Here is a 57,197-nt window from a genome sequence, read left to right on the forward strand (position 1 = left end):
GGCCGCGCGCCGGTCCACTCCCTATGCAGTGGACCGGCGCTTCCGGGTGCTCCAACTCCTCTCCTCATCCCTGTTCAGCCTGGGCCATGGCGGCAACGATGCGCAGAAGACCATGGGCATCATCGCCATCCTCCTCTTCTCCCAGGGGATGACAGGCGAGACCTTTCACGTGCCCTTCTGGGTGGTCATCGCCTGCCATGCCGCGATGGGCCTGGGCACGCTGATGGGCGGCTGGCGCATCGTTCGCACCATGGGGTCGCGCATCACTGAGCTCCGTCCCGTCCAGGGATTCTGTGCAGAGACCGGCGGCGCCCTGTCCCTTTTCGGCGCGACTTGGCTCGGCATTCCCGTATCCACCACCCACACCGTCACGGGTGCGATCGTGGGTGTCGGCGCTGCCCGTCGCGCCTCTGCCGTTCGTTGGGGCGTCGCGCGCCGCATCGTCTGGGCGTGGATCGTCACCTTGCCTGCCTCCGCAGCCGTGGGTGCCCTTGGGTACTGGCTCAGTGCCATGTTGCTGGGCTGAGATGCTTTCCGGGCTCCCGCTCCGGACTGCTCAGCAGGGCAGGGCCGATATTCTGCCTCCGACCCGCTGACCTTCAAGGCTGCCACGGACCATGCCAGTTGCTGTCCAGCACTACGGGCTTCAGCTATCTGAAGGAGACCTTGCCGGTTCTGGCCGTGTCGGGCCGGGTGAAGGATCGGCACGCCGTGGCCGCGCGCCATCGAAAGGCTGCAGCATCTTTCCTCGGCGTCCTGTGCCGCGCCGCCACCGTTGCGGGCGCCAAGAGAACCTCATCTGCCGTAGTATCGGCCGCACGAACGACCTTGGCCCATTGGTCGCGCTCGCTGACAAGGATCGCGCCGCAGATCTCACGGGCACCATCATCGCCGGCACTGTCCACAGTCGCGAGAGCCCATGCGCTCGCGGAGCCCAGACGCATTGTCCGCTCGCTTGCCCATTCCCGGCTGCTGACTGGGCCGGCTCCTATCCGGGGACCGGCCCCGCCGGCATTTGCGCCGTCCCGCCCAGGGCGGCGGTGGCCCGTGCTGCGCAGGAGAGCAGCGCCTGGATCTCGGCGCTCCCGCGCTCCATGCCCAGCGAACCTTGCGAGCCGATAACGCTCAGCGCGAAGCGGACTGTCCCGCTCCAGTCCCGGATCGGGGCGGCGGCGGAGGCGTAGCCGGTGCCGTCGTCGCGCCGGATGACGACGTAGCCGGCCTCGCGCATCTCTCGCTGTGCCGCCGTGATAAAGGCCATGCCCGAAAGGCCTGTGGCGCTCCCGATCCCCTGTTCGCGCGAGATCAGCGGCATGGTTGCCGCCTCGGGAAGGCAGCCGGCGAAGGCCTTGCCCGCCGCCGTCGCCGTGATCGAGAGAAGGCCCGTTCGCAGCTCCAGCGCCGAGCGCCAATCGCCCTCCTGCTTGAAGAGGCTCACCGGCCCGTCGCCCGTCCAAGCCGTCACGGCCGCACTGTGCCGCGTGATGTCGCGAAGCGCCGTCACCTCCTGCCGCGCGATCTCGAAGCCGTCGATCTGCTGAATGGCGCTCATGCCGAGCGCGACGGCGGAGGGGCCGAGACGATAGTGCCCGGGCTTCGCGTCCGTTGCTGCCAGCCCCGTACGGACGAGGCTGACGAGATAGTTGTTGGCCGCGCTGGGCGAGAGGCCTGCGCCCGCGGCGATTTCCCGCAGCGGCAGCGGACGCGGAGAACCCTGCATCGCCTGGAGAAGGCGGAAAGCCACCTCGATCGACTGTATGCCGCGCCGGGCCGGGGCTTCGCTCATGCGTCTCCAGGAAGCAGGGCGGCTTCCCATCCGCACTGACAGGATGCGATGCCGACTTTCACCATAGAACACAAAGGCAAGCGTTCAACGTGCATGAACATCCATGGTCGTGGCGACTTCAATGCGCCGCGTGCTGTCGTGCACGCCGCATCCCATCACCCTGCCTATGTACGCAAAGCCTCCACCCTGACAGCACAGGCTTTGCCATTGACAATCTGTTTCCTGCCGGGACACCATACAGCATAAATAAATACATACAACACTGTTGTACAAAAAATGCTGGGTAGGGAAGCGTAGGATGAGGCTGCAAAGCGTCCACACCGTTACCCGCAACATGGACGGCGCGGAGCGCTTCTACCGCACGGTTCTCGATCTCGCGCCAAGCTTCCGCGATGAGGAGCACTGGTGCCAGTTCCGCCTGGGCGACACGGGCTTTGCGCTCAGCTCGATCGGCGAGGCCGCGCCCGGCGCCTCCGGCAGCGTTGCCGTCTTTGGGACGGATGATCTTGATAAGGCCGCATCGCGCGTGACGGCCGCCGGCGGAGCTGTCCACGGTCGGCGCGACATGGGCTCGCACGGCGCCGTCCTCAACTGCGCCGACCCTGAGGGCAACCCTTTCCAGATCTTCGCCCGCCACGCGGCCTGATCTCCCTGCACGCAGGAACAACACCATGCAGTTCGGAATCTTCGACCAGAACGACCGCGGCTCCCTGCCGCTGGCCGATCAGTACGAGCAGCGACTCCGCCTCGCCGAACTTTACGAGGTACTCGGCTTCGACCGCTATCACATGAGCGAGCACCACGCGACGCCGCTGAGCATGGCGCCCTCTCCGAGCGTCTTCATGGCCGCGCTCGCCCAGCGCACGAAGCGGCTGCGTCTATGTCCGCTCGTCTACCTCCTGCCGATCTACCACCCGCTGCGCCTGGCGGAGGAGATCTGCATGCTCGACCACCTCAGCCGCGGGCGCTTCGAGTTCGGCGTCGGCCGCGGGGCCTCCCCGCACGAGTTGGCGGCCTATGGCGTGGACTCCGCCACTGCGCCGGCGATGTACGCAGAATCGCTGGAGATCATTCGCGCCTTTTTCGCCGCCGGGGATTCGCTGACCTACGAGGGCCGTTTCTGGCAACTCGACGACGTCCCCGTGGAGATCCGGCCGTTCCAGAAGCCGCAGCCGCCGCAATGGTATGCCCTGGCCTCACCAGACTCGACCGTCTGGCCCGCGCGGAACGGGGTGAACGTGCTCTGCGGCGGCCCCGTGGACCGCGTGCGCGCGGTGACCGACCGCTACCGCGCCGAGTGGCGGATGGCCCATCCCGCGGGACTTTCCGAGGGGACGGAGGAGCCTCGGATCGGCGTAAACCGCTACATCCTCGTCGCCGACACGGATCGCGAAGCACTGGAACTGGGCCGCGCCGCCTGGCCGATCTTTTACCGTCACTTCATGAAGCTCTGGCACAAGCACGGCACGCAGCCCGTCAACGCCAAGCTGCCGCCCGACTTCGACACGCTCCTTGCCTCGGAGCAGGCGGTCACGGGCTCCCCCGCCACCGTACGCGACAAGCTTGCCCGACAGGTGAGCGAGGGTGGACTGAACTACCTCATCGGCAACTTCACTTTCGGCGGCCTCGCGGGGGCGGATGTCGAGACCTCCGTGCGGCTCTTCGCCGCCGAAGTCATGCCGGCACTGCGCGCGCTGAGCCCCGTACCGGCATGACGGCACTCGCCGCCGGGGACGCTGCTCTCCTCGCCTCGGACCTGCCGCCGCTTCGGCGCGTGAACCTGCCCGGCCAAGGGGCGCGCGTGATCGAGTACCGGGAGTCCGGCCCGGGTGATGAGCCTACCATCCTCATGCTGCACGGCACCGGCTCAAGCTCGGCCGGCTACCGGGCTCAACTCGCGGGCCTTTCGGATCGATACCGCGTGGTTGCCTGGAATGCGCCTGGCTACGGCACCAGCACGCCCCTGGCCTCACCCGATCCCACTGCGGGGGACTATGCGGCGGCGGTGGAGGAACTGATGGACGCGCTCGGTATCTCCCGTGCGGCGGTGCTCGTCGGCAGCTCGTGGGGCAGCGTGATCGCGCTCAACCTCGCGGTGGTGCGGCCCGCACGCGTCGGGGCGCTCGTCCTCTCCGCCCCGAACACCGCGCGCGGCGCCATGCCGGAGGAGGCGCGTCAGGCCGCGATCGCCGAGATGCGCCGCAACGTGCCGCGGCCGGATGCGGACCGCGGCGCCGTTGCCGACCGGCTTCTCACGCCTGACACGCCGGCAGCGGTGCGCGCCCTGGTGGAACGCCTGCGCGACGACATGACGCCCACGGGTTGGCTGGGCGCGATGCACATGATGTTCACCACCGACACGCCCTCCATCATCGGGCAGGTGCGATGCCCCGTGGCGATCCTGGCCGGTACGCGCGACAGGCTGGCACCTCTGGAATTGCATGCGGGGCTCCTGCACGCGGGGAAGCCCGACGCGGCCCTGCATGTGCTCGAGGGTTACGGCCACATGTTGAAGCTTGAGGCACCCGGACCGTTCAATGAAATTGTGCGCGGGTTACCGGATTTCCAATAGGGTAGGTGCTGCGGAGGAAACAATGATACGCAAGACCAAACGCTCTGTGCTGGCCTTCCTCGCTTTGGCGCTCGCTACCAGTTTTGCAGCCCCAGTCCGGGCGCAGCAGGGCCTGCAGCCGGGCGGCGGCACGGTGCGCCTGGTGTTGAACAGCGCGCCCGGCAGCGCTGCGGACGCCGTGGCCCGCGTCATGGTCGAGCCGCTGGCCGAAATCCTCGGGCAGCCAGTTGTCGTGGAGAACGTGCCTGGTGGCGGCGGTGTCGTCGGCATTGCCCGCGCGATGCAGTCGCGCCGCGATGGTACCACCATTCTCTCGGCGGTGTCCGGCACGCTCATCGGCCCGATGCTGGACCGCAGCCTGCCCTACGAGATCGGCCGGGACCTGATCCCGGTCTCGCAGACGACCGCCGCCATGGCCGTCTTCGTCGTCCGGTCGGGGCTGGAGGCGACGAACCTCCGCGACTTCGTGGCGCGGGCGAAGGAGGGCGGGCAGCCGCTGGCCTTCGGTAATTACGGCTATGGCTCCTCCAGCCACCTGCAGGGCATGCTGCTGGCCCGCGAGACCGGGCTCGAGGTCGAGGCCGTGCCGTTCAACGGCACCTCCCAGCTCATCACGGAGATGATCGGCGGCCGGCTATGCTGCGCCTTCATCGACGTGGGCTCTGCGCGCGACTTCATCCGTGCTGGCCAGCTCCGCCCGCTCGGTTCGACCGGGCCGCGCCGCGCGCCGGACCTGCCGGACGTGCCGACCTTCACCGAGCAGGGCCTCGCCAACTTCGACCCGCAGATCTGGCAGGGCATGTTCCTGCCAGCCGGAACACCGCCCTCCATCGTGGAGGCGCTCGGACGAGCCCTGGGCGAGGCGACGCGACGCCCCGGCCCCGCCGCCTTCATCCGCAGCATCGGCTACGAGCCCGTTGGCAGTTCACCGGGGGAGTTCGCCGCCATGATCGCGCACGACGCGCCGATCTGGCGCCAGATCATCGACCAGACGGGTGTTCGCATCAAATAGTGGCGGGAACCTAGTGGCGCGAACGGACTGGGCGGGCCGCACCCGCATGTCGGGCCCCGGGAGAAGACGATGAGAACAACGATCCTGGCCCTCGCCATGGCGGCTGGCCTCTGCGCCGGCGCCTCGGCTCAGGAGGTGACGAACCGCTTCGTGCGGGTCGCGCCCCGGGTCGCCGGTGTCCTCTACGCGCCTGCGCAGGCCGGACCGGCGGCAAGGGTGGCGGTCGTCGTCATGCACGACTACAGCGACTTTCTCGATCACCCCGCGACGGTGAACCTTGCGCGCCGCGGCTACACGGTGCTGGCAGCCAACCCGCGCCACGCGCCCGATACCGACGACCGCGACATGGATTTCGATAATGCGCTGGCCGATCTCGGGTCGGCCGTGCGCTACGCGCGGCGCCTGCCGGGAATCGAGCGCGTGCTGCTGCTCGGCCACTCCTCCGGCGCGCCGCTCGCGGCCGCCTACCAGAACATCGCGGAGAATGGCGTTCGGGCCTGCCAGGGGCAGGAGAAGATCGTGCCTTGTCCGGACTCGCTCGCGGGGATGGAGCGGGCCGATGGGGTTGTTCTCCTGGACCCGATCTTCGGCCTCGGCGCGAATGTGCTGACCTCCGTCGACCCCGCGCTGGATGCCGGGGATGGCGCAGGTCAACTCGACATCTACTCCCCGGCCAACGGCTTTTCGCCCAGCGGCGCGCACTACGCCGAGCCGTTCCGCGCGCGCTTCCTGGCGGCGCAGGCCGCGCGCAACGCCCGCCTGATCGAGGCGGCGCTGGAGCGGCGGCGGGCGCTGGACGAGGGGCGCTCCGCCTTCGCCGACGACGAGCCCTTTGTCGTGCCGGGCGCGACGCGCACGCCGCGCCTCTGGCGCCCGGACGTCGCCCTGCTTTCACGCACGCGCGGCGCCTACCCTCTGCTGCGCGGCGACGGCTCGACGGCGACAGAAGTGATCCGCTCCCTGCGCGTGCCCTCTGGCCTGACCAACGCCGTACCGGCCCGGCGTGACCGGGAGGACGCACGGGGCGCCGCCGCGGCGGCCCCCGTGGCCGCCAGGCCCTTGCTGCTCGGCGGCTCGCTCGACACCACCGTCCGGCGCTTCCTCAGCACCTTTGCCAGCCGCTCGACGCCCGACTACGCGATCGGCGAGGACCGCGTGACGGGGATCGACTGGAACTCCTCCTACAACAGCACGCCCGGCAACCTGGAGGGCGTCGCGGCCCCCCTGCTGGTGATGGGGATGACCGGGCACTACTGGATTGTCTCGGCCGAGACGGCCTACGAGCACGCGGCGAGCCGGGACAAGTCAGTTGCTTTTGTCGAGGGTGCAACGCACGGCTTCACACCCTGCGAGCCATGTGCGCGCGTGCCCGGTCAGTTCGGCGACACGACCGCCCGCACCTTCGACCATGTCGCGGCCTGGATCGCAGCGCGCTTCGTGGCGGGCGCCGCTGGCGCGGTAGGGCGCTCGCCGTGACGCCCCGCCTGGCATTCACGCGCCGACATGTCCTGGCCGGTCTGGCGGGCTCAGCCCTTGCCTCGCGGGCGAGGGCTCAGGCCACGCTTATCGACCGCCCCGCCCGGCTGGTCGTTGGCTATCCCGGCGGCGGTGCGACCGACATCTTTGCCCGCCTTTATGCCGAGCGCCTTGCGGGCAGCTATGGACCTTCGGTGGTCGTGGACAACCGGCCCGGCGCCTCCGCCAGGTTGGCCGTGGAGATCGTGCGGGCCGCGATCCCCGACGGCACCACGCTTCTCTGCACGCCCGAGAGCGTCCTGACGATCACGCCGCACATCTATCCGGCCACGACGCGCTACGACGGCCTGACCGACTTGACGCCGGTCTCGGCAGTCGCATCCGTCCCTTTCGCCTTCTGCGTTGCCGCCGGGCACCCCGCCCAATCGCTGGAGGCGTTTCTTCGCTGGGCGGCGGATCAGCCGGAAATCCCGTATAGCAGCCCGGCCGCCGGCTCCACGCCGCAGCTGCTGGCGGCGTTGTTTGCCAGGCAGGGCGGCTTGCGAATGACGCACGTGTCCTATCGCGGCACAGGGGCCGCGCTGGTCGATCTCGGCGCGGGCCGGATCACCGCCTTCATGGGCACCTTGGGCGACCTCGTCGGCCCGCACCGGGCCGGTACGCTCCGGATGCTCGCGGTCACTGCGCCGCAGCGCCTCCCGAAGCTGCCGGACGTGCCGGCCTTTGCGGATCTCGGTCTGGCCGATATCACCGGCGAGACCTGGAATGTGATGATGCTACCTGCGCAAGCTCCTGCCCGGATCGTTGAGGGGCTGCACGCCGCGATCGTGCGGGCGGCCGGCGACACCCGGCTTCGGGCGCGGCTGGAGAGCATGGAGGCTGCGCCGATCACCTGCACGCCGGATGAACTGGCTTTGCGGCTCCGTGCCGAGAAGGACCGCTGGAAGGGCATTGTGCAGAGAGTTGGCTTCGTCGCGGACGGTGATTGAGGGACGTGCCGCGGCCGCTTGTCATGCGCTGAGCGGGGTGACTGGCCTGCCCTCTCCTGTGGCTTTCAGCCGCGCCCTCGCCATATGCTCCACCCAGTCGCGGCGGCCGCTTGCCAAGGTGCGCCGGCCGCGGAGTCAGGTTGCGCTCGCCAGCCGGTGGTGCTGCCCTTGTGCCCGGCGGGACCTGCCGCTTCCTGGCCCTGTCATTCCCAAGAGGCGCCGGGTGGGCAGCATCGGAGTATTGCTCCTGCGAGAGCATGAGCCAGGAGCATGTCCTCCTTTCGCTCGCACGATCGTCGGAATGCAGCCCGGCCTCATCGTGGTGTTGGCTGCCGAGCACCTCCTGTCTGCGTCATGCTGGAGAGACTGCGCGAGCAGGCTTTGGTGTGCCGGACAGGATTCTCTTTGCCTCCGATGAACACTACAACCTGGGTAAACGACGCCGTGGTACCCTTCCGTTACAGGCTGACCGATGCTGCTGGGAGGCGCGCATGGCACAGGTGTTATGGAGGACAATGCCCGGCGAAGGCATGGTGTCGGAACCAGACTGTGGGCTGCGGCTTATCGTCGTGCCGACAGAGGCGCCCCACTCCGTCCGCTTCGTCGTGGAGAACCGGTTTGCGGGGAACCGCTTGTCGCTTCCGGTCCTCTCCGGCTACCGGGAGAGTGTCACGGCCGCGATGCAGGCCGCCGAGGAGGCGGTGAGCCGCCTTGGCGGCTCCTGGTGATTGGCCGCGGAGCGGCCTGCCGTAGCTCCCGTTTCCCAGCGTTCCCCCTGCTGTCGGCCCCGTCATGGGCTGGAACGATGGACGACGCCCGCGGAGGGTGAGCCGCCCTGTAGGATGGGCCTGTCCGGATGGGCACCGCTTGTCGGCCTGTTGCTCGCCGAGTTTGCATCCCTCGATGGGGCCGGCGCCATCATACACCTCAGCGGCATTGCCGGAGCGCCGGCCAGCTTCCGGATGCCTTCCAGGTTGCCCATGCGCCAGCCTCTGCCCAGGATGGCTCCGAACGTAGGAACCTGAATGATGCTGCCACGTCGCTTGCTCTTGGCCCTGGCGGCCACGTGTTCGGCGCTGATCGCTCGCAGCGCCTGTGCCATGCCGGACGGAACCGAAGTCGCCCTTCCCGGCGTCCGGCTTTTTGTTCGCGACACCGGCGGAAACGGGACGCCCGTTATCCTGCTGCACGCCAACACAGGCACCAGCGCCAGCTGGGCGGAGCAGTTCGAGGCCATGTCCGCCGCCGGCTACCGGGTCATTGCGTTCGACCGGCGCGGATGGGGCCGCAGCCTGCCCGACCCCGCAGGGCCGCAACCCGGCAGCGTCGCCGAGGACCTCGCCGCGCTTGTCGATCACCTCCGCCTCCCGCCCTTCCACCTCCTCGGCGTGGCCGGTGGCGGCTTCGTCGCCCTCGATTACGCTGCCTGGCGTCCGGAGACGCTCCGGGGCCTCGTCGTTGCCGCCAGCACCGGCTCCTTTTCGGAGCCCGAGATGGAGCAGATGACCCGCAATCTTGACGTCCCGGGTTTCCGCCAACTCCCCGAGAGCTTCGTCGAGATCGGCCCCTCCTTCCGCGCCACCCAGCCCGAGCGCACCGCTACCTGGCTCGCGGCCGAGGAGACCGCGCGGCAGAAAGGCGCCCGCCCACAGCCGCTGCGCACGCCGAACACCTTCGCGAAGGCGGAGGCGATCCGCACGCCCTTGCTCGTGATTAGCGCCAGCGCGGATCTCCTGGCACCGCCGAGCCTCATGCGCGGCTGGGTCAGCCACATGAGGCAGGCCGAGTGGGTCGCGATCGCCGACGCCGGTCATTCGGTGCCGATGGAACAACCGGAACTGTTCAACCGCGCCGTGCTAGACTTCCTCCGCCGCCATTAGGGGCCGCGACGCAGCTGCTTTCGCCCCTCCTGGAAGCCTTAACTCTTGTATGGAATAAGTTACAGATGTAAAAAACCGGGGAACTGGGGGACCGCCGTGACCGAAGCCCTGTACCTCCGCGCTGCCCACGACGCCCGTGTCGCTCCGTTCAACCTGCGCGAGGGGCGGCCTGGCGAGACGCTCCTGAAGGTGGCGGCCGTGGGCCTCTGCGGCAGCGACCTGCATTATTACAAGGATGGCGGGATCGGCTCCGCCCAGATCAAATCCCCCTTCGTCCCTGGCCATGAGTTCGGGGGCTGGTTGACCGAGGATATAGAGGAGAAAGGCCTGCGCTGCGGGGCGCTGGTGGCGGTGGACCCGAACAAGGCTTGCGGCCACTGCGCCTATTGTCACTCCGGCCATCCGAACCTTTGCCCCAACGTGGAGTTCATCGGCGCCCCGCCCTTTGATGGCGCAATGACGAGTCAGATCTGGGTGCCCCGCAGCCAGATCGTGCCCCTTCCCGGGGAGTTCACGCCGCTCGATGCCGTGATGCTTGAGCCGCTCGGCGTCGCCATTCACGCGGTGGACCTTGCCAAGCCGCGCCTGCTGGAGCGCGTTGCCCTGCTCGGCTGCGGCCCGATCGGGCTGCTGATCCTGCAGGTCCTGAAGGCCGCCGGGGCGGGCGAGGTGCTGGCGGTGGATCCGCTGGAGCATCGTCGTGCAATGGCGGCACGGCTCGGCGCCGACCGCGCCGGCTCGTCGCTCGCGGATATTCAGGCCTGGACCGAGGGGGAGGGCGCGCCACTGGTGATCGAGGCGACGAACGCTCCGCTGGGCTTTCGCGATGCGATCCTCTCCGCCCGGATCGGCGGCCGCGTCGTGCTCGTCGGCATTCCGGACGGCGACACCTACACGCTGCCCGCCGCCGATGCCCGGCGCCGCGGCTTGAAGGTGAAGTTCTCCCGCCGGATGGGCGAGGTCTATCCGCGCGCCATTGCCCTGGTCGCTTCGGGCAAGGTGGACGTGGCCTCCCTCGTCACCCATCGCGTAACGCTGGAGGAGGGGCCCGCGGCCTTTCGGGCGCATGCGGGGGACGAGCCGGGCGTTATCAAGACGCTTATCTATCCGAATGGTGTGGAACGCGGCACCGCCTGACATGGACGGCCTCCTGCTCGCTGTTGATGTCGGCACGCTCTCGGCGCGGGCCGGGCTGTTCGACGCCACGGGCCGGTTGATCGCCACCGCTTCCGCGGGCTTCAAACTTCTCCGGCCGGCGCCGGACGAGAGCGTCTATCGCTTCGAGGAGATCTGGGCGGCAGTGGCGCGGGCAGTTCGCGGCGCGCTCCCCTGTCATCCGGGCGCCGCCGGCCAAGTGCGCGGCATGGCGTTCGACGCCACCTCCTCCCTCGCGCTTTCTCATACGGGCGCGCCACCGCTGGCGGAGAGGGCGGATGTGTTCTGCTGGGCCGACCATCGCGGCGAAGCCCTTGCCGAGACCATCACCACCACGGGCGACCGGCTGCTGGACTATACGGGCGGCACTCTCTCGCCCGAAATGCACCTTCCCAAGCTTCTATGGCTGAAGCGGCACGATCCGGCGGCCTGGGGCCGACTGACCGGAGCGCGCGACCTCTGCGATGCGCTCGCCTGGCGCGCGACCGGAGTGGACAGCCATTCCCTCTGCGGCCTCGCCTGCAAATGGCCCTACCTTCCCGCGGACGGCCCGACCGCCTGGCGGCAGGCGCTGCTCGAAGCCTTGGGCATCGGGGATCTGCCCGCGCTCGGCGCCCTCTCGCAGGCTCCTCGCCCCGTCGGCGCGGTGCACGGCCATCTCGCCCCCGCGGCGGCGGCGGAGCTGGGGCTTTTGCCGGGCATTCCGGTCGCGACAGGCCTGATCGACGCCGAGGCGGGCACGCTGGGGGCCCTGGACGGCGGCTTCATGGCCGCGATGAACGAGACCACCGTTCTGATCGGCGGCACCTCCACCTGCCTGATGAGCTTCGCGGCCGAGGAGCGCCGCATCCCCGGTGTCTGGGGACCCTTCCGCGACGCCGTCTTTCCCGGCCTGTGGCTGCACGAGGCCGGGCAGTCCCTAACCGGCGCCGCGCTGGATGCAGTGCTGGAGCAGCATCCGGCCGGGCCGCGCCGGGCCGCGCCGGAGACCCATGCCGCCGCCGCCGCCAGCATCCTGGGGCTGCTGGAGAGGGAAGGGGCGGCCTTCGCGGCAGGGCGCCACCTGGTGCCCGACTGGCTGGGCAATCGCTCGCCGCTCGGCGACGGCCGTGCCCGCGCCCTCGTGAGCGGACTGGGCGAGGAGCGGAGCGAGCGCGACTTCCTCGAGGCCTATTACGCCACTGCGCGCGGCATCGCTCTGCAGGTGCGCCACATCCTCGATCACCTGGACGCGCATGGCTATGCCATCCGCCGTGTGGCCCTGGCTGGCGGCCACGCGCGCAACCCGCTCCTCGTCGCCCTCTACCGCGATGCGCTGGAGCGCGAGCTGCTGCTGCCTCAGACACAGGAACCGGTGCTGCTCGGGACCGCCATGGCGGCCGCCGTCGCGGCCGGCTGGCATCCGGACCTGCTCTCCGCTCTCGCCGCCATGGGCCCGGATGCCGAGCCGCAGCCAGCCGATCCCTCCGCGGCGCGCGCACACGGGGTGGCCTATGGGATCTACCGGCGGCTTTTCGAAGCGCGCAATCTGGCCCTGCGGGATGCTGCGGCTCTCATGGCCATGGGACGAGGCGCCGGGCGGCATGCCGGATCGGCACGAGGCGGCGGCTAATCCACGAGGGATAGCGCCGCCTTGGCGGTCTCCTCATCCGTCACGAGCACCTTCGGGATGCCGCCGCGCAGTGCCGCCGCCACCACCGCGGACTTGTTGCGCCCGCCCGCCGCCAGGACGACATTGCGCACCCCGGACAGCCATGCAGAGGGCAGCCCGATCACCCGCTCGTTGATCGCATGGTCGATCGTCCGCCCCTGCGCGTCCAGGAACTGGCCGAGCACGTCCCCGACGGCGCCGGCCGCCCGCAGCTCCTCCACGGTCACGTCCTTCGGAAGGCCGTGCCGCACGAGGAGCGAGCGCGGGGTGAGATCACCGAGGGAGAGCAGCGCCAGATCCACGGCGCGGATGCGCTCGAAGACCTCGGCGAAGACGTCGAGCGCCACGAGCGTGTCGCGCGAGGCGGCGCTGCCGGCATAGATCGGCGCCGCGAGGTAGCTGCACTGCGCATTCAGGCGCCTGGCCAGCTCTCCCGCCGTCTCGAAGGTGTTCAGCTCCAGCCCCTGGGTAAGCCCGCCCATCATGGCGGTGACCCAGAGCGCCGGCAGATCGGCCGGGACGATGTGGCGAATGGTTTCGCGCAGCGTGGCCCCCCAGCCGACGCCGAAGACGGAGACCTTCGTCCGCGCCAGATAGCGCGAGAGATAGTCCCCCGCGGCCATGCCGATGAGGCCCGCGACCCTCTCCGGATCCTCAGGCGTGGGCACGATGACGGCATCCACGAGGCCAAAGTCCCGCATAAGCCGCCGCTCCAGGGCGACGCAGCTCTGGAGCTGAGAGGCGATGTGGACGCGCACGAGGCCGCTTTCGCGGCACTCGGAGAGGATGCGGTTCACGCGCAGCCGGGTCAGGCCCAGCCGCGCCGCGATCTCGCCCTGCGTCAGGTCCTCCATGTGGTAGAGCCAGGCGACGCGCACCTGAAGCTGCTCGTCGGAACCGCTCAACCCACATACCCTCCCACCCGGCGCCCTGGTTGGGCAACAAGCTGTGCCATCCGCGCGCGCCTGTCACGGGTTGGACATATTACATTTGTGCTCCTCGATTTACATGTGCTCTCCTGCCTCCTAGCCTGCATGCACGATGCGGGACGGCGCGTGGCATCCACGGCTCCGGCCGAGTGCCGCGGCGAAGGCCGGTCAGGGCACCGAGCCCTCCGGCAAGTCACAGGGAAGGAAACAGAGATGACCCCCTCACTCCCCCGCCGCACCGTCCTGGCTGCCGGCGCCGCCGCGTTGCCGCTGCTGCACGTCCGGACGGCGAAGGCCGCGCCGCGCGAGATCCGGTTCTGGCACGCCATGAGCGGCGTGAACGGCGAGCGGCTGGAGGAGATGACGCGGCAGTTCAACGCCTCCCAGTCCGAGTTCAGCGTCACGCCGATCTTCAAGGGCACCTATGACGAGCTGATCAACGCCACCGTGGCAGCGTACCGCACCCGCACCCAACCCCAGCTCGTGCAGATCTACGAGCGCGGCTTCATGACCATGCTGCTCTCCGGCGCCGTCGTGCCCGTGCAGGAACTGATGGCGGCGCAGAAGCACGAGGTGAACTGGGGCGACTTCATCAAGCCGATCGCCGGCTACTACACCCATCGCGGGCTGCTCGCGGCCATGCCTTTCAATTCCTCGACCCCGATCCTGTTCTTCAACAAAGCGCATTTCTCCAGAGCAGGCCTCGAGAGGCCAGCGGAAACCTGGCAGGGCCTGGAGGACCAGCTCCGGCGTGTGAAGGCCGCGGGCGGCCCCGGCAGCATCATGGCCGACGATTACCACTGGAGCTGGTTCGAGAATTACAGCGCCATCAACGACTATCAGTACGCCACGAAGAACAACGGCTTCAGCGGGTTGGACACGGAGTTCACCTATAACAGGACGCCCGTTGTCCAGCAGCTCGGCCGCATGAAGCGCTGGATGGATAGCGGGCTGCTGGAGATCGCAGGGCAGGGCGTCTCCGCCACCGCCGTCTTCACCTCCGGCCGTTCCGCCACCTTCATCGCCTCCACTGCCGCCCACTCGGCGATGATGGCGGCCAGCGGCCTCGAATGGGATGCGGTCCCGCTTCCCTGGGAGGAGGGGCGCACGCCCCGGAACAGCGTCATCGGCGGCGCCGTGCTCTGGGCGCTGCGGGGCCATCCCGAGGCGGACAACGCCGCGACGGCGACCTTCCTCGCCTTCGTCGCGAAGCCAGAGACGCAGGTCTGGTGGCACAAGGCGACCGGCTACGTCCCCGCCACCAATGCCGCCTATGCCCTGGCCAAGTCGCAGGGCTGGTACAGGGAAAGGCCGACCCAGGAGATTGCCGTGCAGCAGCTCTCGCGCGGAGAGCCCACGGCGAATTCCCTCGGCTACCGCTTCGGCAACTTCACCCAGACCATGCTCGCCCAGCGCGAGGAGGCGGAGCGCGCCTTCGCCGGGCAGAAGGCGCCGCAGGTGGCGATGGACGACGCCGTGGCACGCGGCAACGAAATTTTGCGCCGCTTCGAGCGGCTGAACGCCGGAAAGTACTGAGCGGCGTGCCATGAGCGAGAGCACGGTCGCGACACTGCCCGCCACCCGGCGTGCACTTTGGCCGGCGCTTCGGCGCCGCAGGCCGGCGGTGCCCCGCGTCGAGCACGGCGTGAAGGCGGCGGGGTTCGGCGGGCAGTTCCTGCCCCTGCTCCTGCTCACGCCGCAGTTGCTGATCCTCATCCTGTTCTTTTTTATCCCCGCCGTTCGCGGGCTGGCCCAGGCCTTCCTCCTCCAGGACCCGTTCGGACAGGAGGTGCATTTCGTCGGGCTGGAGAACATCACCTCCCTTCTCCGCAGCGCGGAGTACCGGGAATCCCTGCGGCTCTCGGTTGTCTTCACGGCAGCCACGACGGTTCTCACCTTCTCGGCCGGCCTGGTGCTTGCCTTCGCGACGGACCGCGTGACGCGGGGGCGCAATGCCTACCGGGCCGTGCTTCTGATGCCCTATGCCATTGCACCGGCCATCGCGGGCTTCGTTTGGGCGTTCCTGTTCAACCCGCTTGTGGGGCCGGCGGCGACACTGCTGCATTCCCTGGGCATCGCCTGGGATCCCAACCGCAACGGCCAGGATGCCATGCTGCTGGTCATCCTCACCGCGTCCTGGAAGCATCTCTGCTACGATTACATCTTTCTCGTCGCGGCACTCGGCGCCGTGCCGCGCTCGGTTATCGAGGCCGCGGCGGTGGATGGGGCAGGGCCGCTGCGCCGCTTCGTCTGGATCACCCTGCCGATGATCGCGCCGACGGTCTTCTTTCTCCTCATCATGAACACGGTCTACGGGCTGTTCGAGACCTTCGCCATCATCGACGCCGCCACGCGCGGCGGACCGGCCGCGGCCACCAGCATTCTCGTCTACAAGGTTTATGTGGACGGCTTCATCAACCTCGACCTCGGATCCTCGGCCGCGCAATCCGTGCTGCTCATGATCTTCGCCGTGGCGCTGACCGTCATTCAGTTCCGCCTCATCGAGCGGCGGATCAGCTACGACGTATCCCAATGATTGAGCGCGCTCCCTGGCTGGATGCGGCCTGCCACGTCGTCCTCGTCCTCGCGGCGCTGCTTACCTGCGTGCCGCTTTACTACGCGGTGGTTGCGGGCTCGCTGACGACGGAGGCGGTGCAGCGCGTGCCGCTCCCGGTCATCCCGGGCGACGCCTTCCTCGAAAATGCACGGGCTGTATGGGCCCGCATCGGGCTCGGAAGGCTGCTGCTGAACTCCGCGGTGGTGGCTATCGGCATCGCCCTGGGCAAGCTCGCTATCTCGGTGCTCTCGGCCTTCGCGATCACCTATTTCCGCTTCCGTTTCCGCCAGGCGGCCTTCTGGTTGATCTTCCTCTCCCTCATGCTGCCAGTGGAGGTGCGGATCGTGCCGACCTTCGAGGCCATGACGGACGTGCTGATGCCGGTGCGCCTGCTGGTGCAGCTGAGCGGGATCGACTGGGCGATCCAGGCGATGACGGGCTGGCGGCTGGAGATCTCGGCCGATTGGAGCCTGCTCAACTCCTATCCAGGCCTTATTTTTCCTCTCATGGCCTCGGCAACCGCCACCTTCCTCTTCCGGCAGTTCTTCCTGACCATCCCGGACGAGCTCTGCGAGGCCGCGCGGATCGACGGCGCCTCGCCCATGCGCTTCTTCCGGGACATCCTGCTGCCCCTTTCCCGGCCGAACCTGGCGGCACTCGGGATCATTTTCTTCCTCTTCGGCTGGAACCAGTATCTATGGCCCCTGCTCTTCACCACGGAGCCTTCGATGGCGACGGTGGTAATCGGGATCAAGCAGCTCGTTCCTCACGGGGATTCCATTCCCGCCTGGAACCTCACCATGAATGCCGCCGTGCTGGCGATGTTGCCGCCCGTCGCCGTCGTGCTGCTGTTGCAGCGCTGGTTCGTGAAGGGCCTTATCGAGTCGGGGAAGTAGGTGCATGGGGAAGCGGATCATCGGCCATCGCGGCGCGCGCGACCTCTGGCCCGAGAACGGGTTGTTGGGCTTCCGCGAGGTGCTGGGCCTTGGCGTCGCGGGGGTCGAGTTCGACGTGCACCCCACAGCGGATGGCGACCTGGCCGTCATTCACGACCCCACTCTGGACCGCACGACGGATGCTCAAGGACCCGTGGCTGCCAGGACGATGGAGGAGTTGCGCGCGCTTCGCCTGAAGGGCGGCGAGGAGGGCGTGCCCTCGCTCGACGAGGTTCTGGACGTGCTCGCCCCCAGCGGTACGGAACTCCACATCGAGCTGAAGGTGGATCACGCGGGGCGGCCCTATCCGGGGCTCGAGGTTCGTGTGGCCGAGCATGTTCGTCGTCGCGGCCTTTCCGCGCGCACCGTCCTCACCTCCTTCTGGCCAGAAGTTCTGCACCGGCTACGCGCCACCTGCCCCGAGGGACGGCTCCTCGCCTCGGTCAACGCCTCCTCGGCGGAGAAGCTGGGCGGGCTCGATGCGGTGCTGAACGAACTGGACGAGGCGCGGGTCGATTACGTCGCTGTGCATCATGTCCTGCTCTCGCGCGAACTGGACCGCCTGCTCCATCGCGTCGGCACCCCCCGCCTCGGCGTCTGGGTTGTCAACGAGCCCGCGGAAATCGTCCGCTGGTTGGCTGCGCCAGTGACGCTCATCACCACGGACCGCCCGGACCTTTTTCAGCGTCAGGACTGACCATCGGCCTGCTTGCCCCCTGCGCGAAGGCGCTGGGCAAGTCTTGATGGTTCGGGCGACGACACCCGCCTCCGCGCCGTCCTTGCTGACGCAGTCCTGCTTGCTGTCAGCTCGCAAGATCCGCCGTATCGCAATCGTGCTCACGGGCAGCAGAGGAAGTTGGAACGGCGCGGTGCCACCCGACGGACCCAGCCGTCCCCGACAAGAGGTGTTCAGCACCAAGCGACGTTCGTTGATCTCTATCGAATGGGTGCGGAGTCCCGAAGACCAAGCAGACCCCGTTGAAACAGCGCCTCACCTGTCTTGTTGCGGCGCAGCATTTCTCTTGCTAAGATCAGCCTATTCACCCAGGACCCGGTGTAACTCCGGGTGGCTCTTCCGGCCGCCGATCCGCCGGATAACGCACAAGACGCGATTATTGGGGGGCACCGAGCAGTGCTCCTTTGCGCCAGTTGCGGACCTTCCTCATGAAATACAGCCTCACCTCCCACGACTGGACTGAATGGTTCAGCGGAATGGCCCGCCTGCGTCAGGATGTTCTCGCAGGCATGGTCGGCACTTTCGCGCTTATCCCCGAGGTCATTGCCTTCTCCTTCGTCGCCGGCGTGGATCCGCAGGTCGGTCTCTTCGCCTCCTTCGTCATCGGCGTCGTGATCGCCTTTGCCGGCGGCAGGCCGGCCATGATCTCCGGCGCGGCGGGCTCGGTCGCATTGGTTGCGGCGGCCCTGGTGGCGAGTCACGGACTGCAATACCTCCTTGCGGCCACGGTGCTCACCGGCGTGTTCCAGATCGTCTTCGGCCTTCTCCGGCTCGATGTGCTGATGCGCTTTGTGTCCCGTTCCGTCCGCACGGGCTTCGTCAACGCCCTGGCCATTCTCATCTTCTCGGCGCAACTGCCGCAGATGCTGGGTGTCACCTGGCATACCTACGCGCTGATCGGCGCCGGTCTGGCCATCATCTATCTCGTGCCGCGCCTGACGACCGCTATTCCCTCACCCTTGATCTGCATCCTGTTGCTGACGGGCTTCACCATGCTGGTGCCCATGCCCGTGACGACCGTGGCCTCGCTCGGCCGTCTGCCGGATTCCCTACCCTCTCTCCTCATCCCGCAGGTGCCTTTCAGCCTGGATACGCTGACGATCATCGCCCCCTACGCTCTGGCCATGGCCGCGGTGGGGCTGCTGGAGTCCATGATGACAGCCAGTGTGGTGGACGATCTGACCGATACGACCAGCTCGAAGGCGCGCGAGTGTGCCGGCCTGGGGTTGGCCAATCTCTCGGCCGGTCTCTTTGGGGGCATCGCCGGCTGCGGCATGATCGGGCAGACCGTGGGCAATGTCCGGTTCGGCGGCCGCGGCCGCGTCTCGACGCTGACCGCCGGCGTGTTCCTGATGGTGCTGATGGTGCTGCTGCGCCCCTGGATGGCGCAGGTGCCGGTGGCCGCGCTGGTCGCCATCATGATCATGGTCTCGATCGAGACCTTCTCCTGGTCCTCGCTGCGCGAGCTGTCGCGGCAGCCCCGGATGTCGGGCCTGGTGATGCTGGCAACGGTGGCGGTGACCGTGCTCACCCACAACCTCGCCGCCGGCGTGACGGTCGGCGTGCTGCTCAGCGGCGTGTTCTTCGCGTTCAAGGTCACGCAGCTGATGAGCGTGAGCAGCGAGTACGAAGCGGCCACCGACACCCGGACCTACCACGTCATGGGACAGGTCTTCTTCGCCAGCGCCGACATCATGGCCGACGAGTTCGACATGCGGGATGCCGCCCGGCGGGTACGCATCGATCTCACCGCCGCGCATCTATGGGATGTCACGGCGGTCGGTGCGCTGGAGAACGTGGTGAGCAAGTTGCGGCGCCACGGCGCGGCCGTTGATGTCATCGGGCTGAACACGGCAAGCGCCATCCTCGTGGACCGCTTCGGTCCCACCATCCGGCCCGGCTAGGGGCGTGCTCGACCGGTCGCCCCTGGAGGCGGCCTCGAGGGTTCGCCGGGCTGGAGTGGCGCTACTGCTTCGGCACCCCGGCCGCTGAGGCAATGCCCTCGACGAGCCGGATCTGCTCGGGCAGGGCCGCGGCGAGCGCCGCGCCGCCGACGAGATCGGGGATGAGGCCGGCACCAAGCATGCGTTCCGTCATCGCCGGGGTGGCAAGTCTCTGCCTAAGGGTGCGCTCGATCGTCAGCACGGCTTCATTCGGGGTGTTCGCCGGCGCGAAGATGCCGATCCAGGCCGGAAACTCCAGGCCAGGCAGGCCGGCCTCCGCCACCGTCGGCACGTCCGGCAAGCCCGTGAAGCGCCTGGGCGTCATCACGGCGAGCGCCCGGATCTGCCCGGCGCGAACCTGAGGAGCCGCGTTCGAGATGGAGTCGAACATCACCTGCACCTGTCCGACGAGCAGGGCGGTCGAGGCCGGCACGGCCCCGTTGAACGGCACATGCAGCAGCTTCGTGCCGGTCCTCTCCTGAAAGAGCTCGCCCGCGAGGTGGAGGATTGTTCCCGTCCCCGACGACGCATAGGCGATGGTTTCGGGCGACTGCCTGGCTCGTTCGGCGAGTTCCCGCAGCGTCGTCACGGGCAGGGAGGGATGGGCCACGATGAGCACCGGTCCCTGCGCCACCAGGGAGACCGGCCTGAAGTCCCTGACCGGGTCGTAGGGCATCTCGGCGCGCACGACGGGCGCGATCACCTGGGTCGACGCGGAGGTGACCAGGAGCGTGTATCCGTCGGGCCTCGCCTTGGCCACGTAGTTCGCGCCGATGGTGCCTCCGGCACCCGGCCGGTTCTCGACGATGAAGAACTGGCCGAGCTCCTTCTGCAGTTCCTCCGCAGCCAGGCGAGCGACGAAATCCACCGGCGATCCCGGCGGAAACGGGTTGATGAGGCGAACACCGCGCGCCGGATACGTCTCGGCGGCAGCCAGGCTCGACCAGGCGGCCATGACGGCGCCGGCCAGCTTCGAGATCCACCTCATCGCGCCGCTCCTCCCACCCTGTCCTGTTTCCGACTCGCGGCCGTACCCGGTGGGGCGGTGAGTTGGCCGGTATCCGCCATCCTGGCCCCGGGCTGTTCCCGGCGCCCGTCCGCTTCGCCGGGCCATAGCCAGGCCGCCGCTTCCGGAATGGCCTGTACCTTCGCAAGAAGGGGAAACGGCCGGCGGAACCCGCTCTCGAAGGTGGCCAGACAGCCGGACAGCTTGGCCGCCACCGCTGCACGGGAGGGTGGATCCTGCGGCGAGCCGGGGATGACGCTGCGGGAGAAGCGGCCGATGCGCGCTCCCGCACCGTCCAGCACCTCCATCGTGACCTCGCCCGCGGTGATGTCCCCGCCGCTGTCACGGGCCGGATCCTCGGAAAGATCGATGCGGTCCAAAAGCTGGAGAATGTCGGGGCGCAGGGCGGCATCGTCGAAGTGGCCGAGGCCGGGGGCGCCGTCCAGCAGGGCGGCAGCGATGCAGTAAGGCCCGGAGAACTTGGCTTCCAATCCGTTCCGGGGCCGTGTGTAGCGCAGCACCTCCAGGCTCCGCTTCGGGGCCAGCAGCCGGAAGCGGGTGCCGCCTTCCGTCAGCCCGGCCCCGAGCGCCGAGCGGGCATCGAGAGCAAGGCCGATGAGGCGATGACTCGCGTAGCAGCACGGATAGAGCTTGAGGGCCAGGAGGTCCGGCCGTGCCTCGAAGGCTTCATCGCTCAGGTCGGCAATCCCGTCCCCGGTGCCGTAGAGGTCGGCATAACCACCGGGTGCGAAGACATCGGAGCTTCCCTCGAAGCCGGCCGCGGCCAGCCGGGCGGCACGGAATCCGGCCGCGGCCGCGAGTCCGGCCTGGGCCGGCTTCGCCATGGTGCCGAAGTTTACCCGGAGCCCCCCGGACTGCGCGGCGGCCAGGGCGAAGGCCGAGGCGAGCTGCCGCTCGTCGAGGCGCCGGAGGCGCCCGGCCGCCGCGGCGGCGGCAAAGGCACCGATCGTCCCGGTGCCATGCCAGCCGCGGTGGTAGTGACCAGGGCCGACGCGCCTTGCAACGGCCAGAGCGGCAGTCAGGCCGGCCGCGAAGGCAGCAAGGATCTCCTCCGGATCGTCGTCGCGATCGGCACGGAGGATCGCCGGGAGGATGACCGCGCTCGGATGCGTTGCGCTATCGAGATAGACGTCGTCGAAGTCCAGGGCGTGCGCGGCGATGGCGTCGAGCATGACCGCCGCATCCTCGCCCTCCAGCGTGCTGCCGGACCAGGAGCGGGCGGCCCCGCCCGCATAGGCTCGCGTGGCGGCCGCGACGGCAGGCTCGGCCCAGCCGGCAGCCGCGACGCCGACCGTGTCCGCGATTGCCCGGCCGAGAAGATCACGGTGAGCGGCCTCTCCGCCGTCGCTGGCGCGCACCGCCGCCGACAGCTGCAGGATGAAGCTCAATGCCACGTCGATCCCCCGATTGGTCGCAGGTCCGGCCCTTCGAAGAGCTGGCCTGCATTCTTCCTTGCGCATCCCGTAACACCATCTATCATGCCGTTCAACAGAACTATTTTCCGGTGAACGGAAAAGAGTGGGAGGTTTTCATCGTGTACCGACGCGCCCTGGCTCGGCTTGCAGCATCCGGCGTCCTTGGTAGCGCTCTGGCCCCCAACGCATGGGCGCAGGCCTACCCGAGCAAACCTATCAGCATCGTCGTGCCCTTTCCGCCGGGCGGCGGCACTGACGTGCTGATCCGACTCATGACCGAGCGGCTAGGAGAACTGCTCGGCCAGCCTGTGGTCGTGGACAACCGGCCGGGCGCGACCGGCAGCATCGGCAATGACCGTGTCGCGAAGGCGCCGCCGGACGGGTACACGCTGCTGGCCCAGGCCTCCATCATCGGCGTCTTCCCGCACATGCTGCCTGGCCTGCTCTACAATCCGCTCCGGGACTTCGCGGCCATCGGCATGATCGGCGAGACGCCCACGGTCTTCGTCGCGCATCCCGACTTTCCGGCCTTGGTCCTGAAGGATCTCGTGCAGGCTTCCAGGCGCAAGCCACTGACCTTCGGCACGGCCGGGATCGGGTCACCGCAGCATCTCGGCACCGAGAGAATGACGCGGGAACTCGGCATTGCCGCCGAGCACGTTCCCTACCGGGGCACGGCGCCCGCCGTAACGGACCTGCTGGGTCGACAGATCGACTTCGCCGCCTTCAGCCTCAGCTCCGTCCTGCCGCTCATCCGCGAGGGCAAGGTCAAGGCGCTCGCGATCCACCGCTCGCAGCGCTCGACGCTCGCGCCCGAGATCCCGGCCGCCGCGGAGCAGGGGGTGAACGACGCGGGCTCCAGCGTGCGCTTCCTGCTGCTCGCGCCCGCCCGGACGCCTGAGCCCACGATCGCGCGCCTGAACGCGACGCTCAACGCCGTCCTGCGTGTTCCGGATGTCGCCAAGGGGTTTGCCGACCGCGGCTACGAGGTTATCGCCTCCACGCCGGAGGTCGCGCAGGCCGATATCGCCGAGCAGGAACGAATCTGGGCGCCGGTCGTGCGACAGCTCGGCATCTCGATCACTGATTAGGGTGCGGAGCGCAGGAACTGGGGGAGGGAGCATGTCGCCGGACCTGAAAGGAAGAGTCGCGATCGTGACCGGCGGCGGAGGAGGAATCGGCCGCGCCACAGCCTTGCTGTTCCGCCAGCACGGAGCCCGCTTGGCGCTGTTCGACCGGAGCGAGGAAAGCCTGCGGGCGGCCTCCGGCGAGGACGACGGCACGATGACGGCCGTGGTGGACGTGACCGATGCGGCCGCCGTCGCCGCGGCCTGCGCGCGGGTGGAGGAGCGGTTCGGCCGGATCGACATCCTCGTCAACGTCGCCGGCGGCGGCCTGCCGCGGACGCTTGACGCCACGCCGGCCGCCGACTGGGACCGGATCGTCGCCCTCAACCTGAGCGCGCCTTTCTATTGCATCCAGGCCGCCGCGCCGGCAATGCGGCGGGCCGGGGGAGGTGCCGTGGTGACTGTCTCCTCCCTTGCCGCGCTGCAGATCTCGCTGAACAACGGGGCGAGCTACACTTCCGCGAAGTCCGGCGTGCTCGGCCTCACCCGGCACGCCGCTTTCGAGTTGGCGCGCGACCGCATCCGGGTGAACGCGGTGCTTCCAGGTCCCATTATGACGCCGCAGATGGACGCGAAGATCGATCCGGCGACGCGCGAGGCGATCCCGCGCAAGGTGCCGCTCGGCCGCTGGCTCACGCCGGAGGAGGTGGCGGCGCCGATCCTCTTCCTGTGCTCCGACGCGGCTTCCGGATGCACCGGCACGCATCTCGTCGTGGATGGGGGCCTGCACATCGGCTCGCCGACCGATGCGGCGACGTATTTCGCGCGACGCGACGGCTGAAGGGGCGTCAGCCCGCGACGGGTGGGTATGCGCCCTTGTAGCCCAGCGCGCGGCTCAGCAGTTCGGCCTGCTGCTTCAGAAGATGGGTCAGCACCGGTTCCTGCGCGGCCTCGAAGCGCATCTGCGGGATCGTGAGGCACAGGCTGCCGACCACCTTGTCACCCTTCATGAGCACAGGGGCCCCGAGCCCCACCGCCCCTGGGATCTTCTCGCCCCAGGAAACGGCGTAGCCCCGCGCACGGATGGAGCGGAGGTCGGCGCGCAGCTGGTCGCGCGGTGGGGCAGGGCGGCCGTCCGCCGGCGACGGCGTGCCCAGTGCCATGGCCGCCTCCTGCTCCGCCTCCGGCAGGAAGGCGAGGACTGAGCGGCCCGTCGCGCCCCAGAGCAGGCTGTGCGCCGCATAGATCTGCAACTCATAGCGGAGCGGATGAGACGAGTTGATGCCCTCGAGCACGCTGACCTGGTGTGTGGAGGGGAGGTGCACGACGAAGAGGCAGGCCTCGTTGCAGCGGTCCACCACCGCCTGCACGAAGGGGCGCGCGATCGCCTTCAGGCTGGAGCTGGTCGCAATGAGGGAGCTGATCCGGATCAGCTCCACACCGACTTGGTAGCGGCGCGAGGCGGGATCGTGCTGCACGATCCCCTCGGCGATCAGAAGCTGGAGCAGGCGGTGAACGGTGCTGGCGGGGAGCTGCAGCCGGTCTGAGATCTGGGTGACGGTGACCTCGCCACCCGCCTCCGCCAGGAAGCGGAGCAGCCGCACGACGCGCAGCACCGTGCCGACCGACTTCGCCTCGCCTGTGTCCTCCATCCTCGCCGGCCCCCTGGAGGCACGGAAAGCCACCTCGGATGCGATAGGAGAAAGCCTCCTGCCGTTCAAGGGCTTCTCAGGCGCCCGAGGGCGCGGCCCTGCCCTTCACCTGCACGCCGGCCCATGCCTCGAAGTGTCGGACGAGCTCCGAATAGTCCTGGTCGGGCGCGCCCTGCGAGACACCGTAGTTCCAGAGCGTCGAGACGTGGTCGCCGACGAAGGTCGGCATACCCAGCGACCGGCCGAGCTCGCGGTAGAGGTCGATGTCCTTCGTCCCGATCGCCAGCGGCCCGCCGTAGTCGAAGCTGCGCGGCAGCACGGCGCGCGGGAACTTGTCCGCGGTGGCCGAGTTGCGCCCCGTGCCGGCATTCACGACATCCACCAGCGTGTCCGCGTCCAACCCCGCCTTGACCCCCAGGACGATCGCCTCGCAGGCCGCGAGCATGCCCGCGAAGGAGATGAGATTGTTCACGAGCTTGGCGACCTGCGCGAGGCCCGGCGCATCGCCAACCACAAGCACGCGGCGCGCGAGGTCGGCCAGCACCGGAGCGAGCCGCGCTTGCGCCGCGGCCGATGCCGCGAGAATGGTGGTGAGATTGCCTTCCGCCGCCCAGGCCGGTCCGCCGCTCACGGGCATATCGGCAAGCTCGATGCCCGTTCCGTCCAGGCCGCGGACGATGGCCGTGATGGTCGGCTGCCCGATGGTGGAGGCCTCTACATAGACCTGCACGGCACCGCCGCGCGCAACGCCGTCCTCGCCCAGCGCGACCGCGAGGCTGGCTTCGCGAGAGGGCAGGCAGGCAAAGACGATGGCGGCCTGGTCGGCAACCGCTCGCGGCGACGGCACCGCCTCTGCGCCCCGTGCCACCAGGGGCGCGACCGCGGCGGGATCGGGGTCGTAGACGGCGAGGGAATAACCCGTGTCGAGCAGGCGTGCACACATGGCGCCGCCCATGTGCCCGCACCCGACAAACCCGATCCGCTCCGCTGGCATCGTTGCGTCAGTCCACAAGAATGCGGCCGCCGCGGGTGAGCACCTGTCCGTCGACCTCGATCTCCGGCGCGCTGATGACACCTTCCAGCCTGAGGCGGGCGTGACAGGTTCCGCCAAGCGCGATCGTGTCACCGATGCCGATGTGGGACGTGCCGTACTTCTTCTTGTCCGTGCGCATGCTGCCGGTCGGCGTCACCTTGGGGTTGAGGCCGATAGCCACCTCGGCCGGCGCGTTCAGGTTGTTGGGGTCGTCGTGGCGGCGCAGGATATCGTTCCAGATCTCCGCCTCGCGCCCGCCCTCGATCGCGGTCACCATGCCCTTGCGGATGGTCAGCCGGAGAGGCTCCTGGATTCGGCCGACCGAATGGGCCGTGAGGTCGAAGACGACCGTTCCCTCACCCGTTCCTTCCACGGGGCAGACATGGGCTTCGCCGTCCGGGAAGGCGCAGCCGCCCCCGCCGTCCGGGCGCAGGCGCAAGGGTAGGCCCGCGATCGAGCGACCGGGGCGGCCTTTGATGCTCGCCGTCAGGTCGGTGCCGTTGTCGCAGCGCACGCGAACGGTCTCGCCTGCGCTGAAGATGGCGGCGAGCTTCTGCCCAAGGGCGTTGAGGGCGTGGTAGTCCGCGGAGGCCGGTCCGTCCGGCGCGAGCATGGCCGGCGTCAGCTCCTCCATAAGGATGAAGCGCTGGCCCCGATCCACCAGCGCATCGGTGATCGGTGCGTGCGCCATCGCTGTGCTGGTAAGATAGATGCAGAGGTCCACGTCGTCGCCCATGGCAGCGCGGCGGATCGGCGCGACAGGGTCTGTTGCGTGCGTCTCGCGCGGGCTCATGATTGTGACCACGGGCTCGATCCCCATTTCCCGCGCCGCGGCGGAAAGGCCCTGCCAGAGAAGCGGGTCCATGGCGGTGTCGGTGATGATGAGGATGCGGTCACCGGACTTCGCGTTCAGCTCCAACGGCGTCCGGAGCATCCGCGTGATTTCGGCCAGTTCGGGCATTCGCGCGGTTCTCCGCATTCTGGGACGGTTTAGAAGGATGCATAAAGCTAGTTTTTCCGATGAACGGAAAACTATTCCGAATGTAGAGCGGAGCCTTATCCGGAGCAAGCGGGATCGCTCATCGATGGATCGGCACGCATCGTGTGGTCAGGTTCCGTCAGTTCCTACGCCTCGGCTCCATTCTGCCGACGAAAGGCTGACGAACTACGGCGTAGTGCAGACGGATGCGCGATGGGCGGCGTTGGACTTGCGTTCGCTGTCGAGGCTCGAGAGCGTGTTGGCCTCGGCTACCGCTCAGGTGGGACAGCGGCGCGCACCTTCGCGCAGGGGGGGCGCTCACCGCAGCAGGCGACGGCCGGCAATCTGGGCTGCCAGGAAGGAAGCGGCAGGTGACTGACGAGACGGCAGGGTTCACCGCGACCCAGCGCGAGGCCGGCGACGGCACACCCGGAGCGACGGCCGCCTTCCCCTATGACCGCATGACCGTGGAGCGCTTCCGCGAGGCCTTCCCGAAGGCGCGGTGGCGCGACGACCTTGGGGCTTGGTTCGTGCCGGGCACGCGGGCGGAGCGACGCCTGAAGGCATGGATGGGGCGCGAATGGTCGGGCGTGCTTGCCTATGCCGATCAGCGCGGACGCGATGCCTTCGCTTTCGAGCCGATCGCGAGCACCTACCTGGAGGTAGGAGACGGCTTCGTGGTCCGGACGCCGTATTCCCGTACTGTCATTGCCGAGCTGCGAGAGGTGCCCTGGGCGCGGTGGGACCCCGCACTGAAGGCATGGCGCGTGCCCTTCCGGTCCTTTGAGGAGTTGCGCAGGCGCTGGCCCGCGATCGAGACGGCCGCCCGCATAGCGGAGCCCGAGGAGCGACGGAAGCGCGAGGAGAGCCGCAAGGCCTCTCCCGAGCACGAGCAGAAGCGGGCCGAGGCCGCGGAGCGCCGGCGAAACAGGTACCCTGTGCCGGAGGACGCGACACCGCCACTTGATCGCGTGCTGATGACCCATGTGGGAAGCGTCGTGTTCGAGGAAATCACCGGCGAGCTTGTCGAGCCCACGACCGCCGCTCGCTTCTACCCCGCCGTCGCTGCTGGAGCGGCGGCGCTGATCTGGTCGGCTTGGCGAAGGCCCAGCCATGCCGAGCTTGTCCAGGCTTGGCCCGCGCGAACGCCGCCCAGCCCGGCCGACTTGGCTCGTGGCTGGTGGCAGCCGACGATCGAGGTGCTGCGACAGGAACGTCGCAAGTCGGGCTCTCTGGAGCGGGCGCAGGCGACACGTCGGTCGAAGGCGGGGCAGTGATCAAGCTCCGGCTGGGCCAGCCGCGTTGCGGTGGCGGCTGCACCCGATTGGAAGCAGCCCTTCCGGTTTGGATGGCTGAATGAGGCGTTCGGCTATCCAACCTCAGCCTCTCCGGAGGGGCGGCCATTGATGGGTTCATGTGGATGTGATCCGAATGCGAGAAGAGGCTCGCTGCGGCCGCCGGACCTGGCCCGGGACCGCACTGGGTGGATCTACCGGCACCGTGTTCGGCCGCAGTAAAGAGGAGAGGACGGGATGAAGCTCTACTACGCTCCTGGCGCGTGCAGTCTGGCCGACCACATTGCCCTGCACCAAGCGGGGCTCTCGTTCGAGCACGAAAAAGTCGACCTGAAGACAAAGCGCACGGCCAGCGGCGCTGACTTCAATGCGGTCAACCCCAAGGGGTACGTGCCCGCACTGACGCTCGACACGGGCGAGATCCTCACTGAGAACGTCGCGATTCTCGACTGGGTGGCCCATCAGAACAGCGCGCTGAAACCCTCGGGAGCGATGGGCCACACCCATCTGCTCGAGCTTCTCGCCTTCATCTCGACCGAGATCCACAAAGCGTTCAAGCCCTTCTTCTCCGGTGCGGGAGATGAGGAGAAGAGGAAAGCCGGCGAGGTGATTTTGAAGCGGATGTGGTATCTTGCCGATAGGATGAAGGACGATTTCCTGTTCGGCTCCAGCGTAAGCGTCGCGGATTGCTATCTCTTCGTCATGCTTCTCTGGGCTCAGAAGAACGGGCTCGACGTACCCGCCAAGCTGGTCGCTTACCGTGACCGGATGATGACGCTGCCATCCGTGAGAACGGCGATGACGCATGAAGGCTTGATTTAGCGGCACGCCCCGGCGTCGAGCGTCATGGCCTGACCCATGATGCTCGACAGGCGTGTTCGCCAGGCGACAAGCCAGGGCTCGCGATCACTCGGCGTCAGGAAGGGACGGGATGAGGCCTGTATTCCGGACGGGCGAATAAGCGCGGTTCGCCCCTATGGGGACGAACCCGATGATCATGCGCCCGGCCGAGCTAGGTCGCACGTCAGCGGTTCAGGACGCGGCGGCCGGCCTCGTAGGCGGCCTCGGCCCCCGGGAAGCCGTCCGGGGAGCGGGCGACGAGGGTAGAGCCCTGCCAGATGGTCCAGCGCCAACTGTTCCGGCCTGACCCCTCCCTGCTGATCCGGATTTCCTTGGCTTCGGGGGCCTCGTGCGCGGGGCGGAGCGGTTTCGTAAGCATGGTCGCGTCCTAGAAGCGCCGGCGCGTGATGCCAAGCCTGGAGAGTACGACCCCTGGGGAAAGCGCCTGGATACAGGCGCCATCCTGCGGCCGGAGCGCCGCCTTGGCCGCTTTGCGGCTTATCCGCAGCGGCGCTCCCGCCCTTCATTAGGACAAGCCGCCCAATTTCATCACTCTGACGGCGTCACCGGTCCAGCCATAGGATCGTGTCCGCTCGCCCGCGGCAGGCGGCGCCGGTTGCGTTATGCCAAATCGACCGCCTCCAGCGCCACGCGCCCGCCACATGGCGTAGGGGCCGACATCGGACGAAGTTTAGACGGACTTCCCGGGGTGCTCGCGCACGAGCCGCACGAAGCCGTCGAAATCCTTGACGGGCGGCTGCGGGCTGATCGCGAGAAGGTTGTAGGTGTCCACGAGGAAGGCGACCAGCGCGGAACCCTGCTCAGCACCGAGCTGTTGACTAGCAGAAGTGTGTACCCGTCGGGTCGGGCGGAAGGCGCCTAGTGCGCCGATGCCGCCATCTGCTCTCTCCAGTTCAACCCTGACGGAACCGTCGTTGTAACGGACGACCTAACAGTTGCTGCTCGGGGCCGCCCCCGGCCGCGTCAGTCTGCCGTGCCGCGACGCATGATGTCGGCGAGGCATGAAACCACCTCCGCTGGACCATAGGGCTTGGTGATCACGGGGGCATCCGTGTGCTGCCCCTTGTTTACCGCCGACGCTTCGTAGCCGGTCGCGAACACGAACGGCACGCCGAGCGCGGCCAGGCGATCGGCAACCGGAAGGGCCGACTGGCCATCGGCGAGGCTGTAGTCGATGACGGCGGCGTCGATCCCGCCCTCGGACAGGGCCGTCTTGATTGCGGACAGCGCCTCGGCGACCCTCGCGGCCTGCACGACCGTCTGCGCGCCCGCGATCATCAGCGCGTCCTCCAGCAGGAAGGTGATCAGCGGCTCATCCTCCACCACGAGGATCCGCCGCCCTTGAAATTCCGAAGCCATGGTAAACTCCTTGGCCGAGAACAGCCGTGTGTCTGGAACCTACATCGGGAGCGCGCTCCGGCCCAGATCAAGCCGGCGGCTCCCAAACGGCCCTAATTCCTACCCTTCAGCAACAATTCTACCCTGCGCTGTGATCCAGCAACCTTGCCTCGCTCCCGCGGGCTTGTCCCCACGCCAAGGATGTAGCGGCGCCGGATTGGTCGGGAGCGTCAACGCCCCCGCTTGGTGCCAGATGGCGCCGGCGCGGATGGAGCGGCAGGGGGCAGATCCTCCTCCAGGATCGAGAGGTGCACGGCGTAGGAAATTTCACCGTCCTCCGCATCGCGGTGGAGGGTGCCGATCACCTCGCCCCCGGCCTCGACCTCGACGCTCATCCCCGCCTGCTTCGGAGGTATGACGCTGATGCGCTCCGTCCCCAGCAGCCGGCGCAGATAGGCCTGCACACGCTCGATCTCAGACTTCGTCACGCTTGAACAACTCCTATCGGCTCGGGCGCCATCGCGGGCTCCCCCAGCCGAGATGATCCACCTTGCGGCGGTGCTGGCTGACGGGGGGAGGAGAACCTGACGCGCTTCACCGCCCTCCGCAGGAGCGTGGCGATGGATCGAGCCGGGTGAGCGCGCTGGCGTGACACATGCCGGACATGGGGCATTCAGGGCCGCTCGCGCAAGGGCGACGGATTCTCGGCCATATTGTGGTGCAGGGGAGCGGCCTGCCCGCCAAGTCCGCGCTGAGCAAGCCGCCGAAAGGTGGACCGATCTCGCCTGCGTCACGCCGTGCGGGGGGGAGGGGAGCAACCCTAGCTACGATACTTGCAACACGCCCTTCTGGGACCGTTTGGTCCGTTCAGTCCGGGCTGAGGGGCTGATAAAGCCGCCGCGTTTGGCAGCGTCACCGGCAGCAATAAGGGTTGATCGCTGCGTGAGACGCGGGGCCGCTTTGCGTTGATCGCAGGGGGGAAGACGAAATGTACCGCAATCGATCCAACGCGAAGCATACGTGCCCAGCACCAAGTAGCTGACGTTACGACTTGTCTAGGGTCACTCATTCGATAGAAGGCCGCATGGACAACAGCATGGCGGCCAAGCCCTACAGCAAGCTCAAGGGTGACCCTTACCGGGCATATGAGGAACTGCCGGTCGAGGTGCGCCAAGCCTTGCAGGAAGCCTTGGTGGACTGGTGCCCCCTGCGTGCCCGCGAATGGCATCTTCACCTGCTGCATCGCCAACGGCTCCGGCCGGCGCAGGCAGCGTTCTTTCTTGTCCAGACGATCCGCGGACAGGATCATGCGGAAGTAACCGCCTTCGCAAGGACATGGCCTAACGGCGCCCAGGCCTATCCGCACCTCGCGGCTGACGCGACACTGCAACGCTATGTAGGAACGGATGGTATCCCAGCAGCCAAGCCTGTTCCTATCAACAAGACGAAAACGCGGTCCAAGGCGAAGGCCAAGCACTCAGCACGCCGGTGCTCCTGGCGCTGAGCGCGAGGCCACAGCAATCTCGAACGAGCGTCAGCGAGCAATGCTGGCAGCGACGGCGTGTGAAGCCTGGGGTTGCACAAAGCAGCTTCTTTGATCAACGGTCGTGCCCGAATGATCGGAACAACCTATGCTGAGGTCGATGCCTGTAGAAGCTTCGGAATCTGCAAGCTGAAACGCAGGGAATGGCACGATTGCAGGAACTCCACACTCCTGCCGAAATCCTCGGGCACCTTCTCGGTGGCCGCTAGGTCCTGTTAGCGCCTGAGGCAGTCGAGGGTGGCGGCGAGGTGTAGGACGCCGAGGAAGCTGGAGGCGGTCTTCTCGTAGCGGGTCGCGACCGCTCGCCATTCCTTGAGCCTGGCCCAGAGACGTTCGACCCTGTTGCGGTTGTTGTAGAGCCAGTCTGGACAGACGACCGGGGCCTCGTTCCTGCGCCGGGGTGAGGAGGCGCTCCCGAACGCCGAGCCGCGACCAGTGAATGGGGTCTGGGCTCCCATCCAACACGCCCCCTTCTCCAAGGGGAGGGCTCGCCACTTCGCCCCATTGTCGTGCCGCCAGAGGATCGCGCCGACGGTGCGACGCAGGAGTTGGGGCGGTACCTTGGCGTACGGGCGGCAGGCCTCGACCAATGGTTCCAGCACGAACCACTGCTCGTCCGTCGGTGCCATCGCATCCTCCGCAAAGCCGGAGAACGCCCGCTCGCCCAGCGGCTCAGGCGCTAAAAGGACCTACTCGCAGTTGCCGGCGGCACGCCGACGCGGAGGGTTGTCGCGGAGCTCCTCACCAGACCGCACAACCTGGCCGCGCCAGTAGCCACACCAGCGCAGGCTCCAGCGTGAGCTCCTCAGGCCGGTAGCGGCCGGGTGTCGTCAATGATGCGTCCATCGTTCGGCAGCGTGCCCGCCGGGACAAGGGAGACCTCACCCCGTAGGCGCGTGACGCCCTGCAACACGGCGGCCAACCGGTCGCGCAGAGCAGCGTCTTCGGCGCTGCCACGGGGCACCTCTGCGCGCAGTTCCATCCGGTCGTGTCCCGCCTCCTCCGAGATAACGAGCCGCATCCTGCCGAGCCCCGGACACTGACGGGCAATTTCCGCCACCATCTCGGGCCGGACGAACAGCCCCCGCATCTTGGCTGCCTGGTCGGCGCGTCCCATCCATCCACGGATCCGCGTGTTCGTCCGGCCGCATGGACTGAGGCCCGGGAGAATGGCTGAGAGATCGCCCGTCGCGAAGCGGATCAGCGGGTAAGCCTCGTCGAAGACGGTGACGACGACCTCGCCGACCTCGCCCTCTGCCACCGGATCGCCACTGCCGGGGCGGACGATCTCGACGATCACTTCCTCGTCCAGGATCAGCCCCTCCCGTGCTTCGCTCTCATAGGCGATCACGCCGCACTCAGCGGTTGCGTAAGATTGCAGCACGGCGACGCCGCGATCCGCGTAGAAGCGTCGGAGCGCCGGGAGCAAGGCGCCGCCGGAAACATGGCCGAGTTGCACCGACGAAACGTCCAGGCTCAGCTCATCCGCGCGCTCCAGGATCGTCTTCAGGAATTCCGGCGTGCCGGAATAGGCGCGTGGGCGAAGATGCGCCATGGCCCGCGCCTGCGCCTCGGTGTTCCCGGTTCCTGCGGGGACCACCGGGCAGCCCAGAGCGCGAGCGCCACCCTCCAGCATGAAGCCGGCCGGGGTGAAGTGATAGGCGAAGCAGTTCTGCATCACATCGCCGGCACGGAGACCTGTTGCGTGCAGCGCGCGGGCGAAACGGAAGGTATCGGTCCCCTGTCCCTGCGGCTCATGGATCGGGCCAGGGGAGACGAATATCCGCGCAAGCGAGCCGACCGGCACCCCGTTCAGCCCCGCGAAAGGGGGCGCCGCCGCCTGGGCCTCGATCAGATCCGACTTCCGCGTCAGCGGCAGCGCTGCGAGCGCCGGGCGCGACACGATATCCCCCGGCTCCGCCCTGCCGAGCACTCTCGCGGCATGGGCCGAGCCCACCGCCGCCCGCGCCAGGAAGGAGGGCAGCTGCGCCATCAACGTCGCCTCCCGCTCCGCGGGTTCGCGAGTCTCCAGGGCGTCGAAGAACCCGCTCAAAGCCAGCGCTTCCTGCGCTTGTAGGACTTCAGGTTGCGGAAGGACTTCCGCTCAGCCCCATGCCCGCCCAGGTAGAACTCCTTCACGTCCTCGTTCGCCGCGAGGGCCTCAGCGGTGCCGTCCAGCACCACCTTTCCCTGCTCCATGACGTAGCCATAATCGGCGACGGAGAGCGCCATGCGTGCGTTCTGCTCGACCAGCAGGATCGTCACTCCCAACTCCGCGTTGATCCGCCGGATAATGCCGAAGACCTCCTTCACCAGCAGCGGTGACAGTCCCATGGAGGGCTCGTCCATCAGGATCAGCTTCGGCCGCGCCATCAGCGCCCGCCCGATCGCCAGCATCTGCTGCTCGCCGCCCGAAAGATAGCCGGCCAGCCCCGTCCGTTCCTTCAGCCGCGGGAAGAAGGAGTAGACCATGTCGATGTCGCGCCTGACCTCGTTGTCCCGGCGCGTGAAGGCGCCGAGGCGAAGGTTCTCCAGGCAGGTCATGTCGGCCACGATCCGACGCCCCTCCATGACCTGGAAGATGCCACGACGGACGATTTCGTGCGGATCGATGCCATGGATCCGCTCGCCCGCGAAGCGCACCTCGCCGCGGGTGACCTCACCCTCCTCGGTCTTGAGCAGGCCGCTGATCGCCTTCAGCGTCGTGGACTTCCCGGCGCCATTGGCCCCGAGAAGTGCCACGATCCGGCCCTGCGGCACGGTCAGGGAGAGGCCGCGCAGCACCAGGATGACGTCGCTATAGACGACCTCGATGTTCGACACCTCTAGCAGCGGCGGCGCGGAATGCACCGCCGCGGCAGGCGCGGGCCGCTGCACGGCGTCCAGCATCACCAGCCCAGCAGCTCGCGCTTGCGCTCAAGCTCCACGGTCGTCACCGGCTCCAGCCTCATCGTGCCCGCACGCATCAGCTCGGCGACGTTACCCTGCGAGGTGTCGCCGCTGACGACGGCGCGATAGATCGCGACGCGCATGGTCCCGCGATGGTCCTCGTTGGTGAAGGTCGAGGGGGTGCAGACACCCTCGAAGCCCTTCGGCACCCAGTTCGTGCGCTCGTAGAAACCTCGCTGGATACGCTCTCCCGTCACCTGCCCGCCATTGGCGGCGGCAGTGTCCATCGCCTCCACCATCAGCATCGCGGCACAGGCGCCGGCGAGATAGTGCACCGGGCGGTAGGCAGCGCCGGTAGGATCGGAGAGGCGGCTGATCGCCCGGATCGTCTCCATCCCCGGCGCGTTCTGGCCGGTCACGGTCTCGGTCCGGACGGGGAAGACCACGCCATTGGCGGCCGTGCCCGCCGCCTTCATCGCGTTTTCGTCCATGCCCCAGACATTGCCCATGAACTGCACCTGCACCCCCGCGGTCTGGCAGGCGCGCAGCACGGAAATATTCGACCCCGCAGTGTTGCCGAGATAGGCGTAGTTCGCACCCTGCTGCTTCAGGGTCAGGCACTGCGAGGTGTAGTCGCCGGGCGTGAGGGCGAACTGGATGGCCGGTAGGACCTCGAAGCCCAGTTCCCGCGCCATGGCCTCCCCCGCCTCCTTCGGCGAGTTCGGGTAGGGGTGGTTGCCACCCATGTGGACGTATTTCGGCCGGCCCGGCTGTCCCCGCGCCTTCCAGTCGTCGGCGGCCCAGCGGAGCATTCCGCGCAGCGCGTCGGAGTAGGAGGGGCCGAAGAAGAAGTTGTAGGGCGAGGCTTCGACGCCCTGGCGCCCGGACTTGCCGCCCGCATCCGTCAGGGCGGCGGAATAGGAGCCGGAGATGAAGGGAATCTTGTCGCGGTTCACGAAACGCACCAGCGCCTCGGTATCCGCCGTGCCCCAGCCCTGGATAGCGACGACGCGGTCACGGCCGGTCCAGGACTGGTACTGGCTCACGGCACGCGGTGCCTGATAGCCGTAATCGAAGCCCAGCACGTTCAGCTGCCGCCCCGCGACGCCCTGCCGCGTCTGGTTTACCCAGGCGAGCGTATCCGCGACGCCCTGACCATAGGGAACGCCGACATCGGAGGTGGCGCCCGAATTGTCCATCAGGTGCCCGACCGGGATGCGCTGCTGGGCGAGCGCCGGCGTGGCGAGGGCCACGGTTGCGGCAATGGCGAGGGCTGTCTTCATGGTCCGCATTCCTCCAATGGCCGCTGTTGCGCGGCTCGTTCTCAGTGGGAGTAAGGGTAGAGCTTCCAATAGGCCTTGATGAGCCTCCATCGACGCGCCAGCCCGTCCGGCTCGAAGATGAGGAAGAGGATGATGGCCGCTCCGATCGCCATCTCGCGCAGGAAGGAAATGTTGCCGCCGATCTTGAGCGCCCGGTCGATCGCGCCGCCCGCGATGGCATCCGCGGCGGCCTGCACCACCTCCGGCAGGGCCACCATGAAGGCGGCGCCCATGAGGCTGCCCATGATGGAGCCGAGGCCCCCGATGATCACCATGCCCAGAAACTGGATGGAGAAGAGGATGTTGAAGGCTTCGACGCTGACGAATTGCAGGTGGTGGGCATAGAGCGCGCCGCCGATGCCCGCATAGAAGCTGGCGATGCCGAAGGAAAGTGTCCGGTAGTAGGCCAGATTAATGCCCATGATCTCAGCCGAGAGGTAGTGATCCCGCACCGCCACCAGCGCCCGCCCGTCCCGCGTCCGCATCAGGTTGGCGGCGGCCACGAACATGACGATGACGAAGGCGAGGACGAGATAGAAGTAGCTCTCCTCCCGGTCCAGCGCGAAGCCGCCGATGGCCGGGCTCTCGGTCAGCCGCCCTGCCACGCCGCCGGTGAACCAGCGGGCGCGGGCGAAGAAGTCCTCGAGGATGAACTGCGCGGCGAGCGTCGCGATGGCGAGGTAGAGCCCCTTCAGCCGCGCGGCCGGCGCGCCGAAGACGAGCCCGATGAGCGCGGTCATCAGCCCGGCCACGGGGATGCAGAGCAGCACGGGGATGCCGAAGCTCTCGTGCAGCCAGGCGGAGGAGAAGGCACCGAAGCCGAAGAAGGCCGCGTGGCCGATGCTGATCTGTCCCGTGAAGCCCACCAGGATATTCAGCCCGAGGGCCGCGATGCCCAGGGTTCCGACATTCATCAGCAGGCTGAGCAGGTAGCGGTCGAGCACCAGGGGCGCGCAGAGTAGGACCGCGAGCCCGGCCCAGAGCGCGGCCCGGCTGCCACGGGTGGGAAAGATCGTCGTGTCGGCGCGGTAGCTGGTACGGAAGTCGCCAGCCGGCGTCATCACGGTCATGCCGTCAGATCCGCTCTATGTTCCGGGTGCCAAACAGCCCGTAGGGCTTGATCAGCAGGATGAGCAGCAGCGCGTAGAAGGGCGCCACCTGGTACATGTTGCCCCAGTTCAGCCACTGGCTGTCCACGTACTGGGCGAGGTTCTCCAGCACGCCCACGATCAGCCCACCCAGCACCGCGCCGAGGATGGAATCGAGCCCGCCGAGGATCACGGCCGGGAACACCTTGATCCCGTAGAAGGACAGCGCGGAGGAAACGCCGTTCACCATGCCGACCGTCACTCCGGCCACGGCCGAGACCACGGCGGAGATCGCCCAGGACATGGCAAAGACACGCGGCACCGAGATGCCGAGCGACTGCGCCACCTGCTGGTCGAAGGCGGTGGCCCGCATCGCCAGCCCGTGGCGGGAGTAGCGGAAGAACCAGCCGAACCCCGCCATGATGGCGACCGAGATTCCCAGCGACAGCAGATAGGCCGTCTGCACCTCCAGCCACAGCACCGAGACGCGCTCGGCGGTGAAGACCGGCGGGAAGGGCTTGGCGAAGACGCCGAAGATCCACTTCATCAGCGCCTGGAAGAAGATCCCCATGCCGATGGTCGCCATGATCACGCTGATGACGGGTTCCCCGATCAGCGGGCGGAGGACGACCACCTGAAGGATGATCCCGAACAGGGTCATGAAGACGAGGGTGAACAGGAAGCCGATCACGAAGGGCAGCTGCCACTCCGTCAGGAACCACCAGCACATCCAGGCACCGACGAGCAGGAACTCGCCCTGGGCGAAGTTCACGACCTGGCTCGCCTTGTAGATGAGCACGAAGGACATCGCGACGACGCCGTAGAGGGCCCCCACGATCAGCCCGTTGAGCGTCAGTTGGAACAGCAACGTGCCATCCATGGTCAGGCATCCTCCCGCGCGGGCTGGGCAGAGGCGACGGACAGCACCGTGCGGATGCGCTGCCTCGTACCGTCCTGGAAGGTGATGGTGGTGTCCACCGGGATAGCCCTTTCGCCGGCGTAGATCGCCTCGATGATCGTGCCGTACTTCTCGTTGATCACGCCGCGGCGGACCTTCCGCGTGCGCGTCAGCTCCTCGTCATCGGCGTCGAGCTCCTTGTAGAGCAGGACGAAACTGCGGATGCGCTGGGCGGGAGGCAGGGTGGCGTTGACCTTCTCCACCTCTCCACGCAGTAGCTCCAATACCTGTGGCTGGGCGGAGAGGTTGGTGTATGTGGTGAAGGAGATCCGCTGCCTTTCCGCCCATTTGGATACGATGGGGAAGCGGATGCAGAGCAGCGCCGCGAGGTGTGGCCGGCTATCGCCCAGCACCACCGCCTCGGCGACGTAGGGGCTGAACTTGAGCTTGTTCTCAATGAACTGCGGGCTGAATCGCTCACCGCGCGCGGTGGTGGCGATGTCCTTGATGCGGTCGATCACCACGAGGTGCCCGGCCTTGTCGAAGTAGCCGGCATCGCCCGTGTGCAGCCAGCCGTCCCGCATGTCCGGGATGCCCTCCACCCCGTGATAGCCCTGGAACATGTTCCCGTGCCGCGTGAGGATCTCGCCGACGCCGTTCACGTCGGGGTCGTCCACCCGCAACTCCACGCCCTCGAAGGGCACGCCGACCGTGTCGAAGTCCACCTCTCCCGGGCGGTGGATGGTGTAGGCGCCGAGGCTCTCCGTCTGGCCGTAGAGCTGGCGGAGCGGAACGCCCATGGCCTGAAAGAAGCGAAAGGTGTCCGGGCCCAGCGCGGCGCCGCCCGTCGCGGCCGAGGTCAGGCGCGTGAAGCCCATCCGGTCCCTGAGCGCCCGGAACAGGAGAAGGTCCGCCAGCTTCGAGCGCCGGCCCCGGGCCTGCGCGGCCAGGCCCAGGCGCATGCCCCATTCATAGGCGCGGCGCTTCAGGGGCGAGGAATCCATCACCCGCGCCCGCACGTCCGCGGCCAGCGTCTCCCAAACCCGCGGCGCGAAGAGGACAAAGCTCGGGCCGATCTCGCGGAAATCGGCCATCATCGTTTCCGGCTCCTCCACGAAGGAGACGCGCATCCGCGCGACCAGCCCGAAGCCGAAGACGTACATCTGCTCCATGATCCAGGGCAGCGGCAGAACGGAGACGTACTCATCCGCCGGGCCCTTGGGATCGGCGATCAGGTAGGTTTCGGCATGCCGCACCAGCGCCCGCCCGCTCAGCATCGCGAGCTTCGGCCGCGCGGTCGTGCCCGAGGTCGTGCACAGGACGGCGACGCGGTCCGCGTCCACCGCGTCCACCATCCGGTCCCAGGCAGCCGGGTCGGCCGCATGCGCAGCCTCCCCACCGGCAACAAGCTCGGAGATCGGTAGAAGGCGCGGGTCCGAGTACTTCCGCATTCCGCGCGGGTCCGAATAGACGATGTGCCGCAGCCCCGGCACCGCTTCCGCGATATTCAGCAGCTTGTCGACCTGCTCCTCGTCCTCGGCGATCACCACCGTGGCGCCGGCATGGGCGAGGAGATAGGCCACTTCGTCCTCCAGCCCGTCGCGGTAGAGGCCGAGGGAGCGCGCGCCCAGCGCATGGGCGGCGACCTCGCCCATGACCCAGTCCGGCCGGTTGTCCCCGATCAGCGCTACCACGTCCCCGGGCCCAACGCCCAGCGCGCGTAGCCCGAGTGCGATGGAGCGCGTCCGCGCCTCGTACTCGCCCCAGGTGAAGGAGCGCCAGATGCCCAGGTCCTTCTCCCGCAGCGCGACCTCGGGACCATGGGCACGGGCGTTGCGGCGCAGCAGGCGGGGGAAGCAGTCGTCCCGCCCCGCGGGGGCGCCGTTCATGCCGGCACCGCCTCGCTCGGCGCCTCGTCGGCCTCGCCGAGGTAGGCCCGGCGGACATCCGGATGCGCCATCACCTCGTCCGGCCGGCCCTCCGTCAGCTTGCGGCCGAAATCGAGCACCATGACGCGGTGGGAAATGTCCATGACCACGCCCATGTCGTGCTCGATCATCAGGATGGTCATGCCCCATTCCTCGTTCAGGTCGAGGATGGTGCGCGCCATGTCCTCCTTCTCCTCGAGGTTCATGCCGGCCATAGGTTCGTCGAGGAGGATGAGCTTCGGCCGCAGCGCCACCGCCCGCGCCAGCTCCACCCGTTTGCGCAGCCCGTAGGACAGGGTGCCCGCCTGGGCTTTCCGGATGTGCTGAATCTGCAGGAAGTCGATAATTTCCTCGACTTCGCGGCGATGACGCAGCTCCTCCTGCTGCGCGCCGCCCAGCCAGTAGGCCATGCCGGACAGGAACCCGGACCGCAGCAAGTGGTGGCGCCCGACCATGATATTTTCGAGCACACTCATGTGCCCGAACAGTGCCAGGTTCTGGAAGGTGCGCCCGAGGCCAAGGGCCGCCCGCCGATTTGGCCGCAGCCGGGTGATGTCGTTGCCGTCGAACAGAATTTGCCCTTCGCTCGGGCGGTAGCGGCCGGACACGCAATTGACCATCGAGGTCTTCCCGGCGCCGTTCGGACCTATGATCGAGAAGATTTCGCCGCGCTGAACGGTGAAGGAGACCTCCGTCAGCGCCCTGATGCCGCCGAAGCGCAGGGACACGGAATCCGCCCGCAGGATCGGCTCGCCCTCGCCCACCCGAACGCTCCCTCATGACTTCTTGTTAAGACGAGCATGGGGGGCGGGCGAGGCGCCGGCAAGGGGTTTCAAACAGGCAATGAGCCTGGGGAAGGAACGAGACCCACCGGCAGTGGCGGGAGGGGTGCGTGTTGGGAGTGGATTTGGGCTATGATGGAGTGTTGTTGCGACCCTGGGTTCAGGATCCATTGTCCCGCGCTGGCGCCTGATGTGATTAGCGGCTTCCATGGCGGCCGGAGGTGCTGCATGGCTGGCTGGCGAGGGTGCAGATCTGGCGGATCGCGCCCTACTCTCCGCTCTCTCAAAGGGGGGCGGATAGACGATCAGCGGGTGGGCAGCGGCATCGTCCACACCACCCGGAAAAGGAACGTTCCAGGGGAATACGGCCGCACAAGACCCTCTACAAACCTTTCCTGCGATGAAGCCGCCTAAGCGTCCTCAACCGTATCTTAGGGGGACCAGCCGGTGAGTCAGGCTGGCTGTTGATCGACCACCCCCCTCAAGGCCCACCGCACAGCGACCAGTCTCCTCCAAACGGGATCGTTCAACGCCGTATTGGCGCACCAAGGACGGCGTGAACTTCAAACTCCATGCCGTCTGCGATGGTGAGGGCCTCATCGTGGTCCTGCTGCTCTCAGAAAGGTGGATGAGCGGCCATAAGGGAGAGAGTTTGATGCTGCCCCTCCTGTCGCCCGACGAGGCACTGCTGGGCGACAAGGCGATGCCAGCAACCGCTTTCGTCAGGTCCTGGTCGACCGCGGCATCCAGACCTGTGTTCCGTCGAGCAAGAGCCGCAAGGTCCGGATCCCCTGCGACCAGATCCTCTATCGGCAGAAGTACCGCATCGAGAACTGTTCGTTCGCTTCAACGACTGGCGCCGCATCGCCATGCGCCATGCCCGACGCGCACAGGCAGATGGGCGGCCGTTACAGCGCTGTGGCGCTCCAGGGAATCGGGAGAGGCCTATTCATGCCTGGGCGATGATGGAAAAGGGGCAAGTACGGGAACCCAGAGCACAAAGCAGGCAGGCCCAAGCCGCCTTTGTCGGTGTCAGCGGATCATCCGCGGGATTGCCAGCACCACATCCGGCCACGCCGTGATCACCACCTGCGTCACGATCAAGGGGATGTAGAAGGGCACCAGCGCGCGCAGCAGCTGGCGCATACTGATTTCCGCAATATCGGCCATCAGGAACAGCGCCAGTCCCATGGGCGGTGTCAGCAGGCCGATCATCAGGTTGAACACGACGACCAAGCCGAGATGCACCGGGTCCACTCCGGCCGCCACCAGGGGTGGGGCGACGATGGGCACGATCAGCAGCGTCGCGGTGGTGCTGTCGAGGAACATGCCAGCCAGGAAGAAGATGACGTTGGCCAGCACCAGCAGGGTCAGTGGATCCTTCGACAGGCTCGTGACGAAGGTCGAGAACTCCTGCGGGATCTGCTCCACCGACAGGATCCAGCCCAGCATTGCCGCCGCCGCCACGATCACCAGGATGGCGGCGGTGTTGCGCGCGGTGAGCAGGGCGGAGTCCAGCACATGCTTCAGCGTCATCTCGCGATGCACCACGAAACCCACGAACAGCACGTAGAGCACCGCTACAGCCGCCGCCTCGGTGGGGGTGAAGATCCCCAGCAGCATGCCCAGGATGATCAGCACCGGTGCCATCAGGGCTGGGATGGCAGGCAAGGTGGCATCCCAGGCCTCCCGCAGGGTCGGCCAGCGAGAGGCGCGGGGGTACCCTGCCCGCACAGACACGAGGCCTGCCGCGATCATCAGGAAGATCGTGCACACCACCGCCGGCAGGATGCCAGCCAGCAGCAGTTGCACCACCGACACCGAGGTGGCGGAGCCGTACACAATCAGCGGGATCGAGGGCGGGAAGATCGGCCCGAGTAGCGAGGAGGAGGCGGTGACGGCGGCCGCAAAGGGTGCATCGAAGCCGCGCTCGCGCATCGCCTTGATCTCCACCCGCCCGAGTCCCGCGATATCAGCCAGCGCGGCGCCGGAAATGCCGGAGAAGATCAGGCTGCCCAGGATGTTCACCTGCGCCAGCCCGCCATGGATGCGGCTGAACAGCGTATCCGCGAAGTTGAAGATTCGATCGGTGATCCCCGACAGGTTCATCAGGTTGCCCACGAAGATGAACAAGGGCACGGCCACCAGGGGGAAGCTGTCCAGGGCGTAGGTCACGCGCTGCGCCAGCAGCGTCAGCGGCAGGTCCTCGATCAGCACGTAGCCGATGCAGGGGATGAGGATGGAATAGACGATGGGGAAGCCGGCCATGAACAGGGCCATGAAGCCGGCGATGGCGAGATACCCGAGCATCGCGGCGCGTCAGCTCGCGGTCACGATCTTGGCCTCGGACTGGGGGCGTCCCAACCGGGCAAGGTGCAGCATCGCTCCGCCGCCGAAGCCCACCGCTGCGCCGCCCAGATAGATCCAGAACGGGATGCCCAGCGTCGGCGTGCGGTTGCGCGGGTTGGCCGCCAGCGCTTCCCACAGCGCCCAGACCATGCCCAGGCAGGCCGCCGCGCAGCACAAGCCGATCGCCAGGTCGGCCACCCTCCGCGCCCCGGACGGCAGCGCCGCCTTGAACTCGCCCATCATCAGGTTCTCGCCGGCGTCGATCACCAGCGGGTAGGCCATAAAGACCCCAAGGATCATGAAGAGCCGCGCCACCTCGTCCAGCCCGAAGATCGGCAGCTGGAACACCTCGCGCACCAGGATCTGGATAGTGGGCAGGGCAACCAACCCTAGCATCAGCGCGATCGAGAGCGCGCCGAGCACGGCCTTGGGAATACGCATGGGCGTGGGTGGCTCCGGACTGGGCAGGAAGGAAGGGCCGGGGGTGCAACGGCGCCGCCCGGCAGTCATCGGAAGGTCAGGCGATGGCGCCGATCCGGTCGATCAGAGGCGACCAGGCCGGAAAGTCCCGCTTTACCTGGGCCTGAACGGCGGTGCGGAAGGCGGCGTTGTCCAGCCCCTCCGCCTCGGTGATCACGGTCATGCCGCGCCCGCGCAGCTCGGCCACCAGGGCCTGGTCCGCCGCTTCCGCCCAGCCGAGGGATTCCTGTGCCTTCTCCGCAAGGGCGGCAGAAATGGCATCGCGCTCCTCGGCCGGCAGGCGCTGCCAGGTGCGCTCATTGGCGAAGACTGCAAGGAGGGACAGCATGTGCCCGGTCAGCGACACGTGCGACTGTACCTCGTAGAGCCGGTTCGCGCTGATCATGGTCAGCGGATTCTCCTGCCCGACCACCGTGCCGGTCATCAGTGCCGTGGGCAGCTCCGCCACCTCTACGGGTGTCGGCACGGCGCCGAAGCCCTTCACCATGGACACCCAGAGGTCGATAGGCACGGCGCGGAAGGCGCGGTTGCGAAGGTCCTCGGGCCGGCGCACCGGGAACTTCGCGGTGATGTGCCGGGGCCCCCGGTACAGGCGCCCGATGATCCGCAGCCCGCCGCTGCGCACCAGCCGCTCGTTCAACTCCGCCAGAACGGGTGAGGCAGGATCGGTGGCGCGCAGGGCATGAGCGCCGTCTCGGTAGACATAGGGCGCGTTGAACACGCCCAGTTCCGGCACGAACTTGGCCAGCGAGGCGAATTCATGGTGGCCGGCGGCGATGGACCCGGCCTGGATGCCGTCCACCATCTCCGACACGCCGCCGAGCTGGCTGTTGGGGAAGACGCGGATTTCGGTCTTGTTGCCGCTCTTCTGCCGCGCCAACGCCGCGAACTCGGTGGCGAAGCGCGTCTGCACGTCGCCCTCGGAGCCGACATGCGCGTAGCGCAGCGTGGCGGCCCAGGATGATCGGGGAAAGGCGACCGCGGCGGCGGCAAGGGTGCCGGTGGCCAGCGCGAGGCGGCGGGTCATGCGGATCATGGCGTTCTTGTCTCCTCCCATTGCGACGCTCATTCCCTTCCGGCGGCGCCGCGCATTGCGCTCAAGGGTCCGGCCGGTACAGGCGGATGACGGAAGCGCTGTCCACCATCTCGTTGCCCTGGGCCACGTAGTCGGCGAAGCGCCCCACCGCGGTTTCCACCAGCGGCAGTTCCAGTTCCAGGTCGTGGGCGAAGGCCTTCACGGCCTTGAGGTCCTTCAGCAGCTGGCGCGCGTAGCTGGTGGGCGGCTCGAAGTCGCGGCGCTGCATCTGGGCGTAGATCTTCTGCAGCAGCGAGCCGTCCGCGTGGCCGCCGGCAAGCCCGGCCGGCAGGGCGGCGGCGTCCAGTCCCGCCGCTTCTGCCATGGCCAGCGCCTCGGCCATCAGCACGAAGCCGGTGCCCACGATCGCCTGGTTCAGCACCTTGGTGGTCTGCCCCGCCCCGACCGGCCCCATGCGCGTGACATTGGTGCCGAGATCGCGCAGCACCGGATCGAGTGTCGCGATCTCGCCGGGATCGCCGCCCATCATGATCGTCAGCGTGCCGGCGCGGGCAGCCTGGGGGCCGCCGGAGACGGGTGCGTCCACCCAGCCCATCCCGGTCTCCGCGCGCAGTCGCGCCGCCATCTCGCGCGTGGCCGCGGGGTCGGCGGTGGAGTGATCGAGCAGGATCTTGCCGGCGGCCGGCCCGGCCGAGGCGATGCCGTCCGGTCCGAAGACGCAGCGCGCCACGGCTTCCGTGTGCAGCACGCACAGAATGACCACATCGCTCGCGGCGGCCACGGCGGCAGGGGTGGGGACGGCCACCGCGCCGTGCGGGATTACCCGCTCCAGGCGCTCCGGTTCCAGGTTCCATACGGTGACGGGGCGGCCGCGCTCCAGCAGCCGCAACACCATCGCCTCGCCCATGATCCCGATGCCGAGAAAGCCGATGCGGGGCTCGGGCATCACGGCGCCTCCCCGGCCTGGTTGGTCAGGCGGTCATACACGCGGAACAGGGCCTGGTTGCCGTTGGCGCCCTCGCCATGCGCGCGGGCCTCCAGGTAAAGGCTGGTTGCCAGGGCGAGGCCGGGCAGCGGCAGCCCGTGCTGGAAGCCGAGTTCGCCGGCAAGGCGCAGGTCCTTCAGCTTCAGGTCGATGCGGAAGCCCGCGCTCGCGTCCTTGGCGATCATCTTTGGTCCGAGGTTCTGCAGCATCCAGGAGGACGCGGCGCCACCCATCAGCACCTCCCGCAGCAATTCCAGGTCCAGCCCGGCGGCGCGGCCCAGCGCCAGGGCCTCGCAGATCGCCTGCAGGTTCAGGGCGCAGACGAGCTGGTTGCACGCCTTCACCGTCTGCCCCGCGCCGGGTGGACCGACATGCCGCACCGTGGTGCCCAGCGCGGCAAGGATGGGCTGCGCCGCCGCGAAGCCCGCCTCCGTCCCCCCTGCCATGATGGAAAGGCTGCCGCTCTCCGCTCCCTGCGGGCCGCCGGATACGGGGGCGTCCAGCATGGCCGTGCCGACGGCCTCTAGCCGCGCCGCCATGCTGCGGCTGGCCGCCGCGGAGATGGTGCTCATGTCGATCACCAGCCCGCCCGCCGGCGGGTTCTCCACGAGCCCCCCTGGGCCGAGCACGACCTCCTCCACCTGCGGCGTGTCCGGCAGCATGAGCACCACCGCATCGGCATCGCGCGCTGCCTCGGCCACCGTGGCGGCAGCTGTAGCGCCACGAGCGGCAAACTCCTCCACCGCTTCGAGCCGGACGTCGTGGACATGCAGCGCGTGGCCGGCGGCGAGGAGGTTCGCCGCCATGCCGCGCCCCATGGTGCCCAGGCCGATGAAGCCAACCCTGGCCATGCCGCTCAACTCCGATAAATGCGTTGGGCGCGCCGCTCGGCGCTGCGCACGGCATCCCGCGGCGAGGTCTGCCCCGTCACGACTTCGCCGAACATGTCGGACACGATGTTCTCCGCCAGAGCTGCCGCTGAAGCGGTGCCGAGCGTGCCGGCATAGCCTACAGAGCGTCCCCGCGCCGCCACATCCCGGAACACCCGGATCCTCGGGTCGCGATCCCAGAGCGGACTGGATTCATAGGCACGCAGGGCGTGGCTGAGATAACCCACGGAACCGTCGAGCACCCGCTCGTACTGCGGCTTCTCGAGCAGAAAGGTGAGGAACGCCTTCGCGGCATTCGGGTAGCGCGTGTAGCGGAAGGCGATAAAGGGGTAAACGAGGTGCATCTCGGTCGGCTGCGCGGCCGGGCCGATGGGCCAGTTCGCGTGGTCGATGTCGTCGGCGAAGGCCATCCTGTCGTTGCGTGCCTTGGCGTAGACGGACACGGAATTGTTGGTCAGCCAGACCTGCTCGCCCAGAAAGGCGCTGTTGTTCGAGGCGTCGGTCCAGGACACCGTCCCCGGAATGAAGCTGGGCGCGAGGGCGCGCGCATAGTCTAGGGCGCGCAGGGTTTCCGGGCTGTTGAGTGCGACCCGGTTGTTCTCGTCCACCAGCCTGCCGCCATGTGACCAGAGCAGCCAGTGGCAGAAGGAGTTGCCGTCGCTGGGCGCGCGGCCGAAGGCGAAGCCCGCGGGTTTGCCGATCCGCTTGAGTTCCGCGCACAGCTTCAGGAAGCCATCGGTGTCGGTGGGGAAGCTCTGGAACCCAGCCTCCTTCATCGCGGATATGCGGTACACCGGCAGCACGCCGATCACGACGTTGGAGATGCCGATCCAGCGCCCATCTCGCTTCCCGTACTGTTCGATCAGCGGATACCAGCCGCCATACCTGCTCCCGATGTGGTCGGCCACATCGGAGAGATCGAGCAGCTTGTCGGCGAAGAGGTGCGGCGTGGTGTGCAGCGTCCAGGCCAGGTCGGGACCGCTGCCGACATTGGCGGCGACGCTGAGCTGCGGCTGCACGTCGTCCTGCCAGACGTTATCGATGCGCACGGGCACGCCCGTTGCCTCGGTAAAGGCGCGGATGTTCTCCGTCGTGGCCTTGTCCTCGGCGTCCAGGAAGCGGCTCCAGCGGAGGAAGCGGAGCTGCGCGCCCGGCTCGGGCCTGAAGGGCTGTTCCTGCGCCCAGGCGCGGGACCACCGGAACAGTGCGTCACCGGTGAGGCCGAGCGAAGCGGTGCCGGCCAGGGTGGCGGCACTGCCGAGGATGCTGCGTCGTCCAAGCATGGTGCGGTCTTCCTCCCGGTTACTGTTTGCTGTCGCGGGCCAGGGGCGGAAGCGCCGTTCATCGCTCCCGCGTTCCCGGCGTATTGCTAAAGGCGGTAAATCCTCTCGGCGTTGTCGTGGAGCATCGCGCGGCGCTCGGCTTCTGGGCGGCCGGTGATCGCCTGCAGGAAGCCGTCCACGATGGCGTCGAAGCTGCCGGCCAAGCTGTCCACCGGATAGTTGCTGGCGAAGAGGCACCGATCGGGCCCGAACACCGTGATGGCATCGCGAATCACGGGAACATTGGCCTCCGCGCGCCAGGGCTGGCCCAGCAGGCCGAGACCGGACACCTTGAGCGCGACATTGGGCGCACGGGCCAGCACTTCGAGCGCGCCGCGCCAAGCGCGCAGTGCCTCGGGGCTCCGGTCCGCCGGCAGGCCGGTATGATTCACGATGACCTGCGTGCCCGGGAAGTCGCTTGCCAGATCGAAGGCGGCATCCAGGTGCCACCAGGGCGTCTGCAGGTCGAAGCTCAGCCCGTGCCGCTCCAGCATTGCGTAGCCGCGCCGCCAGGCCGGATCGTCCATGGAGCCGGGCACACCCCTTTGTGCATCCTCAGGCCGCGCTGTGGAGCGCGGCTTGTGGCGAATGCCGCGCACCAAGGGACGGGCCGCCTGTGCCGCCAGTACCGCGCCCACCTCCGGGTCATCCAGCCGTGCCTGGGCGACGCAGGCACTGGGCAGCCCTTCCCGTGCCGCCAGACGCTCCAGCCATCTGGTTTCCGCGACCGGGTGGGCCGGGTCGAACTCGGCCTCCATGTGGACGGTGCCCACGACCGGGTACTTGGCTGCGTCGGTCCGGTAATCCTGCGGGAGATAGTTGCGGCGCAGCGCGCTGTAGTCACCGTAGCGGAACGGGATCGGTTCGGGATCGCGGAGCCAGGGATGGTAGTTGGCTTTCAGGTCCCAGAAGTGCTGATGGGCGTCGATGATGGGCAGTACGGGGTTGCTGCCCGGAAGCGCATCCGCATCGACATCCTTGCCTTCTACCGACCCATTGCCCTGCGCTGCGCCAGCTGGCACGCCGTGCGTAGCCCTGGGGTGCATCGCGGAAGGGCTGGTCACAGCCTTGGTGCCACCGCTCGCATCCGCCAACCGGAACTCACGGTGATCCGTCCAGGCGGGCGGTGGCTCCCAAGTGGGTCATGCGCGGCGCGGTGGCGTGGGTTGGCGCGACAGCTAGGGCGAGCTTGCCGCCCGTGTTCGACTCCATGGACGTTCCCCAAATAGGCCGGAGGCTTTTCGGTGCAGTTGCACCAATTGCTTCTCTGTTGCCCAACTCTGGCATGTCATCCTATTGTAGGACAAGTCCTTGTGGGGCGTGCTAATCGCCCATCCCTTTTTTCGGGCGTCAGCCAGCTGCCCAGGGCCGAACGGAGACAGCGCTTGAACCGCTACGGCACGGCACAGGACCTCGTGCTTGGCATCGAGACCCTGCCGCCAGATGACCGGATCCGGAGCGGACTGCGCAGTCTCCGCAAGGGCAAGCCGGACGATGACGGGAAGCAGTTCGTCATTGAGTTCGAGGGCATGCTCTACGTGGTGCCTGCCGTCGTGCTTGGGCCCTTTTCGCGCATGGCGCCGGTGCAGACCATTATGCCTGACTTGGGCTCCGTTTCTGCCACGACAGGCCCGCACGCGGAGCGACGCGTCCTCCACTTTCGAATTAATGTCGCGGGGCAGCATGGATCATACGCTCGGCGTCATTCAAAGACCGCGCAAACCGCTCTCCGCGTCGGACACGGCCGACACGCCCAGGAAGGCCTTGGTCAGCGGGCTGGTCGGCTTTGCGATGCTGATGGAACAGTCCTCATGCAGCGCCTTGAGCCCTGCGGATTTCCGGATGGAGGGATGGCCATGAACCCGGAGGAGGCGACAGAACTCCGGCGCATCCGCGAAGGATTGCCGGAGGCGGCGGCGCCTGTTCCCGTAGCGTGATGGATATGCCAAGAGGGTCGATGAGCAACCCCATCAACCGGGCGCCGCAACTCCCATCCCGCGTCGCCTCGCTGGTGGCCGAGGCCATCGCCGAAGGGCGTTGGAAGCTGGGCGAGCGCCTGCCCACAGAGCGTGCACTCGCGGATACCTATGGTGTCAGCCGTAACGTAGTGCGGGAAGCGATCTCGCGCCTGCGGGCGGACGGGCTGGTGCAGTCCCGCCAGGGCGTCGGGGCCTTCGTGGCGCGGACACAGGGCACCGGCGTGCTCCGCTTCGACGCGGAGCTGCTGAGCGACCGCACCACCTTTGCCAACGTGTTCGAACTACGCGCCATGCTGGAAATCCAGACTGCGGGGCTGGCGGCGGAACGGCGGAGCGATGCCGACCTTGCGGTTATCGCCCATGCCTATGAGCGCATGGTGCAAGAGTCCGAGGGAAAGGCGGGCGGGGTCGATGCCGATCTCGACTTCCATCGCGCCGTTGCGCGAGCGACCGGCAACGCTCAGATTGCCGCGGTGGTGAGCTTCCTTTCCGACCAGATCCGGGAGACCATCCTGGCGACGCGGGCACGCCCGGACAGCTTCGTGGGGCGGATCATCGAGGTCACACTCGCTGAGCACGCTGCGATCCACGATGCGATCTTGTCCGGCTCAGCGATAGCAGCGAAGGATGCGATGGCTGTGCATATCAGGAATGCCGCGCAGCGGATTGGATACACTCTGACGATCTAAGTGCCCGCTTGAGAATGTGTGGGCCTAGTGAGGCGCTTGGGTTTGGTGGTCCAGGACCAACGTTAGTCCTCGACGGCGATGGAGCTCCCCGACGGCCCTGAGAGGCTTGCTGGAGAACGGCATTCCTGCGGTGTCCTTTGGCCCAGGGCCATGTGGGGACGGCTCTCATGTGGAGCCGCCGGTAGCCGTGACGAATCCTGGCGTGTGCGATCTCGTGGATCCTCCGCCGGATATCTAATGAGGGTCCGGTCCGCTCGGCTTTCGCTGTGTCGAGCGGTGCTGGTGCGTCAGGGCGCAGGCCCGCCGTTCGCTGAGGCCAAAATCACCACGTAGCGGCGTTGTGGTCAGAGCCCAGCGATGCGTGATCAGGCGGGAATAGTCAGCTCGCGGTGATGTTGTTCGCGCGCACTACCTCGCCCCAGAGAGCGTGGTCGCGGCGGACCATGGCGGCGAAGTCTTCGGTGGTGCCGCTGCCGGGCTCGTCGCCCTGGCTGGTGATCCGCTCGCGCAGTGTCGCATCTTGCAGGGCCGTGTTCTGCGCGGCGTAAACCTTGCGGATAATGTCATCCGGCGTGCCGCGCGGGGCGAAGAGGCCGATCCAGGCGGTAAAGGTGAAGTCGTTCAGCCCCTGCTCGGCGGAGGTCGCGACATCCGGGAAGGCGGGGGATCGGTTCGAGCCGGTGACGAGGATGGCGCGCAGCTGCCCGGCCTTAACAAAGGGCGCCACGACGGAGGCGCCGTCGAACATCGCGCTGAAGCGGTTGGCGATGAAGTCCTGGATGGCGGGGCCGCTGCCGCGGTAAGGCACGCTCTCCATGGTGGGGCTGCCGATACGGCTGCGGAAGAGCTCCATCGCGCAGTGCGAGAGGCTGCCGGCAGCAGGGGTGCCGTAGTTCACGCCACTGCGCTGCGCCTTCACCCAGGCGGCGAATTCCTGAACATTGGTGGCAGGCACGGAGGGGTGCACGCAGAGGACCATGGAGCTCTGCAAGGACAATCCAATCGGCACCATGTCGAGCGGGTTGACGGTCATGTTTGGGAATGTATGGGGGTTGATGGCCATTGGGCTCGAATTGCCCGCGAGCAGCGTGTAGCCGTCCGGCCGCGCGCGCATCACCGCCTCAGTACCAAGATTGCCGCCAGCGCCGCCGCGGTTCTCGATGACAACAGTCTGGCCCAGGGCGGTGCCGAGGCCGGGCTGCACCATGCGAGCCGCAAAGTCGGTCTGTCCACCAGGTGGGAATCCCACCACCAGGGTGATCGGGCGGCTCGGCCAGGGCGCCTGAGCGCCTGCAGGGAAGGCGAGCCCCGAACCGAGCCCGGTACCCAGCCCGGCACCTAGGACCAAGCGGCGGGAAAGCGGGCGCTCTGCAGGGCTGTTGGTGGACATTTCTCGGCTTCCTTGTTCTCGCCGCAGGTTCTGCGCGCCTGCGCCGGCCATCGTTGGCAATCCTGGCAGGACGGTAATTTAGAGCGGTCGAAGGAACAAGGCTCGGTAGAGCGGGCGATCTCGGTTCGGACAGCGGAGGTGGTGCGGGCGTTGAGATGGATCTGGAGCATGGCGCCACCGAATGCGAACAATGATTCGCGACCAGACAGTTGGCCCGCGTTACATGCCGCCACCGCCGCACGAGCAGCCGCCCCTCCGTCCAAGGCGGCCTGAGGCTTGCAGTCCTTCGCCTCCGCTTCCGAATGCTCCTTCTAGCGGCTCTCTTTGCTGAACATGCCCCGAACGCCTGTGGCACCCTTGCTCACGCCACCGTGGTTGCCCTTGCCGTGGCCACCACCCCCACGAGCATCTCTCGGATTGACCTTGCCACCAGTGGTGCTCCTGCTTTCTGCCCCTTCGCATCGCCAGCTCTGAAACGCCGGGAGGACAAGCTGGTTAGCTTTGTGGAGCTCTGCTCCGGGAGGCAGCACATGCAACAGGAGCGGCGAGCCGAGCGCGCTCTGGACGCGCTGAGCTTCTTTGTCTCCGACGCCCGGTACGGGCTCGGTGCCTTCCTCGGCGTTTACCTGATGACGGAGCATGGATGGGACGCGGGTAGCATCGGCGCGGCCATCGCTATTGGCGGCCTGACCGGACTGGTCTCCCAGGCGCCGATGGGTGCGCTTGTGGATGCCGTACGATCCAAGCGTGCCCTGATCGCCTGCGCAGCCCTCATCGTCACCGTGACCTGCCTCGTGGTCCCCCTCGCACCTCAGTTCTGGTCGGTTGCGGTGTCCGGCTTGGTTGGCGCACTGGCCGGCGTAACCATTGGGCCGACGCTCGCTGCCATCTCGCTCGGGGTAGTCGGCCCGGCTCGCTTCGCCCGGCGGGCGGGTAGGAATGAGTCTCTTTTCCATCTGGGAGATGGGGCAGTCAGCTTGGCCATCCTGCTCACGGCACCCTTGTTCGGCAGCAAGGTGCTATTCTGGTCCATGGCGCTCACTTTGATGGCCACGCTGGCCGCAGCCGCAGCAGTGCCCGCCCGCGCCATCAACCACGAAGTCGCTCGGGGATTGCTGCCCGGTGAGACGGGGCTGGTGGCGAGGCCCTCTGCCTGGCGCGTACTGTTACAATCCCGGGCACTGCTGATCTTCGCTGCCTGCGGAGCACTGTTCCACCTCGCCAATGGGTCCATGCTCATGCTGGTCTCGCAGAAGCTTGCCCAACAAAACCTCGGCCAGGGAATTGCCCTCACGGCAGCCTCGGCCATCGCAGCGCAGTTGGTGATGGTGCCGACGGCGGCCCTGGCCGGAGTGCGGGCGGATGTCTGGGGACGTAAGCCGCTCATCCTCGTCGCCTTTGTCGCACTGGCCCTGCGCGGAGCGCTCTACACCCTATCCGACAACACCGCCTGGCTGATCGGCGTCCAGCTGCTGGACGGTGTCGGCGCAGGGCTCATGGGGGCACTCTTCCCGGTCGTCGTGGCTGACCTGACACGCGGCACCGGGCATTTTGCGGCTGCCCAGGGCGTCGTGGGCACAGTGCAGGGTATTGGCGGCGTCGTCAGCTTGGCAGTTGCCGGCCAGCTGCTGGTTCATTCCGGCTATGACGTGACCTTCTTTGCCTTGGCCGCTGTCGCAGCCACTGGCGCCGTCCTGTTCTGGCTGGCCATGCCGGAAACCAGGAACACTGCGGCAGCAGCAAACGTTAGCCGCTCCGTCGTTCAGCCCGCGGCTTAGTTTTGTTCTTGGGAGTGTTGTTCAGTCGAGTTGGGGCCGGCGGCTCGGCTGGCATGTGAAGCTCCGAACAAGGCTCAAGGATCCCAGAACGGGTTGCACAGGGCTTGGCCCTCAGCTGTCGCCTTTCTTGCGGCTGCTCCGGGCAGCTTTGCTCAAGCTGCCTTGGCGTTCGGCTTGCCGCCGGTCGCATTCTTGCTGGTCTGGGAAACGCGTCCGGCGGGCGGAAGGGGAAGGGGGTTGATTCTGCAAGTGCCTCATGAATGCGGTGGCAGATGTTGGCGTAGCCGTTCGATTGACACTGCATCGCTGCGCCCCCGATCAGCACAACTGAAGCTTGGGGCTTGGGGTGTAATTCGCGGGAAATTTCGGTCGCCCAAGGATGGGGAATACCGACTCTGGGTGAAGGCGGCTCAAAAGAGCTGTGCAATTACAGAGGATTAAAGCTTGTGGGCCAAATCGTCCGGCTCCCAAGTTTCGGAGACAGCCGCCTCTCCGGAAGAAATCTAGCATTTGTTACTAGTTCGAACTATAATGCTTTGCGCCATAAAGCCCTCCTCAAGAGCCCGGCTGTGGCAGGATCAGAAGAGTCGGTCGCGCGATTGTGAACTCACTGGTCAACGAGTGTCAAAGCTGCTATCATCAACCTGCCGTAGCAAAGAACAGGTTTGATTCGCGCATGGACAGCTCGATTGGCCGCCTCCTTAGCGCATGCGGCTTGCGCGGGTTTGTTTATGTTAAGTATCCGTCCATTCGCGTCGAGCCTTCTGTCGCTTTGACGGATGCACCATCCCCAAAAGTCGTCGTGGAGGTGCAAAGGGCCACACAGGCCGAAGCTGCGATGGTACCGGGGGTGCAGTGCCTCCAGCCGGACGTGGAAACGGCTCCTGCCGCTCCCCTTTCGCCAGCGGTTGCATCCCAGGCACCTCACCTGGAGAGGGACAAACCTCCCTCGCCGGTCATCCTGCGTGCCGTGTCGCCAGCTGGCCCTGCGGCGGGGCCTTTACCTGATCCATCACCTACTAACCTCCCTTCACCCTGCCCCAATCGGCGTTTCGCCTTGCTCGACGAAGTCGCGGCAGAGGTTGCGCTTCCTCGCTTCGCAGCCTTGGAGCGTCACGCGCCGCCGCCCGCCTCTGCCTCAAAACCATCGCCCTCCCCGTTGCGCCTGCGCCGGCGGGTCCGCCCTGCAAGGGGAACCTGATGCCGCTCGTCGTCTTTGTCTCGCCGAAGGGCGGCGTCGGTAAGACCACGCTCGCCGCCAATGTGGCGGCGCTCCTTGCCGCCCGCGGCCGTGACGTGCTCGCGCTCGACCTTGATCCGCAGAATGCCTTGCGGCTGCATCTGGGCCGCTCTCTTCGGGATGAGGATGGCTTCCTCTCAGGCCTCAGCCGGGGAATGGCTTGGCACACGGCTTTGCGCCCGACCCCCTATGGAATTTCCCTCCTTCCGTTCGGCGCAGTGGAGCCACGGCAGGCGATGGATCTCGGGCGCCTGTTGATCGACCGTCCTGAAGCTTTGTCCGGCCCCGTGCGCGAGATGCTGGCTGACGCTCGGCGCATCGTCGTGGTGGATACCCCCCCAGGCCCATCACCCGCACTTTCGGCCCTCCTGCCGCTCCTCGACCTGCCTGTTGTCGTGCTCCTGGCGGATGGCGGCAGTGCCTCGCTCATTCCCCGTATCGCGGACGGCAGCTTTCTCGGCAGGGGAACCATGACCACGCGGGTGGCGAGGCAGGCGGTTCTGGCGCTGAACCAGGTTGAACTGGATCAGCCCCTTTCCTCCGCTGTGCTCGACATGGCCAGGACATCGATGGGCTCCCGCCTGCTCGGCGTGGTCGGCCGCGACCTGGCCGTTGCAGAAGCGCTCGCCGACCGCCGGCTTCCGGTCGAAATGCATGGCACCCGAGCGGCCGAGGATCTCGCCGAACTCACAGAGGCGCTGCTCGGGCGGCTCGGCCCGCCAGCCCTCTCGCCGCACCACTCCCTTCTGCAGAATTGGGCACGGCGCCAATGACGGCCATGCGTATGACCGCGACAACCGGACGCCTTCCCATCGTCGGGCGGGCCATGCGGCTCGCCAGCATCCTGCTGGGGCTGCTCGCTACCCTGTTCGTTATCACGGTGCCGCTGAGCGGCGAGCAGCAGGCGGTACTCACCTTTGTGGGGATCGCCGCCTTCCTGCTCGTCAATCTGTCGAAGACCCGCCGCGCCACCGTTCTCCTCGTCATGCTCTCCTTCGCCATCACCTCCCGCTATCTCTGGTGGCGCCTGACGGAGACACTGGAGTTCGAGGCCTTCCTGCAGGGCTTTCTCTCGCTCGGCCTCTTCGCGGCGGAGTGCTACGCCGCTGCCCTCCTCTTCCTTTCCTACGCCCAGCTCACCTACCCGCTGAACCGCAAGCCCACCGCACTGCCCCGCGATCCCGCGGAGTGGCCAAGCGTGGATGTCTACGTCCCTTCCTACAACGAGAGCCTCGAGATCGTCCGGCCGACGGTGCTTGCCTGCATGAACATGGACTGGCCCCGCGACAAGCTGAACGTCTATGTTCTGGATGACGGTCGCCGCCCGGAGTTCCGCGCCTTCTGCGAGGAGATCGGCTGCGGCTACATCATCCGCCCCGACAACAAGGGCGCCAAGGCCGGCAACATCAACCACGCGCTGCGCCACACGGACGGCGAATACATCGCCATCTTCGACTGCGACCACGCACCCACGCGCGCCTTCCTGCAGATGACGGCTGGCTGGCTGGTGCGCGACGAGCGCCTGTCCCTGGTGCAGACCCCGCACTACTTCTACTCGCCCGATCCCTTCGAGCGGAACCTCGCGCGCAGCCGACCCGTCCCGAACGAGGGGCTGCTCTTCTACGGTGCTATCCAGCCAGGCAACGACCTGTGGAACGCAGCCTTCTTCTGCGGCTCCTGCGCTCTCATCCGGCGCACCGCGCTGATGGAAGTCGGTGGTGTCCCGCACGAGACGGTGACCGAAGACTGTCACTGCTCGCTCCGGATGCAGCAGAAGGGTTGGCACACGGCTTATATCCGCCTGCCATTGGCCGCTGGCCTGGCGACTGAACGGCTCGCCATCCATATTGGCCAGCGCATGCGCTGGGCCCGGGGCATGATCCAGATCATGCGCCAGGAGAACACGCCCTTTGCTCCTGGCCTCACCTGGGCACAGCGGCTCTGCTATTTCACGGCCGGTTTTTCCTTCCTCTTCGCGCTTCCGCGAATCGTGTTTCTGACCTCCCCGCTCGCCTTCCTCTTCTTCGGCCAGAACATCATCGCGGCCTCGCCGCTGGCCATCATTACCTATGCCGGCAGCCACATGTTCCACGCCATCGGCACCGCCTCACGCCTGAATGGAAAAAATCGCCACTCCTTCTGGTCCGAGATCTACGAAGCCTGCATGGCGGCGCCCCTCATCCTCGTCACGCTCGCGACGCTATGGGACCCGCGCAAGGGCAAGTTCAATGTCACCGACAAGGGGGGGCGGCTGGAGGAAGGCTATCTCGACGTCCGCGCCGTGCTGCCGACGCTTCTTCTGCTCGGTGCTCTGCTGGTCG

At 67.5% G+C, this 57,197-nt stretch carries 52 protein-coding genes and 1 other annotated feature (2 of these 53 running past the window's edge); of the genes, 26 read left to right on the forward strand and 26 right to left on the reverse strand.

Translation table 11 applies throughout. The features are described from left to right. Positions 1-526: the 3' portion of an inorganic phosphate transporter gene (locus D9599_RS16925; protein WP_198382459.1), read on the forward strand. It extends 485 nt beyond the left edge of the window; 526 of the gene's 1,011 nt are visible here — the last part of the coding sequence; its start codon lies off the left edge, out of view; its stop codon occupies positions 524-526. 462 nt (positions 527-988) lie between these two features. Here D9599_RS16925 and D9599_RS16930 read toward each other — a convergent pair whose 3' ends face one another. Continuing rightward, entirely contained in the window at positions 989-1,786 is a 798-nt protein-coding gene (locus D9599_RS16930) for an IclR family transcriptional regulator (protein WP_198382460.1), read from the reverse strand. A 298-nt stretch (positions 1,787-2,084) separates the two neighbouring features. On the opposite strand from D9599_RS16930, the gene D9599_RS16935 reads away from it, so the two are divergent. From D9599_RS16935 to D9599_RS16980, 10 genes are all read left to right on the forward strand, one after another. Then, positions 2,085-2,432 carry a VOC family protein gene (locus D9599_RS16935; RefSeq protein WP_198382461.1) on the forward strand — a complete coding sequence of 116 codons (348 nt, stop codon included), beginning with the start codon at positions 2,085-2,087 and terminating at the stop codon, positions 2,430-2,432. Positions 2,433-2,457: 25 nt separating this feature from the next. After that, complete coding sequence (locus tag D9599_RS16940) at positions 2,458-3,501, forward strand: LLM class flavin-dependent oxidoreductase (protein ID WP_198382462.1); 1,044 nt, start codon at positions 2,458-2,460, stop codon at positions 3,499-3,501. After that, positions 3,498-4,358 (forward strand): alpha/beta fold hydrolase, encoded by an 861-nt coding sequence (locus D9599_RS16945; RefSeq protein WP_198382463.1) that lies wholly within the window; start codon positions 3,498-3,500, stop codon positions 4,356-4,358. Before D9599_RS16940 ends, D9599_RS16945 begins: the two co-directional genes overlap by 4 nt. Positions 4,359-4,380: 22 nt before the next feature. Continuing rightward, positions 4,381-5,370, forward strand: a complete 990-nt coding sequence (locus D9599_RS16950; RefSeq protein WP_198382464.1) for a tripartite tricarboxylate transporter substrate binding protein — start codon at positions 4,381-4,383, stop codon at positions 5,368-5,370. Positions 5,371-5,439: 69 nt separating this feature from the next. Then, positions 5,440-6,846, forward strand: coding sequence for a hypothetical protein (locus D9599_RS16955; protein ID WP_198382465.1), 1,407 nt, complete (start codon positions 5,440-5,442; stop codon positions 6,844-6,846). Continuing rightward, positions 6,843-7,835, forward strand: coding sequence for a tripartite tricarboxylate transporter substrate binding protein (locus D9599_RS16960; RefSeq protein WP_198382466.1), 993 nt, complete (start codon positions 6,843-6,845; stop codon positions 7,833-7,835). The genes D9599_RS16955 and D9599_RS16960 overlap by 4 nt, the downstream gene beginning before the upstream one ends. A gap of 515 nt (positions 7,836-8,350) precedes the next feature. After that, positions 8,351-8,563, forward strand: coding sequence for a hypothetical protein (locus D9599_RS16965; RefSeq protein WP_198382467.1), 213 nt, complete (start codon positions 8,351-8,353; stop codon positions 8,561-8,563). A gap of 297 nt (positions 8,564-8,860) precedes the next feature. After that, positions 8,861-9,715: an alpha/beta fold hydrolase gene (locus D9599_RS16970; protein WP_198382468.1), complete on the forward strand. Its 855-nt coding sequence runs from the start codon at positions 8,861-8,863 to the stop codon at positions 9,713-9,715. A 96-nt stretch (positions 9,716-9,811) separates the two neighbouring features. Next, complete coding sequence (locus D9599_RS16975; protein ID WP_198382469.1) at positions 9,812-10,852, forward strand: zinc-binding dehydrogenase; 1,041 nt, start codon at positions 9,812-9,814, stop codon at positions 10,850-10,852. A 1-nt stretch (position 10,853) separates the two neighbouring features. Next, positions 10,854-12,482 carry an FGGY-family carbohydrate kinase gene (locus D9599_RS16980; RefSeq protein WP_198382470.1) on the forward strand — a complete coding sequence of 543 codons (1,629 nt, stop codon included), beginning with the start codon at positions 10,854-10,856 and terminating at the stop codon, positions 12,480-12,482. Here the strand turns inward: D9599_RS16980 and D9599_RS16985 are convergent. Further along, on the reverse strand, positions 12,479-13,426 hold the full coding sequence (locus tag D9599_RS16985) for a sugar-binding transcriptional regulator (protein ID WP_198382471.1): 948 nt from the start codon (positions 13,424-13,426) through the stop codon (positions 12,479-12,481). The two genes, D9599_RS16980 and D9599_RS16985, sit on opposite strands and share 4 nt — an antisense overlap. Positions 13,427-13,663: 237 nt before the next feature. Between D9599_RS16985 and D9599_RS16990 the strand changes: the two genes are divergently transcribed. The 5 genes from D9599_RS16990 (at position 13,664) to D9599_RS17010 (ending at position 19,582) form a co-directional block, all read left to right on the forward strand. After that, the gene (locus tag D9599_RS16990; protein WP_198382472.1) at positions 13,664-14,986 is read left to right on the forward strand and encodes an extracellular solute-binding protein; all 1,323 of its coding nucleotides are present in this window, start codon (positions 13,664-13,666) and stop codon (positions 14,984-14,986) included. A 10-nt stretch (positions 14,987-14,996) separates the two neighbouring features. Continuing rightward, a complete protein-coding gene (locus D9599_RS16995; RefSeq protein ID WP_198382473.1) occupies positions 14,997-15,986 on the forward strand; it encodes an ABC transporter permease subunit in 990 nt (329 codons plus the stop codon). Then, complete coding sequence (locus D9599_RS17000; protein ID WP_198382474.1) at positions 15,983-16,903, forward strand: ABC transporter permease subunit; 921 nt, start codon at positions 15,983-15,985, stop codon at positions 16,901-16,903. Before D9599_RS16995 ends, D9599_RS17000 begins: the two co-directional genes overlap by 4 nt. 4 nt (positions 16,904-16,907) lie before the next feature. Continuing rightward, on the forward strand, positions 16,908-17,639 hold the full coding sequence (locus tag D9599_RS17005) for a glycerophosphodiester phosphodiesterase family protein (RefSeq protein WP_198382475.1): 732 nt from the start codon (positions 16,908-16,910) through the stop codon (positions 17,637-17,639). A gap of 347 nt (positions 17,640-17,986) precedes the next feature. Next, positions 17,987-18,042, forward strand: a sequence feature (sul1 is cis-regulatory element that is thought to sense ions involved in sulfur or methionine metabolism; They are found in Alphaproteobacteria). Between the two features lie 64 nt (positions 18,043-18,106). Next, complete coding sequence (locus D9599_RS17010) at positions 18,107-19,582, forward strand: SulP family inorganic anion transporter (protein ID WP_375373058.1); 1,476 nt, start codon at positions 18,107-18,109, stop codon at positions 19,580-19,582. Between the two features lie 61 nt (positions 19,583-19,643). On the opposite strand, the gene D9599_RS17015 is transcribed toward D9599_RS17010, so the two are convergent. After that, a complete protein-coding gene (locus D9599_RS17015; protein WP_198382476.1) occupies positions 19,644-20,609 on the reverse strand; it encodes a tripartite tricarboxylate transporter substrate binding protein in 966 nt (321 codons plus the stop codon). Next, positions 20,606-22,036 carry an MmgE/PrpD family protein gene (locus D9599_RS17020; protein ID WP_198382477.1) on the reverse strand — a complete coding sequence of 477 codons (1,431 nt, stop codon included), beginning with the start codon at positions 22,034-22,036 and terminating at the stop codon, positions 20,606-20,608. The genes D9599_RS17015 and D9599_RS17020 overlap by 4 nt, the downstream gene beginning before the upstream one ends. A 284-nt stretch (positions 22,037-22,320) precedes the next feature. Here D9599_RS17020 and D9599_RS17025 point away from each other — a divergent pair, with 284 nt between their 5' ends. Together D9599_RS17025 and D9599_RS17030 are read left to right on the forward strand one after the other, a co-directional pair. Further along, positions 22,321-23,154, forward strand: a complete 834-nt coding sequence (locus D9599_RS17025; protein ID WP_198382478.1) for a tripartite tricarboxylate transporter substrate binding protein — start codon at positions 22,321-22,323, stop codon at positions 23,152-23,154. Between the two features lie 31 nt (positions 23,155-23,185). After that, a complete protein-coding gene (locus D9599_RS17030) occupies positions 23,186-23,971 on the forward strand; it encodes an SDR family NAD(P)-dependent oxidoreductase (RefSeq protein ID WP_198382479.1) in 786 nt (261 codons plus the stop codon). A 7-nt stretch (positions 23,972-23,978) separates the two neighbouring features. Here D9599_RS17030 and D9599_RS17035 read toward each other — a convergent pair whose 3' ends face one another. The 3 genes from D9599_RS17035 to D9599_RS17045 all read right to left on the reverse strand — a co-directional run bounded on the left by D9599_RS17035 (position 23,979) and on the right by D9599_RS17045 (position 26,776). After that, the gene (locus D9599_RS17035) at positions 23,979-24,782 is read right to left on the reverse strand and encodes an IclR family transcriptional regulator (RefSeq protein ID WP_198382480.1); all 804 of its coding nucleotides are present in this window, start codon (positions 24,780-24,782) and stop codon (positions 23,979-23,981) included. Between the two features lie 76 nt (positions 24,783-24,858). Beyond that, complete coding sequence (locus D9599_RS17040) at positions 24,859-25,776, reverse strand: NAD(P)-dependent oxidoreductase (protein ID WP_198382481.1); 918 nt, start codon at positions 25,774-25,776, stop codon at positions 24,859-24,861. Between the two features lie 7 nt (positions 25,777-25,783). Continuing rightward, entirely contained in the window at positions 25,784-26,776 is a 993-nt protein-coding gene (locus D9599_RS17045; RefSeq protein ID WP_043829980.1) for an aminopeptidase, read from the reverse strand. Positions 26,777-27,165: 389 nt separating this feature from the next. Here D9599_RS17045 and D9599_RS17050 point away from each other — a divergent pair, with 389 nt between their 5' ends. Together D9599_RS17050 and D9599_RS17055 are read left to right on the forward strand one after the other, a co-directional pair. After that, complete coding sequence (locus D9599_RS17050) at positions 27,166-28,071, forward strand: hypothetical protein (protein ID WP_198382482.1); 906 nt, start codon at positions 27,166-27,168, stop codon at positions 28,069-28,071. A gap of 255 nt (positions 28,072-28,326) precedes the next feature. Next, positions 28,327-28,911, forward strand: a complete 585-nt coding sequence (locus tag D9599_RS17055; protein ID WP_198382483.1) for a glutathione S-transferase N-terminal domain-containing protein — start codon at positions 28,327-28,329, stop codon at positions 28,909-28,911. Between the two features lie 202 nt (positions 28,912-29,113). Here the strand turns inward: D9599_RS17055 and D9599_RS17060 are convergent, their stop codons facing one another. From D9599_RS17060 to D9599_RS17070, 3 genes are all read right to left on the reverse strand, one after another. Then, the gene (locus D9599_RS17060; protein WP_198382484.1) at positions 29,114-29,308 is read right to left on the reverse strand and encodes a hypothetical protein; all 195 of its coding nucleotides are present in this window, start codon (positions 29,306-29,308) and stop codon (positions 29,114-29,116) included. A 605-nt stretch (positions 29,309-29,913) separates the two neighbouring features. Next, positions 29,914-30,309: a response regulator gene (locus D9599_RS17065; RefSeq protein WP_198382485.1), complete on the reverse strand. Its 396-nt coding sequence runs from the start codon at positions 30,307-30,309 to the stop codon at positions 29,914-29,916. A gap of 209 nt (positions 30,310-30,518) precedes the next feature. Further along, a complete protein-coding gene (locus D9599_RS17070; protein ID WP_198382486.1) occupies positions 30,519-30,776 on the reverse strand; it encodes a DUF3126 family protein in 258 nt (85 codons plus the stop codon). Positions 30,777-31,372: 596 nt separating this feature from the next. Between D9599_RS17070 and D9599_RS17075 the strand changes: the two genes are divergently transcribed. Continuing rightward, positions 31,373-31,792, forward strand: coding sequence for a DUF6525 family protein (locus D9599_RS17075; RefSeq protein ID WP_198382487.1), 420 nt, complete (start codon positions 31,373-31,375; stop codon positions 31,790-31,792). A gap of 254 nt (positions 31,793-32,046) precedes the next feature. Here D9599_RS17075 and D9599_RS17080 read toward each other — a convergent pair whose 3' ends face one another. From D9599_RS17080 to D9599_RS17150, 15 genes are all read right to left on the reverse strand, one after another. Then, the gene (locus D9599_RS17080; protein WP_198382488.1) at positions 32,047-32,460 is read right to left on the reverse strand and encodes a transposase; all 414 of its coding nucleotides are present in this window, start codon (positions 32,458-32,460) and stop codon (positions 32,047-32,049) included. A gap of 176 nt (positions 32,461-32,636) precedes the next feature. Then, entirely contained in the window at positions 32,637-33,884 is a 1,248-nt protein-coding gene (locus D9599_RS17085; RefSeq protein ID WP_232480606.1) for a phenylacetate--CoA ligase family protein, read from the reverse strand. Beyond that, a complete protein-coding gene (locus tag D9599_RS17090) occupies positions 33,881-34,720 on the reverse strand; it encodes an ABC transporter ATP-binding protein (RefSeq protein WP_198382511.1) in 840 nt (279 codons plus the stop codon). The genes D9599_RS17085 and D9599_RS17090 overlap by 4 nt, the downstream gene beginning before the upstream one ends. Next, a complete protein-coding gene (locus tag D9599_RS17095; RefSeq protein ID WP_232480607.1) occupies positions 34,720-36,003 on the reverse strand; it encodes an ABC transporter substrate-binding protein in 1,284 nt (427 codons plus the stop codon). Before D9599_RS17095 ends, D9599_RS17090 begins: the two co-directional genes overlap by 1 nt. A 41-nt stretch (positions 36,004-36,044) precedes the next feature. Continuing rightward, entirely contained in the window at positions 36,045-37,112 is a 1,068-nt protein-coding gene (locus D9599_RS17100) for a branched-chain amino acid ABC transporter permease (protein WP_198382490.1), read from the reverse strand. A 4-nt stretch (positions 37,113-37,116) separates the two neighbouring features. Then, the gene (locus D9599_RS17105) at positions 37,117-38,010 is read right to left on the reverse strand and encodes a branched-chain amino acid ABC transporter permease (RefSeq protein ID WP_198382491.1); all 894 of its coding nucleotides are present in this window, start codon (positions 38,008-38,010) and stop codon (positions 37,117-37,119) included. A 2-nt stretch (positions 38,011-38,012) separates the two neighbouring features. Continuing rightward, the gene (locus D9599_RS17110; protein WP_198382492.1) at positions 38,013-39,917 is read right to left on the reverse strand and encodes an AMP-binding protein; all 1,905 of its coding nucleotides are present in this window, start codon (positions 39,915-39,917) and stop codon (positions 38,013-38,015) included. Beyond that, entirely contained in the window at positions 39,914-40,720 is an 807-nt protein-coding gene (locus D9599_RS17115) for an ABC transporter ATP-binding protein (RefSeq protein ID WP_198382493.1), read from the reverse strand. The genes D9599_RS17110 and D9599_RS17115 overlap by 4 nt, the downstream gene beginning before the upstream one ends. A gap of 1,050 nt (positions 40,721-41,770) precedes the next feature. After that, the gene (locus tag D9599_RS17120) at positions 41,771-43,048 is read right to left on the reverse strand and encodes a TRAP transporter large permease (RefSeq protein ID WP_198382494.1); all 1,278 of its coding nucleotides are present in this window, start codon (positions 43,046-43,048) and stop codon (positions 41,771-41,773) included. 9 nt (positions 43,049-43,057) lie between these two features. After that, entirely contained in the window at positions 43,058-43,528 is a 471-nt protein-coding gene (locus D9599_RS17125; protein ID WP_198382495.1) for a TRAP transporter small permease, read from the reverse strand. A 76-nt stretch (positions 43,529-43,604) separates the two neighbouring features. After that, positions 43,605-44,603 (reverse strand): TRAP transporter substrate-binding protein, encoded by a 999-nt coding sequence (locus tag D9599_RS17130; RefSeq protein WP_232480608.1) that lies wholly within the window; start codon positions 44,601-44,603, stop codon positions 43,605-43,607. Positions 44,604-44,664: 61 nt separating this feature from the next. Then, a complete protein-coding gene (locus D9599_RS17135) occupies positions 44,665-45,549 on the reverse strand; it encodes an NAD(P)-dependent oxidoreductase (RefSeq protein ID WP_198382496.1) in 885 nt (294 codons plus the stop codon). After that, positions 45,549-46,439: an NAD(P)-dependent oxidoreductase gene (locus tag D9599_RS17140; protein WP_198382497.1), complete on the reverse strand. Its 891-nt coding sequence runs from the start codon at positions 46,437-46,439 to the stop codon at positions 45,549-45,551. Before D9599_RS17140 ends, D9599_RS17135 begins: the two co-directional genes overlap by 1 nt. A gap of 5 nt (positions 46,440-46,444) precedes the next feature. Further along, a complete protein-coding gene (locus D9599_RS17145; RefSeq protein ID WP_198382498.1) occupies positions 46,445-47,761 on the reverse strand; it encodes an ABC transporter substrate-binding protein in 1,317 nt (438 codons plus the stop codon). Between the two features lie 86 nt (positions 47,762-47,847). Beyond that, positions 47,848-48,822, reverse strand: a complete 975-nt coding sequence (locus D9599_RS17150) for an amidohydrolase (protein ID WP_198382499.1) — start codon at positions 48,820-48,822, stop codon at positions 47,848-47,850. Positions 48,823-49,185: 363 nt separating this feature from the next. On the opposite strand from D9599_RS17150, the gene D9599_RS17155 reads away from it, so the two are divergent. Continuing rightward, the gene (locus D9599_RS17155; RefSeq protein ID WP_198382500.1) at positions 49,186-49,737 is read left to right on the forward strand and encodes an FAD-binding oxidoreductase; all 552 of its coding nucleotides are present in this window, start codon (positions 49,186-49,188) and stop codon (positions 49,735-49,737) included. Positions 49,738-49,757: 20 nt separating this feature from the next. Further along, complete coding sequence (locus D9599_RS17160) at positions 49,758-50,468, forward strand: FadR/GntR family transcriptional regulator (RefSeq protein WP_198382501.1); 711 nt, start codon at positions 49,758-49,760, stop codon at positions 50,466-50,468. A gap of 379 nt (positions 50,469-50,847) precedes the next feature. Here the strand turns inward: D9599_RS17160 and D9599_RS17165 are convergent, their stop codons facing one another. After that, positions 50,848-51,858 (reverse strand): tripartite tricarboxylate transporter substrate binding protein, encoded by a 1,011-nt coding sequence (locus tag D9599_RS17165; RefSeq protein WP_198382502.1) that lies wholly within the window; start codon positions 51,856-51,858, stop codon positions 50,848-50,850. Positions 51,859-52,388: 530 nt separating this feature from the next. Here D9599_RS17165 and D9599_RS17170 point away from each other — a divergent pair. The 3 genes from D9599_RS17170 to bcsA all read left to right on the forward strand — a co-directional run. Continuing rightward, positions 52,389-53,636 carry an MFS transporter gene (locus D9599_RS17170; protein WP_198382503.1) on the forward strand — a complete coding sequence of 416 codons (1,248 nt, stop codon included), beginning with the start codon at positions 52,389-52,391 and terminating at the stop codon, positions 53,634-53,636. A 1,200-nt stretch (positions 53,637-54,836) separates the two neighbouring features. Then, positions 54,837-55,649: a cellulose synthase operon protein YhjQ/BcsQ gene (locus D9599_RS17175; protein WP_198382504.1), complete on the forward strand. Its 813-nt coding sequence runs from the start codon at positions 54,837-54,839 to the stop codon at positions 55,647-55,649. Between the two features lie 11 nt (positions 55,650-55,660). Continuing rightward, positions 55,661-57,197, forward strand: the start of a protein-coding gene (gene bcsA, locus D9599_RS17180) for a UDP-forming cellulose synthase catalytic subunit (protein ID WP_198382505.1). 3,053 nt of this gene lie beyond the right edge of the window; the window shows 1,537 of its 4,590 coding nt (coding positions 1-1,537); the start codon lies at positions 55,661-55,663; its stop codon lies off the right edge, out of view.

It is taken from the genome of Roseomonas sp. KE2513, from assembly GCF_016107305.1.
GTDB lineage: Bacteria > Pseudomonadota > Alphaproteobacteria > Acetobacterales > Acetobacteraceae > Roseomonas.

Coding starts and splice junctions, on each gene's coding strand:
- D9599_RS17160 (WP_198382501.1), top strand. CDS start 49,758: ATGAGCAACCCCATCAACCGGGCGCCGCAACTCCCATCCCGCGTCGCC.
- D9599_RS16990 (WP_198382472.1), top strand. CDS start 13,664: ATGACCCCCTCACTCCCCCGCCGCACCGTCCTGGCTGCCGGCGCCGCC.
- D9599_RS16945 (WP_198382463.1), top strand. CDS start 3,498: ATGACGGCACTCGCCGCCGGGGACGCTGCTCTCCTCGCCTCGGACCTG.
- D9599_RS17165 (WP_198382502.1), bottom strand. CDS start 51,858: ATGTCCACCAACAGCCCTGCAGAGCGCCCGCTTTCCCGCCGCTTGGTC.
- D9599_RS17005 (WP_198382475.1), top strand. CDS start 16,908: ATGGGGAAGCGGATCATCGGCCATCGCGGCGCGCGCGACCTCTGGCCC.
- D9599_RS17145 (WP_198382498.1), bottom strand. CDS start 47,761: ATGCTTGGACGACGCAGCATCCTCGGCAGTGCCGCCACCCTGGCCGGC.
- D9599_RS17000 (WP_198382474.1), top strand. CDS start 15,983: ATGATTGAGCGCGCTCCCTGGCTGGATGCGGCCTGCCACGTCGTCCTC.
- D9599_RS17090 (WP_198382511.1), bottom strand. CDS start 34,720: ATGCTGGACGCCGTGCAGCGGCCCGCGCCTGCCGCGGCGGTGCATTCC.
- D9599_RS17105 (WP_198382491.1), bottom strand. CDS start 38,010: ATGGATGGCACGTTGCTGTTCCAACTGACGCTCAACGGGCTGATCGTG.
- D9599_RS17120 (WP_198382494.1), bottom strand. CDS start 43,048: ATGCTCGGGTATCTCGCCATCGCCGGCTTCATGGCCCTGTTCATGGCC.
- D9599_RS16955 (WP_198382465.1), top strand. CDS start 5,440: ATGAGAACAACGATCCTGGCCCTCGCCATGGCGGCTGGCCTCTGCGCC.
- D9599_RS17080 (WP_198382488.1), bottom strand. CDS start 32,460: ATGGCACCGACGGACGAGCAGTGGTTCGTGCTGGAACCATTGGTCGAG.
- D9599_RS17015 (WP_198382476.1), bottom strand. CDS start 20,609: ATGAGGTGGATCTCGAAGCTGGCCGGCGCCGTCATGGCCGCCTGGTCG.
- D9599_RS16935 (WP_198382461.1), top strand. CDS start 2,085: ATGAGGCTGCAAAGCGTCCACACCGTTACCCGCAACATGGACGGCGCG.
- D9599_RS16970 (WP_198382468.1), top strand. CDS start 8,861: ATGATGCTGCCACGTCGCTTGCTCTTGGCCCTGGCGGCCACGTGTTCG.
- D9599_RS17045 (WP_043829980.1), bottom strand. CDS start 26,776: ATGCCCGAACTGGCCGAAATCACGCGGATGCTCCGGACGCCGTTGGAG.
- D9599_RS17035 (WP_198382480.1), bottom strand. CDS start 24,782: ATGGAGGACACAGGCGAGGCGAAGTCGGTCGGCACGGTGCTGCGCGTC.
- D9599_RS17110 (WP_198382492.1), bottom strand. CDS start 39,917: ATGAACGGCGCCCCCGCGGGGCGGGACGACTGCTTCCCCCGCCTGCTG.
- D9599_RS16995 (WP_198382473.1), top strand. CDS start 14,997: ATGAGCGAGAGCACGGTCGCGACACTGCCCGCCACCCGGCGTGCACTT.
- D9599_RS17040 (WP_198382481.1), bottom strand. CDS start 25,776: ATGCCAGCGGAGCGGATCGGGTTTGTCGGGTGCGGGCACATGGGCGGC.
- D9599_RS17010 (WP_375373058.1), top strand. CDS start 18,107: ATGAAATACAGCCTCACCTCCCACGACTGGACTGAATGGTTCAGCGGA.
- D9599_RS16980 (WP_198382470.1), top strand. CDS start 10,854: ATGGACGGCCTCCTGCTCGCTGTTGATGTCGGCACGCTCTCGGCGCGG.
- D9599_RS17175 (WP_198382504.1), top strand. CDS start 54,837: ATGCCGCTCGTCGTCTTTGTCTCGCCGAAGGGCGGCGTCGGTAAGACC.
- D9599_RS17030 (WP_198382479.1), top strand. CDS start 23,186: ATGTCGCCGGACCTGAAAGGAAGAGTCGCGATCGTGACCGGCGGCGGA.
- D9599_RS17095 (WP_232480607.1), bottom strand. CDS start 36,003: ATGAAGACAGCCCTCGCCATTGCCGCAACCGTGGCCCTCGCCACGCCG.
- D9599_RS17075 (WP_198382487.1), top strand. CDS start 31,373: ATGGACAACAGCATGGCGGCCAAGCCCTACAGCAAGCTCAAGGGTGAC.
- D9599_RS17125 (WP_198382495.1), bottom strand. CDS start 43,528: ATGCGTATTCCCAAGGCCGTGCTCGGCGCGCTCTCGATCGCGCTGATG.
- D9599_RS17065 (WP_198382485.1), bottom strand. CDS start 30,309: ATGGCTTCGGAATTTCAAGGGCGGCGGATCCTCGTGGTGGAGGATGAG.
- D9599_RS17055 (WP_198382483.1), top strand. CDS start 28,327: ATGAAGCTCTACTACGCTCCTGGCGCGTGCAGTCTGGCCGACCACATT.
- D9599_RS17140 (WP_198382497.1), bottom strand. CDS start 46,439: ATGGCCAGGGTTGGCTTCATCGGCCTGGGCACCATGGGGCGCGGCATG.
- D9599_RS17060 (WP_198382484.1), bottom strand. CDS start 29,308: ATGCTTACGAAACCGCTCCGCCCCGCGCACGAGGCCCCCGAAGCCAAG.
- D9599_RS16930 (WP_198382460.1), bottom strand. CDS start 1,786: ATGAGCGAAGCCCCGGCCCGGCGCGGCATACAGTCGATCGAGGTGGCT.
- D9599_RS17170 (WP_198382503.1), top strand. CDS start 52,389: ATGCAACAGGAGCGGCGAGCCGAGCGCGCTCTGGACGCGCTGAGCTTC.
- D9599_RS17100 (WP_198382490.1), bottom strand. CDS start 37,112: ATGACCGTGATGACGCCGGCTGGCGACTTCCGTACCAGCTACCGCGCC.
- D9599_RS17135 (WP_198382496.1), bottom strand. CDS start 45,549: ATGCCCGAGCCCCGCATCGGCTTTCTCGGCATCGGGATCATGGGCGAG.
- D9599_RS17130 (WP_232480608.1), bottom strand. CDS start 44,603: ATGATCCGCATGACCCGCCGCCTCGCGCTGGCCACCGGCACCCTTGCC.
- D9599_RS16950 (WP_198382464.1), top strand. CDS start 4,381: ATGATACGCAAGACCAAACGCTCTGTGCTGGCCTTCCTCGCTTTGGCG.
- D9599_RS16965 (WP_198382467.1), top strand. CDS start 8,351: ATGCCCGGCGAAGGCATGGTGTCGGAACCAGACTGTGGGCTGCGGCTT.
- D9599_RS16940 (WP_198382462.1), top strand. CDS start 2,458: ATGCAGTTCGGAATCTTCGACCAGAACGACCGCGGCTCCCTGCCGCTG.